This is a genomic window from Enterobacter sp. WCHEn090032, from assembly GCF_003986875.1.
GTDB lineage: Bacteria > Pseudomonadota > Gammaproteobacteria > Enterobacterales > Enterobacteriaceae > Enterobacter > Enterobacter sichuanensis.
Window position 1 is genome coordinate 1 of the sequence record NZ_RXRN01000039.1, and the last position, 40,789, is coordinate 40,789.

Annotated in this window: 60 protein-coding genes; 18 read left to right on the forward strand and 42 right to left on the reverse strand. The window is 51.6% G+C overall.

Annotation, left to right across the window (positions count from 1 at the left end):
* The first annotated feature begins 171 nt into the window (after nucleotides 1-171).
* Nucleotides 172-726, forward strand: coding sequence for a gamma carbonic anhydrase family protein (locus tag EKN83_RS21655; protein ID WP_126801679.1), 555 nt, complete (start codon nucleotides 172-174; stop codon nucleotides 724-726).
* On the opposite strand, the gene EKN83_RS21660 is transcribed toward EKN83_RS21655, so the two are convergent.
* The 6 genes from EKN83_RS21660 to dprA are packed head-to-tail and all read right to left on the reverse strand — an operon-like array spanning nucleotide 702 to nucleotide 4,485.
* The gene (locus EKN83_RS21660; RefSeq protein WP_025759198.1) at nucleotides 702-950 is read right to left on the reverse strand and encodes a DUF1488 domain-containing protein; all 249 of its coding nucleotides are present in this window, start codon (nucleotides 948-950) and stop codon (nucleotides 702-704) included. The two genes, EKN83_RS21655 and EKN83_RS21660, sit on opposite strands and share 25 nt — an antisense overlap.
* Nucleotides 947-1,765, reverse strand: a complete 819-nt coding sequence (aroE, locus tag EKN83_RS21665; protein ID WP_094919584.1) for a shikimate dehydrogenase — start codon at nucleotides 1,763-1,765, stop codon at nucleotides 947-949. The genes EKN83_RS21660 and aroE overlap by 4 nt, the downstream gene beginning before the upstream one ends.
* 4 nt (nucleotides 1,766-1,769) lie before the next feature.
* Nucleotides 1,770-2,342, reverse strand: a complete 573-nt coding sequence (gene tsaC, locus EKN83_RS21670) for an L-threonylcarbamoyladenylate synthase type 1 TsaC (RefSeq protein WP_126801680.1) — start codon at nucleotides 2,340-2,342, stop codon at nucleotides 1,770-1,772.
* Nucleotides 2,335-2,889: a type I DNA topoisomerase gene (locus EKN83_RS21675; protein WP_025759202.1), complete on the reverse strand. Its 555-nt coding sequence runs from the start codon at nucleotides 2,887-2,889 to the stop codon at nucleotides 2,335-2,337. Before EKN83_RS21675 ends, tsaC begins: the two co-directional genes overlap by 8 nt.
* Nucleotides 2,890-2,915: 26 nt before the next feature.
* A complete protein-coding gene (gene smg, locus EKN83_RS21680; RefSeq protein ID WP_008503477.1) occupies nucleotides 2,916-3,389 on the reverse strand; it encodes a DUF494 family protein Smg in 474 nt (157 codons plus the stop codon).
* A complete protein-coding gene (gene dprA / locus EKN83_RS21685) occupies nucleotides 3,361-4,485 on the reverse strand; it encodes a DNA-protecting protein DprA (protein ID WP_126801681.1) in 1,125 nt (374 codons plus the stop codon). The genes smg and dprA overlap by 29 nt, the downstream gene beginning before the upstream one ends.
* Before the next feature lie 127 nt (nucleotides 4,486-4,612).
* Between dprA and def the strand changes: the two genes are divergently transcribed.
* The 5 genes from def (at nucleotide 4,613) to mscL (ending at nucleotide 9,390) form a co-directional block, all read left to right on the forward strand.
* The gene (gene def / locus EKN83_RS21690; protein ID WP_025759205.1) at nucleotides 4,613-5,122 is read left to right on the forward strand and encodes a peptide deformylase; all 510 of its coding nucleotides are present in this window, start codon (nucleotides 4,613-4,615) and stop codon (nucleotides 5,120-5,122) included.
* Nucleotides 5,123-5,147: 25 nt separating this feature from the next.
* Complete coding sequence (gene fmt / locus EKN83_RS21695; protein WP_094919585.1) at nucleotides 5,148-6,095, forward strand: methionyl-tRNA formyltransferase; 948 nt, start codon at nucleotides 5,148-5,150, stop codon at nucleotides 6,093-6,095.
* 52 nt (nucleotides 6,096-6,147) lie between these two features.
* Complete coding sequence (rsmB, locus tag EKN83_RS21700) at nucleotides 6,148-7,434, forward strand: 16S rRNA (cytosine(967)-C(5))-methyltransferase RsmB (RefSeq protein ID WP_126801682.1); 1,287 nt, start codon at nucleotides 6,148-6,150, stop codon at nucleotides 7,432-7,434.
* 22 nt (nucleotides 7,435-7,456) lie between these two features.
* Nucleotides 7,457-8,833: a Trk system potassium transporter TrkA gene (gene trkA, locus EKN83_RS21705; protein ID WP_025759209.1), complete on the forward strand. Its 1,377-nt coding sequence runs from the start codon at nucleotides 7,457-7,459 to the stop codon at nucleotides 8,831-8,833.
* Between the two features lie 146 nt (nucleotides 8,834-8,979).
* Nucleotides 8,980-9,390, forward strand: a complete 411-nt coding sequence (gene mscL / locus EKN83_RS21710; RefSeq protein WP_025759210.1) for a large-conductance mechanosensitive channel protein MscL — start codon at nucleotides 8,980-8,982, stop codon at nucleotides 9,388-9,390.
* On the opposite strand, the gene EKN83_RS21715 is transcribed toward mscL, so the two are convergent.
* The 33 genes from EKN83_RS21715 to EKN83_RS23600 form a co-directional block, all read right to left on the reverse strand.
* Nucleotides 9,391-9,606, reverse strand: coding sequence for an alternative ribosome-rescue factor A (locus EKN83_RS21715; protein ID WP_126801683.1), 216 nt, complete (start codon nucleotides 9,604-9,606; stop codon nucleotides 9,391-9,393). It abuts the gene before it with no gap.
* 57 nt (nucleotides 9,607-9,663) lie between these two features.
* Complete coding sequence (gene zntR / locus EKN83_RS21720) at nucleotides 9,664-10,089, reverse strand: Zn(2+)-responsive transcriptional regulator (protein ID WP_126801684.1); 426 nt, start codon at nucleotides 10,087-10,089, stop codon at nucleotides 9,664-9,666.
* A gap of 2 nt (nucleotides 10,090-10,091) precedes the next feature.
* A complete protein-coding gene (locus EKN83_RS21725) occupies nucleotides 10,092-10,460 on the reverse strand; it encodes a DUF1992 domain-containing protein (protein WP_126801685.1) in 369 nt (122 codons plus the stop codon).
* A 107-nt stretch (nucleotides 10,461-10,567) separates the two neighbouring features.
* Complete coding sequence (rplQ, locus tag EKN83_RS21730) at nucleotides 10,568-10,951, reverse strand: 50S ribosomal protein L17 (protein WP_001216368.1); 384 nt, start codon at nucleotides 10,949-10,951, stop codon at nucleotides 10,568-10,570.
* Between the two features lie 40 nt (nucleotides 10,952-10,991).
* Complete coding sequence (locus EKN83_RS21735) at nucleotides 10,992-11,981, reverse strand: DNA-directed RNA polymerase subunit alpha (RefSeq protein WP_002919219.1); 990 nt, start codon at nucleotides 11,979-11,981, stop codon at nucleotides 10,992-10,994.
* Nucleotides 11,982-12,006: 25 nt separating this feature from the next.
* A complete protein-coding gene (gene rpsD / locus EKN83_RS21740; RefSeq protein WP_004868345.1) occupies nucleotides 12,007-12,627 on the reverse strand; it encodes a 30S ribosomal protein S4 in 621 nt (206 codons plus the stop codon).
* A 32-nt stretch (nucleotides 12,628-12,659) separates the two neighbouring features.
* Nucleotides 12,660-13,049, reverse strand: coding sequence for a 30S ribosomal protein S11 (gene rpsK, locus EKN83_RS21745; RefSeq protein ID WP_003863312.1), 390 nt, complete (start codon nucleotides 13,047-13,049; stop codon nucleotides 12,660-12,662).
* A gap of 16 nt (nucleotides 13,050-13,065) precedes the next feature.
* Nucleotides 13,066-13,422 carry a 30S ribosomal protein S13 gene (gene rpsM, locus EKN83_RS21750; protein WP_008503488.1) on the reverse strand — a complete coding sequence of 119 codons (357 nt, stop codon included), beginning with the start codon at nucleotides 13,420-13,422 and terminating at the stop codon, nucleotides 13,066-13,068.
* 146 nt (nucleotides 13,423-13,568) lie between these two features.
* Nucleotides 13,569-13,685 (reverse strand): 50S ribosomal protein L36, encoded by a 117-nt coding sequence (gene rpmJ / locus EKN83_RS21755; protein WP_000868187.1) that lies wholly within the window; start codon nucleotides 13,683-13,685, stop codon nucleotides 13,569-13,571.
* A 31-nt stretch (nucleotides 13,686-13,716) separates the two neighbouring features.
* Nucleotides 13,717-15,048, reverse strand: coding sequence for a preprotein translocase subunit SecY (secY, locus tag EKN83_RS21760; RefSeq protein ID WP_003863305.1), 1,332 nt, complete (start codon nucleotides 15,046-15,048; stop codon nucleotides 13,717-13,719).
* 7 nt (nucleotides 15,049-15,055) lie between these two features.
* On the reverse strand, nucleotides 15,056-15,490 hold the full coding sequence (gene rplO / locus EKN83_RS21765; RefSeq protein ID WP_003863304.1) for a 50S ribosomal protein L15: 435 nt from the start codon (nucleotides 15,488-15,490) through the stop codon (nucleotides 15,056-15,058).
* A 3-nt stretch (nucleotides 15,491-15,493) separates the two neighbouring features.
* Nucleotides 15,494-15,673 (reverse strand): 50S ribosomal protein L30, encoded by a 180-nt coding sequence (gene rpmD, locus EKN83_RS21770; RefSeq protein ID WP_003863301.1) that lies wholly within the window; start codon nucleotides 15,671-15,673, stop codon nucleotides 15,494-15,496.
* A 6-nt stretch (nucleotides 15,674-15,679) separates the two neighbouring features.
* Nucleotides 15,680-16,180, reverse strand: a complete 501-nt coding sequence (rpsE, locus tag EKN83_RS21775; protein ID WP_003863299.1) for a 30S ribosomal protein S5 — start codon at nucleotides 16,178-16,180, stop codon at nucleotides 15,680-15,682.
* Between the two features lie 14 nt (nucleotides 16,181-16,194).
* Nucleotides 16,195-16,548, reverse strand: coding sequence for a 50S ribosomal protein L18 (gene rplR / locus EKN83_RS21780; protein WP_003863297.1), 354 nt, complete (start codon nucleotides 16,546-16,548; stop codon nucleotides 16,195-16,197).
* A gap of 9 nt (nucleotides 16,549-16,557) precedes the next feature.
* Complete coding sequence (gene rplF / locus EKN83_RS21785) at nucleotides 16,558-17,091, reverse strand: 50S ribosomal protein L6 (protein ID WP_003863296.1); 534 nt, start codon at nucleotides 17,089-17,091, stop codon at nucleotides 16,558-16,560.
* Nucleotides 17,092-17,103: 12 nt separating this feature from the next.
* Nucleotides 17,104-17,496, reverse strand: coding sequence for a 30S ribosomal protein S8 (gene rpsH / locus EKN83_RS21790; RefSeq protein WP_006178918.1), 393 nt, complete (start codon nucleotides 17,494-17,496; stop codon nucleotides 17,104-17,106).
* Nucleotides 17,497-17,526: 30 nt separating this feature from the next.
* Nucleotides 17,527-17,832, reverse strand: a complete 306-nt coding sequence (gene rpsN, locus EKN83_RS21795; RefSeq protein ID WP_003863291.1) for a 30S ribosomal protein S14 — start codon at nucleotides 17,830-17,832, stop codon at nucleotides 17,527-17,529.
* Between the two features lie 14 nt (nucleotides 17,833-17,846).
* Nucleotides 17,847-18,386 (reverse strand): 50S ribosomal protein L5, encoded by a 540-nt coding sequence (rplE, locus tag EKN83_RS21800; RefSeq protein WP_001096202.1) that lies wholly within the window; start codon nucleotides 18,384-18,386, stop codon nucleotides 17,847-17,849.
* A gap of 14 nt (nucleotides 18,387-18,400) precedes the next feature.
* Entirely contained in the window at nucleotides 18,401-18,715 is a 315-nt protein-coding gene (rplX, locus tag EKN83_RS21805) for a 50S ribosomal protein L24 (RefSeq protein WP_003863287.1), read from the reverse strand.
* Between the two features lie 10 nt (nucleotides 18,716-18,725).
* Nucleotides 18,726-19,097 carry a 50S ribosomal protein L14 gene (gene rplN, locus EKN83_RS21810; protein ID WP_002919748.1) on the reverse strand — a complete coding sequence of 124 codons (372 nt, stop codon included), beginning with the start codon at nucleotides 19,095-19,097 and terminating at the stop codon, nucleotides 18,726-18,728.
* Between the two features lie 166 nt (nucleotides 19,098-19,263).
* Nucleotides 19,264-19,518 carry a 30S ribosomal protein S17 gene (rpsQ, locus tag EKN83_RS21815; RefSeq protein WP_008503489.1) on the reverse strand — a complete coding sequence of 85 codons (255 nt, stop codon included), beginning with the start codon at nucleotides 19,516-19,518 and terminating at the stop codon, nucleotides 19,264-19,266.
* Complete coding sequence (gene rpmC, locus EKN83_RS21820) at nucleotides 19,518-19,709, reverse strand: 50S ribosomal protein L29 (protein WP_013099027.1); 192 nt, start codon at nucleotides 19,707-19,709, stop codon at nucleotides 19,518-19,520. The genes rpsQ and rpmC overlap by 1 nt, the downstream gene beginning before the upstream one ends.
* On the reverse strand, nucleotides 19,709-20,119 hold the full coding sequence (gene rplP / locus EKN83_RS21825) for a 50S ribosomal protein L16 (protein WP_002919759.1): 411 nt from the start codon (nucleotides 20,117-20,119) through the stop codon (nucleotides 19,709-19,711). Before rplP ends, rpmC begins: the two co-directional genes overlap by 1 nt.
* A 12-nt stretch (nucleotides 20,120-20,131) precedes the next feature.
* Nucleotides 20,132-20,833 (reverse strand): 30S ribosomal protein S3, encoded by a 702-nt coding sequence (rpsC, locus tag EKN83_RS21830; RefSeq protein WP_000529945.1) that lies wholly within the window; start codon nucleotides 20,831-20,833, stop codon nucleotides 20,132-20,134.
* A 17-nt stretch (nucleotides 20,834-20,850) separates the two neighbouring features.
* On the reverse strand, nucleotides 20,851-21,183 hold the full coding sequence (gene rplV, locus EKN83_RS21835) for a 50S ribosomal protein L22 (protein WP_002919773.1): 333 nt from the start codon (nucleotides 21,181-21,183) through the stop codon (nucleotides 20,851-20,853).
* 14 nt (nucleotides 21,184-21,197) lie between these two features.
* Nucleotides 21,198-21,476, reverse strand: coding sequence for a 30S ribosomal protein S19 (gene rpsS, locus EKN83_RS21840; protein WP_001138117.1), 279 nt, complete (start codon nucleotides 21,474-21,476; stop codon nucleotides 21,198-21,200).
* A 16-nt stretch (nucleotides 21,477-21,492) separates the two neighbouring features.
* On the reverse strand, nucleotides 21,493-22,314 hold the full coding sequence (gene rplB, locus EKN83_RS21845) for a 50S ribosomal protein L2 (protein WP_008457150.1): 822 nt from the start codon (nucleotides 22,312-22,314) through the stop codon (nucleotides 21,493-21,495).
* A 17-nt stretch (nucleotides 22,315-22,331) separates the two neighbouring features.
* A complete protein-coding gene (gene rplW / locus EKN83_RS21850) occupies nucleotides 22,332-22,634 on the reverse strand; it encodes a 50S ribosomal protein L23 (RefSeq protein WP_000617546.1) in 303 nt (100 codons plus the stop codon).
* Nucleotides 22,631-23,236, reverse strand: a complete 606-nt coding sequence (gene rplD, locus EKN83_RS21855; protein WP_000424395.1) for a 50S ribosomal protein L4 — start codon at nucleotides 23,234-23,236, stop codon at nucleotides 22,631-22,633. The genes rplW and rplD overlap by 4 nt, the downstream gene beginning before the upstream one ends.
* A gap of 10 nt (nucleotides 23,237-23,246) precedes the next feature.
* Nucleotides 23,247-23,876, reverse strand: a complete 630-nt coding sequence (gene rplC / locus EKN83_RS21860; protein WP_003863274.1) for a 50S ribosomal protein L3 — start codon at nucleotides 23,874-23,876, stop codon at nucleotides 23,247-23,249.
* A gap of 32 nt (nucleotides 23,877-23,908) precedes the next feature.
* On the reverse strand, nucleotides 23,909-24,220 hold the full coding sequence (gene rpsJ, locus EKN83_RS21865) for a 30S ribosomal protein S10 (protein ID WP_001181005.1): 312 nt from the start codon (nucleotides 24,218-24,220) through the stop codon (nucleotides 23,909-23,911).
* Nucleotides 24,221-24,464: 244 nt separating this feature from the next.
* Nucleotides 24,465-24,842, reverse strand: a complete 378-nt coding sequence (locus tag EKN83_RS21870; RefSeq protein WP_126801686.1) for a hypothetical protein — start codon at nucleotides 24,840-24,842, stop codon at nucleotides 24,465-24,467.
* Nucleotides 24,839-26,299 (reverse strand): peptidoglycan-binding domain-containing protein, encoded by a 1,461-nt coding sequence (locus EKN83_RS23600; protein WP_260591346.1) that lies wholly within the window; start codon nucleotides 26,297-26,299, stop codon nucleotides 24,839-24,841. Before EKN83_RS23600 ends, EKN83_RS21870 begins: the two co-directional genes overlap by 4 nt.
* 146 nt (nucleotides 26,300-26,445) lie before the next feature.
* Between EKN83_RS23600 and gspC the strand changes: the two genes are divergently transcribed.
* From gspC to EKN83_RS21935, 12 genes are read left to right on the forward strand one after another with little or no spacing between them, the layout of a single operon-like run.
* Nucleotides 26,446-27,261: a type II secretion system protein GspC gene (gene gspC, locus EKN83_RS21880; protein WP_126801687.1), complete on the forward strand. Its 816-nt coding sequence runs from the start codon at nucleotides 26,446-26,448 to the stop codon at nucleotides 27,259-27,261.
* A 9-nt stretch (nucleotides 27,262-27,270) separates the two neighbouring features.
* Entirely contained in the window at nucleotides 27,271-29,247 is a 1,977-nt protein-coding gene (gene gspD, locus EKN83_RS21885; protein ID WP_126801695.1) for a type II secretion system secretin GspD, read from the forward strand.
* Nucleotides 29,244-30,719 (forward strand): type II secretion system ATPase GspE, encoded by a 1,476-nt coding sequence (gspE, locus tag EKN83_RS21890; protein ID WP_025759230.1) that lies wholly within the window; start codon nucleotides 29,244-29,246, stop codon nucleotides 30,717-30,719. Before gspD ends, gspE begins: the two co-directional genes overlap by 4 nt.
* A complete protein-coding gene (gene gspF / locus EKN83_RS21895) occupies nucleotides 30,716-31,915 on the forward strand; it encodes a type II secretion system inner membrane protein GspF (protein ID WP_126801688.1) in 1,200 nt (399 codons plus the stop codon). Before gspE ends, gspF begins: the two co-directional genes overlap by 4 nt.
* 9 nt (nucleotides 31,916-31,924) lie before the next feature.
* On the forward strand, nucleotides 31,925-32,368 hold the full coding sequence (gene gspG / locus EKN83_RS21900) for a type II secretion system major pseudopilin GspG (RefSeq protein ID WP_126801689.1): 444 nt from the start codon (nucleotides 31,925-31,927) through the stop codon (nucleotides 32,366-32,368).
* Nucleotides 32,369-32,370: 2 nt separating this feature from the next.
* Nucleotides 32,371-32,871, forward strand: coding sequence for a type II secretion system protein (locus EKN83_RS21905; protein WP_126801690.1), 501 nt, complete (start codon nucleotides 32,371-32,373; stop codon nucleotides 32,869-32,871).
* Nucleotides 32,868-33,224, forward strand: a complete 357-nt coding sequence (gene gspI / locus EKN83_RS21910) for a type II secretion system minor pseudopilin GspI (RefSeq protein ID WP_025759234.1) — start codon at nucleotides 32,868-32,870, stop codon at nucleotides 33,222-33,224. Before EKN83_RS21905 ends, gspI begins: the two co-directional genes overlap by 4 nt.
* Nucleotides 33,217-33,798, forward strand: coding sequence for a type II secretion system protein J (locus EKN83_RS21915; RefSeq protein ID WP_185857695.1), 582 nt, complete (start codon nucleotides 33,217-33,219; stop codon nucleotides 33,796-33,798). Before gspI ends, EKN83_RS21915 begins: the two co-directional genes overlap by 8 nt.
* Complete coding sequence (gene gspK / locus EKN83_RS21920; RefSeq protein WP_126801691.1) at nucleotides 33,795-34,754, forward strand: type II secretion system minor pseudopilin GspK; 960 nt, start codon at nucleotides 33,795-33,797, stop codon at nucleotides 34,752-34,754. The genes EKN83_RS21915 and gspK overlap by 4 nt, the downstream gene beginning before the upstream one ends.
* Nucleotides 34,744-35,892: a type II secretion system protein GspL gene (gene gspL, locus EKN83_RS21925; RefSeq protein WP_185857696.1), complete on the forward strand. Its 1,149-nt coding sequence runs from the start codon at nucleotides 34,744-34,746 to the stop codon at nucleotides 35,890-35,892. Before gspK ends, gspL begins: the two co-directional genes overlap by 11 nt.
* Nucleotides 35,885-36,367: a type II secretion system protein GspM gene (gene gspM / locus EKN83_RS21930; protein WP_126801693.1), complete on the forward strand. Its 483-nt coding sequence runs from the start codon at nucleotides 35,885-35,887 to the stop codon at nucleotides 36,365-36,367. The genes gspL and gspM overlap by 8 nt, the downstream gene beginning before the upstream one ends.
* Nucleotides 36,360-37,139, forward strand: coding sequence for an A24 family peptidase (locus tag EKN83_RS21935; RefSeq protein ID WP_312845080.1), 780 nt, complete (start codon nucleotides 36,360-36,362; stop codon nucleotides 37,137-37,139). Before gspM ends, EKN83_RS21935 begins: the two co-directional genes overlap by 8 nt.
* A gap of 35 nt (nucleotides 37,140-37,174) precedes the next feature.
* On the opposite strand, the gene bfr is transcribed toward EKN83_RS21935, so the two are convergent.
* The 3 genes from bfr to EKN83_RS21950 all read right to left on the reverse strand — a co-directional run bounded on the left by bfr (nucleotide 37,175) and on the right by EKN83_RS21950 (nucleotide 40,506).
* On the reverse strand, nucleotides 37,175-37,651 hold the full coding sequence (gene bfr / locus EKN83_RS21940) for a bacterioferritin (RefSeq protein ID WP_025759242.1): 477 nt from the start codon (nucleotides 37,649-37,651) through the stop codon (nucleotides 37,175-37,177).
* Between the two features lie 71 nt (nucleotides 37,652-37,722).
* Nucleotides 37,723-37,917, reverse strand: a complete 195-nt coding sequence (bfd, locus tag EKN83_RS21945) for a bacterioferritin-associated ferredoxin (RefSeq protein ID WP_025759243.1) — start codon at nucleotides 37,915-37,917, stop codon at nucleotides 37,723-37,725.
* 165 nt (nucleotides 37,918-38,082) lie between these two features.
* Nucleotides 38,083-40,506 (reverse strand): carbohydrate-binding protein, encoded by a 2,424-nt coding sequence (locus EKN83_RS21950; RefSeq protein ID WP_126801694.1) that lies wholly within the window; start codon nucleotides 40,504-40,506, stop codon nucleotides 38,083-38,085.
* Nucleotides 40,507-40,789 lie beyond the last annotated feature (283 nt).

Genomic DNA, 40,789 nt, shown 5'->3' on the forward strand with positions numbered 1-40,789 from the left:
ATCCCAATTTTTAGCACAAGTGTTTTTTAGATCTTTTTTTTCGACTGCTGATTTTCCGTGCTTTTCGCTGAAATCCCGCCCGATTTGTTTAAATATTGGCGCATTTTGCCTTGTCTCGATCCCATAATATGATCACCGTATTGTGTATAGCGCTCATCCTTAGAGGTAGATATGCCTGCAGTATTACGTCCTTATAAAGATCTGTTCCCCCAAAAAGGCGATCGCGTGATGATCGACGCCAGCAGCGTGGTCATTGGTGATGTCCGAATGGCCGACGACGTCAGCATCTGGCCGCTTGTCGCCATCAGGGGAGATGTTAACTATGTGTCTATTGGCGCCCGTACCAATATTCAGGACGGTAGCGTTCTGCATGTCACGCACAAATCTTCTTATAACCCGGAAGGCAATCCACTCATCATTGGCGAAGATGTTACCGTCGGCCATAAAGTGATGCTTCACGGCTGCACTGTCGGAAATCGGGTGCTTGTTGGCATGGGATCGATTCTGCTGGATGGCGTCATAGTAGAAGATGACGTCATGATTGGTGCCGGTAGCCTTGTCCCGCAGAACAAACGACTGGAGAGCGGCTATCTCTATCTGGGAAGCCCGGTAAAACAGATCCGCCCCCTCACGGAGGCAGAGCTCGAAGGATTAAGATACTCCGCGAACAACTACGTAAAATGGAAGAATGATTACCTGAATCAGGACAACCAAACCCAGCCCTGATCGTCTTCCTGCTGTTCGCGGATTAAATCGCTGGCTTCCTCTTCCAGATCCCAGCGATTTTCACAAAATACGGCTATCGGGTCCGAACCGCCAAAACGACGCAACAGCGTATCCCCCAAAATAGCGCAGGTAAGTTGCATCCCCTGCACCAGCACCGGGAAACAGACCGCTTGTTTACCCTCATCCCAGAACTCCCGGTCCGGAAAGTGAATAGCCTGATTCACGCCGATAACTCCTGCTTTAGCTTTTCAATAACCGGCTCAACTGCAGGCAACACGCCATGCCAGAGCAGCACCGCATGCGCGGCCTGACCCACCAGCATTCCCAGCCCATCGGCGATATGCTTCGCGCCGTGTTGTTCACACCAGTTCAGGAAAGGCGTCTTCCCTTTCTGGTAGAACATGTCATAGAAGTACATATGCGCGTTTACCAGCGAAGCGGGGATGGCCGGGATCTCGCCGTTGATACCGCTGGAGGTGGCATTGATAATAAGATCGAACTCACGATCGGCAAGATCGTCAAGCGCTACCGCACTCACGCTACCGGTATGTGCAAACAATGCCGCCAGCGCTTCTGCCCGGGAAAAGGTCCTGTTGGTAATGGTCACCGCACAGTCCAGGGAAAGCAGAGGCAACAGGACTCCCCGCGATGCGCCCCCCGCACCAATCAGCAGGATCCGAAATCCGGGCTTGATAAACGAGAGTCTTTCCAGATCGCTAAGTAAACCAATTCCGTCAGTGTTATCACCCAGAAGGCGCCCATCCTCAAGCCGTTTCAGGGTATTTACTGCCCCAGCAAGTGAAGCGCGCTCGGTCAGCTCATCCGCACGTTCGAAGGCTTCCTCTTTAAAAGGAACGGTCACATTCGCGCCTTTACCGCCCGCGGCGAAAAAAGCCTCCAGTGTTGGAATAAATGTATCCACCGGGGCCAGTACGCGGCCATAGGGATGATCAATCTGCAGCTGCTCCGCAAATTGCTGATGGATCCACGGCGACTTACTGTGTGCAATCGGATTACCAAAAACAGCATAGGTTTCCATGAGATTACCCCTGGCGAAAACGTTCGCCGGTCAAAGCGTCACGAATTTCGGACGGATTCAGGCGCCCTCCCGTTTCACCGGCAGCAACAGGGAAGTCATTTCCGAACTGCGCCAGTACTTCTTCGGTTGTCCGACAGGGTGGCAACCCGGTCAGGTTAGCGCTGGTTGAAACCAGCGGTTTACCAAATGCCAGGCAAAGCTCTACCACCAGCGGATGATCAGTGACGCGGACGGCGAGGGAATCAAAGCGTCCGGTTAACCAGCGCGGCGTTGTCGGCTGCGCCGGGAAGACAAAGGTCACTGGCCCTGGCCACGCGGAGAAGATCGTCTCGCGCTGCGCCGGCGTCAGCATAGAGTCATCGATATAGGGTTTAAGCTGCTCATAATTCGCAGCGATCAAAATCAGCCCTTTCTCGACGGGTCTTTGTTTTAAGGTAAGCAGGCGGCTTACAGCCGTCTCGCTGTCGGGATCGCAACCGACCCCAAAAACAGCTTCAGTTGGATAGGCGATGACGTCTTCGTTTTTCAGGACATCCACCATATGCGCAATGGAGCCTGATTGCAGGTTATTATTCACTGTTTTGATCCGCCGAAACCGGCTTTCCACATTGTTTACTGGCGCAGAAGCATTTCATTCCTTGCGCCGTTTTCTTCTCGATAAGTAGCGGATAATTGCAATATGTGCAGATGCCCGCTACCGGTTTGAAATTGATAACGAACTGGCATTCAGGGTAGCGATCGCAGGAATGGAAGGTCTTACCAAAGCGAGAACGACGTTGTACCAGTTGTCCGCGCTGGCATTGAGGACAGGCAATAGCCGTTTCATCCGGCTTATCAATTTGTTCTGTATGTTCACATTCCGGATAACGGCTACATCCAATAAACATGCCGAAACGCCCCTGACGGAGCGCAAGTTCGCCGCCGCAGAGAGGGCAAAGCTGCCCCTCCAGAATTTTCACGATATGTCCATCCGCCTGGCTTTTCAGAGGACGAACATAATCACATTCCGGATAGTGGGAACAACCGAGAAACGGGCCGTGTTTCCCGGACCGAATAACAAGTTCAGCCCCGCACTGCGGGCAGGGCTCATTTTTATGCACCGTGAACAGTGCTGATTTGGCCATAACAACTCTTGGTGCTGCGCATTGAATTAGTGCAGCATACCTTCATTCACTTCAAAGAGTAATTCTTCCATTTGCTGATAGGCATTTTCACAGCCCGGGATATTAAACAGAACCATCAGGATCACCCACTTGAGATCTTCCAGTTCAAATTCTGCCGTATCCAGCGCCATGACGCGCTCTATCACCATTTCTCTCGTTTCGAGGTTTAACACCTGAATCTGCTCAAGGAATAAAATGAACCCCCGGCAGCTGGCGTCCAGCCTTTCACACTCTTCAGCGGTATAGATGCGTACGGACAGTGGGTCAGAAGCAAGCTGCATCGGTTCGGCAAGGCCTTCCTGATAATCAGCCAGTTTTTCCAGCCACATCAACGCATTATAGATGTCTTCCCGCTCAAACCCCGCATCGGTAAGATCCTGTGTCAACTTGTCCTGATCCACTCGCATTTCTGCTTCGTTATGGATGTAAGTCTCAAACAAATACATCAGTACGTCGAACATGGCATGCCCTCCTTAATCGGACATAGCCGCCGGGTACAGCTGCGATCCACCCTGCTAACTCCAGTTCGAGTAGCTGTGCTACCGTTACTGGCACAGGTTGGCCGGCACGTTCAGCGACAACGTCAACAGGTGTTACCTCATCTCCTACGTTAGCCAGGAGCTTGGGAAATGGCAATGCCACCTTTCCCTGATCTGATGAATAATGTCGCTTTTCGGGATCTTCCTGCAGCCGTTGCAAGCCATATTGCAAATTTTCAAGAATGTCCCCTACTTCCGTTACCGGTGTTGCCCCTTGTTTAATCAGCCAGTGTGGCCCTTCACAGCCGGGGTTACCTATCGGGCCGGGCAAGGCAAAAACATCCCTTCCCTGTTCAAGCGCGCACCGTGCCGTGACCAGCGACCCGCTGCGGCGTGCCGCTTCAACCACCAGCACGCCCTGACTCAGCCCGCTGATAATCCGATTACGACGCGGAAAGTTTGCCGGTTTGGGCTGCGCCGAAAGGGGAAATTCAGAGACAATCGCGCCGTCAGATTCGATAAGCCGCATCGCCAGTGCCTGATGCCGGCGCGGATAAATGCTAAAAAGACCGTTTCCCAGCACGGCGACACTTCGGCCTTTTACTGACAGGGCTGCGCTGTGGGCAACGCCGTCAATCCCGCAGGCCAGCCCGCTGGTGATCGTGAGCCCGCTTTGTGAAAGTTGTTCGCACAGGATTTTCCCCCATCGCTCGCCGTACCATGACGGTGCACGGCTCCCGACGACCGCCAGCTGCACAGTATTAAGCGTCTCGGGATTGCCTTTCACGAATAGCGCCCCGGGATAATCAGGGATCGCGCGGAGCAAAGGGGGATAAAGTGGATGACTGGCCGTCAATAAATGATGTCCCGGCTGCTCAAGCCACCTCAGGCTACGCTCCAGCTCACTCTCCTCTGGCGCAAAGAACCGTTCAGCCTGCCGGGCTGACAGCCCGGCCTTTCTGACAACGAGCGTATCGATCCTCTCCTGCTGCTGCAGTTGTGAAGCCGCTTCAAGCATGACATCGCCATACAGAGAAGCTGTGTGTATTAGCCGTAGCCATATTTCAGTAGACGTCATCCTTTCCCCTGCCATAAGCGGCCTGCGCAATCATTGCGATTGGTCACTGATGCTGTCAATCGATGGGGGATTTGTCTAGAATAGAGAGAGTATTCTTATCAACTCCTGAACACGACTCTGGAAATTTATGGCAGTTTTGCAAGTGTTACATATTCCGGACGAGCGCCTTCGCATCGTCGCTGAACCGGTCAAAGAAGTGAATGCAGAAATCCAGCGTATCGTTGATGATATGTTCGATACCATGTACGCCGAAGAAGGCATTGGCCTGGCGGCAACGCAGGTGAACATTCACAAGCGTATTATCGTGATCGACGTTTCTGAGAATCGCGATGGGCGTCTGGTGCTGATCAACCCAGAGCTGCTTGAAAAGAGCGGCGAGACAGGTATTGAGGAAGGTTGTCTGTCCATTCCCGAACAGCGTGCTTTAGTCCCTCGTGCCGAAAAAGTGAAAATTCGCGCACTGGATCGCGATGGCAATCCGTTCGAACTGGAAGCAGACGATCTGCTGGCGATTTGTATTCAGCATGAGATGGATCACCTGGTCGGTAAACTGTTTATCGATTACCTCTCGCCGCTGAAACAGCAGCGTATTCGTCAGAAAGTAGAGAAACTGGATCGTTTGCGCTCTCGCGCATAACATCCCCCCGGATACAAGGATCACCGTGTCTAAAACACTACGCATTATCTTCGCGGGAACCCCTGACTTTGCAGCGCGTCATCTTGACGCGCTGTTATCTTCTGGTCACCAGATTGTTGGCGTCTTTACCCAGCCGGACCGTCCGGCAGGTCGCGGTAAAAAACTGATGCCGAGCCCGGTAAAGGTGCTGGCAGAAGAGCATGGGCTTCCCGTTTTCCAGCCCGCATCGTTACGCCCACAGGAAAATCAGCAGCTTGTTGCTGACCTGAATGCCGATGTGATGGTGGTGGTGGCTTACGGTTTAATTCTGCCAAAAGCTGTGCTTGATATGCCTCGCCTGGGTTGCATCAACGTGCATGGTTCCCTGCTCCCGCGCTGGCGTGGTGCTGCACCTATCCAGCGCGCTCTGTGGGCGGGTGATGCTGAAACGGGCGTCACCATCATGAAGATGGATGTAGGTTTAGACACTGGCGATATGCTGTATAAACTGGCCTGCCCTATTACGGCAGACGATACCAGCGGCACGCTGTACGACAAACTGGCAGAGCTCGGTCCGCAAGGCCTTATCGAGACGCTCCAGCAGCTTGCTGACACCACGGCAAAACCGGAAGTTCAGGATGAGGCGCAGGTGACGTATGCCGAAAAGCTAAGCAAAGAAGAAGCACGGCTCGACTGGTCGCTCTCTGCCGCTCAACTTGAACGCTGCATTCGCGCTTTTAATCCGTGGCCGATGAGCTGGATGGAGATTGATGGGCAGCCGGTAAAAGTCTGGAAAGCTTCCGTCATTAGCGGTGATACCACCGCTGAACCCGGTACGATTATTGATGCCAGCAAGAACGGTATCCAGGTGGCGACTGCGCAAGGGATCCTGAATCTTGAATCGCTACAGCCGGCCGGTAAGAAAGCCATGAGCGCTCAGGATCTGTTAAATTCCCGTCGCGAATGGTTTATTCCGGGCAATCGCCTTGCCTGAACAAACTTCTTCTTAAGGCCCGGTGTTTCCGGGCATTTTTATTTCTACGGTTATGAAAAAACAAAATCTACGCAGTATGGCGGCTCAGGCCGTTGAGCAGGTTATCGAGCAGGGCCAGTCATTGAGTAATGTCCTGCCTCCACTGCAACAAAAAGTCTCTGATAAAGACAAAGCTCTGCTTCAGGAGCTCTGCTTTGGCGTCCTGCGCACAGTCTCTCAACTTGAGTGGTTGATTAATAAGCTGATGTCACGCCCAATGACAGGCAAGCAGCGTACCGTACATTATTTGATTATGGTGGGCTTTTATCAGCTCCTTCATACCCGTATCCCACCTCATGCCGCGCTGGCAGAGACGGTGGAAGGTGCCGTTACAATTAAACGTCCTCAGCTGAAAGGGCTGATCAACGGCGTACTGCGTCAATTCCAGCGACAGCAGGACGAACTGCTGGCGGAATTTGCGCAGAGCGAAACGCGTTTCCTGCACCCGGAATGGCTGCTGAAACGCCTGAAAAAAGCCTGGCCACAACAGTGGCAAAATATTGTCGAAGCCAATAATGAACGTCCGCCGATGTGGTTACGCGTGAATCGTAACCATCATTCTCGCGATGCCTGGCTGGCTTTGCTGGAAGAGGCAGGGATGAGCGGCTTTACCCATGATGCTTATCCTGATGCGGTGCGTTTAGCGTCCCCTGCTCCGGTACATGCATTACCCGGCTTTGATGAGGGATGGGTAACGGTACAGGATGCCTCAGCTCAGGGCTGCATGACCTGGCTTGAACCCAAAAATGGTGAGCAGATCCTCGATTTGTGCGCTGCACCTGGGGGCAAAACGACGCATATTCTTGAAGTGGCTCCGCAGGCCAGCGTCATGGCGGTAGATATTGATGAACAGCGTCTTTCACGCGTCTATGACAACCTTAAGCGTCTGGGCATGAAGGCACAGGTTAAGCAAGGCGATGGACGTAAACCGGCAGAATGGTGTGGTGAAACACAATTCGATCGCATTTTACTGGATGCCCCCTGCTCTGCGACCGGCGTTATTCGTCGTCATCCGGACATCAAGTGGTTACGCCGCGACCGTGACATCAAGGAACTTGCCCAGCTGCAGTCCGATATTCTCGACGCCATCTGGCCGCATCTTAAACCTGGCGGTACGCTGGTTTATGCAACCTGCTCGATACTTCCGGAAGAAAACAGTCAGCAAATCGCGGCTTTCCTCAAACGTACCCCGGACGCGGCACTGCACGATACGGGAACATCTGAATCTCCGGGTCAGCAGAACCTGCCGGGTGCAGAAGAAGGTGATGGATTCTTTTACGCTAAGCTAATCAAAGAGTGATGTTGAGAACAGGTCACGAGATATGAAGATTATCATTCTGGGTGCAGGACAGGTTGGCGGGACGCTGGCAGAAAATCTGGTTGGCGAAAATAATGACATCACCATTGTTGATACCAATGGCGATCGCCTGCGTGTCTTACAGGACAAATTTGACCTGCGTGTTGTGCAGGGTCATGGTTCTCACCCGCGCGTGCTTCGTGAGGCGGGTGCCGACGATGCTGACATGCTGGTTGCGGTGACCAGTTCTGACGAAACCAATATGGTGGCCTGTCAGGTGGCCTACTCACTTTTCAACACGCCAAACCGAATCGCGCGTATCCGCTCACCGGACTATGTTCGCGATGCGGAAAAACTGTTTAATTCAGAAGCGGTCCCTATTGATCATCTTATCGCGCCAGAACAGCTGGTCATCGACAATATCTATCGTCTGATCGAATATCCAGGCGCTCTGCAGGTGGTCAACTTTGCCGAAGGTAAAGTGAGCCTTGCAGTCGTCAAGGCCTATTACGGTGGGCCACTGATCGGTAATGCGCTTTCCACCATGCGCGAGCATATGCCGCATATCGATACGCGCGTCGCGGCCATCTTCCGCCACGACAGACCTATTCGCCCGCAAGGCTCAACAATTGTCGAGGCTGGTGATGAGGTCTTCTTTATTGCAGCCTCACAGCATATTCGTGCGGTGATGAGTGAGCTTCAGCGGCTGGAAAAACCCTATAAGCGCATTATGCTGGTCGGCGGTGGCAATATCGGTGCTGGTCTGGCACATCGACTGGAAAAAGATTACAGCGTTAAGTTGATCGAGCGCGATCAACAGCGTGCTGCTGAACTGGCGGAAAAACTGCAAAATACGATCGTATTTTATGGCGATGCGTCAGATCAGGAGTTACTGGCTGAAGAGCATATTGATCAAGTTGATCTCTTTATTGCTGTCACCAACGACGACGAGGCGAATATTATGTCCGCCATGCTCGCCAAACGTATGGGTGCCAAAAAGGTCATGGTGCTAATCCAGCGCCGGGCATATGTGGATCTGGTTCAGGGAAGTGTGATTGATATTGCTATTTCACCTCAGCAGGCGACAATTTCCGCCCTCCTGAGCCATGTTCGTAAAGCGGATATTGTCGGTGTGTCATCGCTTCGTCGCGGCGTAGCGGAAGCCATTGAAGCGGTCGCACACGGAGATGAAACCACATCTCGCGTCGTGGGCCGTTCGATCGATGAAATTAAGCTGCCACCAGGCACTATAATCGGCGCCGTTGTACGCGGGAATGATGTCATGATTGCCAATGATAATTTACGTATTGAGCAAGGCGATCATGTGATTATGTTCCTGACCGATAAAAAGTTTATAACCGACGTCGAACGTTTGTTCCAGCCAAGCCCATTCTTCCTCTAATGTGTCGGGTGCGTGAAAAAGCGCACCCGCACTTTATCCTCTTCATTTTTGTGCCTTTTATTTTTCATAGCGTTTAATTATCCCGAATGGCAATTAGCTAATCATTTGTTAAACTTATAGTCGTCAGCTGGCACAAGGAGAATAAAATGAGTTTTATTAAAGAATTCCGCGAATTTGCAATGCGCGGGAACGTGGTGGATTTGGCAGTGGGTGTCATTATTGGTGCAGCATTCGGCAAGATTGTTTCATCATTAGTCGCCGACATTATCATGCCACCTTTAGGGTTGTTAATCGGGGGCATTGATTTCAAACAATTCGCTTTCACGCTGCGTGAAGCACAAGGTGATGTTCCGGCAGTCGTGATGCACTACGGCGTATTTATTCAGAACGTATTTGATTTTGTGATCGTCGCATTTGCCATTTTTATGGCTATAAAACTGATCAACAAACTCAACCGTAAGAAAGAAGAGCCGGCAGCAGCGCCTGCACCAACGAAAGAAGAAGTGCTGCTGAGCGAGATTCGCGATCTGTTAAAAGAGCAGAACAACCGCGTTTAATCAACAGCTTAAAGCGGGAAGGCCAGTGGTAAAAAAGCGATTCGCTTGTTTGCCACTGACCTCCCAGTTACCCCGTTTTGCATGTTTATCTTTGCGCAGATAACTTCCTTTCCCTTTTTTATTCTTCTCAACGCGCTGTCTGAATAACGGGTCGTGAAGTAACGCCTCAATGGCATTGTCCTTAATTTGTCCTTTCGTGTGCTGATAGCGGCTCATAATTTCTCCTGAGCATGGTGTATGACGACGGGAGTCTAGACCCGGATGGACTAAAAATCAACAGCCCTCAGTTTCTCCGCTGGCCCCCTGTTCAAGGGCTTCAAGAATTGAACAATAAATACTGCTGTGGGCCGTACCGCAGCAGGCATCATTCAGCCTCTGCAGAGAGCGCTGCATGGTTTGCAGCTCCTTAATACGCGCCTCAACTTCATCCAGCCGGGCCTGCACAATACTTTTAGATTCCTGGCAGGTGTGATGTTCGGGATCGATGCGGATCGATAATAACTCCCGGATCGCGTCCAGCGTAAATCCGAGCTGACGCGCATAACGAATGAACCGCAGACGCTGAAGATCGTTATCGGTGTAAAGGCGAAAGCCTCCTTCAGTCCGAACTTCATGATCGATCATCTGCTGCTTTTCATAATACCGGATAGTATCCGGCGTGACATTCGCGAGCTTCGCAAGTTCACCAATGCGGTACATAGCTACTCCTCGTTTATTTTCTGCATCAATCTTTCACAGTATTCACCGCGCAGAAAATCTGTATTCATCCCGGCCTGGCGCAGCTTGAGTTCAAGCAGCGCGATCCTGCGGCTAAGCTCAGCGTGTCGAGGATCGTCCTGATGGATCCCTTTGAGGAGATCGACCATTTCGACAGCCTCTCTGCGTTGTTCAAGCTCCGGAGGAAGACAACCTGCATTTTTCAGTAACCGATATCCGGCCCGTAGTTCCGGGGCAATATGCGAATCATCATCCAGCACAAGCGGTTCGCCGCTTCCCGGAAGATCGTCGAATTCGCCTTTCTTTTGGGCATCGCAAATATGGCGTTCTGCCCACTGGTCAAGCAACCACATTATCAGCTCCAGGGGATGAACAGAATTAATACAAACATTGTAGAGAAGTGGGGGTATCGCGGATATAAAAAAACCCGCCGAAGCGGGTTTTTTTACGTTACTGCAGATTACTCTGCAGCAGCTTCTGCTTTCTCTGAACGATCAACCAGCTCGATGTAAGCCATCGGCGCGTTGTCGCCTGCACGGAAACCACACTTCAGAATACGAGTGTAACCACCGGCACGGCTCGCGAAACGCGGGCCCAGCTCGTTAAACAGTTTTGCCACGATCTCGTTATCACGAGTGCGGGCGAATGCCAGACGACGATTAGCAACGCTGTCAGTCTTGGCAAGAGTAATCAGCGGCTCAACTACGCGACGCAGCTCTTTCGCTTTAGGCAGGGTCGTCTTGATGATTTCATGACGAACCAGTGAACCTGCCATGTTGCGGAACATAGCCTGGCGATGGCTGCTGTTGCGGTTCAGTTGACGACCACTCTTACGATGGCGCATGACCTTATCCTTCTCAGTAAAACCTTAACCTGTGATCCGGTTACTCGTCAGCAATGCTTGCCGGTGGCCAGTTTTCCAGGCGCATGCCCAGAGACAGACCACGTGAAGCCAGCACGTCTTTAATCTCGGTAAGAGATTTTTTACCCAGGTTCGGCGTTTTCAGCAACTCAACCTCGGTACGCTGTACCAGATCACCGATATAGTGGATAGCTTCTGCCTTGAGGCAGTTAGCAGAGCGGACAGTCAATTCGAGATCGTCAACAGGGCGCAGCAGGATCGGATCGAATTCTGGTTTCTCTTCTTTCACTTCCGGCTGACGAACATCACGTAAGTCAACGAAAGCTTCCAGTTGTTCTGCCAGGATGGTTGCCGCACGACGAATCGCCTCTTCAGGATCGATTGTGCCGTTGGTTTCCATTTCGATGACCAGCTTGTCCAGGTCGGTACGCTGTTCTACACGCGCTGCTTCAACATTGTAGGCAATACGCTCTACAGGGCTGTAGCATGCGTCGACCAGCAGACGGCCGATTGGGCGCTCATCTTCTTCCGAATGAATTCGGGCAGAAGCCGGCACATAACCACGACCGCGCTGAACTTTGATACGCATGCTAATAGCTGCGTTCTCATCGGTCAGGTGGCAGATCACGTGCTGCGGCTTGACGATTTCAACATCACCGTCGTGGGTGATGTCGGCTGCAGTCACAGGGCCAATGCCAGATTTATTCAGAGTAAGAATAACTTCATCTTTACCCTGAACTCTCACCGCCAGCCCTTTCAGGTTGAGCAGGATTTCAAGGATATCTTCCTGAACGCCTTCTTTGGTGCTGTACTCATGAAGTACACCATCAATCTCAACCTCGGTCACCGCGCAACCCGGCATCGATGAGAGCAGAATACGGCGCAGTGCGTTACCCAGAGTATGGCCAAAGCCACGCTCTAAAGGCTCAAGGGTCACCTTGGCGTGCGTCGAACTCACTTGCTCGATATCTACCAGGCGCGGTTTTAGAAACTCTGTCACAGAACCCTGCATTGTGTCCTCTCTTTGGTACTAAGCTTTACTTGGAGTAAAGCTCGACGATCAGGTGTTCGTTAATGTCCGCAGACAGATCAGAACGTTCTGGCTGACGCTTGAACGTACCTTCCATCTTGCCAGCATCAACTTCCAGCCAGGTTGGCTTTTCACGCTGCTCAGCCAGCTCCAGAGCGGCCTTCACGCGAGATTGCTTTTTCGCTTTCTCACGAATGCTAACAACGTCATTCGCTTTAACCTGATAAGAAGCGATGTTAACAACACGACCGTTTACCATGATTGCTTTGTGGCTAACCAGCTGACGTGATTCAGCACGAGTAGCGCCGAAGCCCATACGGTATACAACGTTGTCCAGACGACCTTCCAGCAGAGCCAGCAGGTTTTCACCTGTGTTGCCTTTCAGACGTGCTGCTTCTTTATAGTAGTTACGGAACTGACGCTCCAGCACACCGTACATACGGCGAACTTTTTGCTTTTCACGCAACTGCACACCATAGTCAGACAGACGCGGTTTACGCGCACCGTGCTGGCCAGGAGCTTGTTCAATTTTACACTTGGTATCGATCGCGCGAACGCCAGACTTAAGGAATAAGTCGGTGCCCTCACGACGGCTCAGCTTGAGCTTAGGACCCAAATATCTTGCCATTTTCTATCTCCAACTAACCTAAAAAACGAGCGTTATACGCGACGTTTTTTCGGCGGACGACAACCGTTATGAGGGATCGGAGTCACATCAGTAATATTAGTGATGCGGAAACCAGCGGCGTTCAGAGCGCGAACAGTAGATTCACGACCCGGACCCGGACCTTTAACCATAACTTCCAGATTCTTGATGCCGTATTCTTTTACGGCTTCTGCGCAACGCTCTGCTGCAACCTGAGCTGCGAACGGAGTGGATTTGCGAGAACCACGGAAACCGGAACCACCGGCTGTTGCCCAACCCAATGCGTTACCCTGACGATCAGTAATAGTAACGATGGTGTTGTTGAAAGAAGCATGGATATGAGCCACGCCGTCAGAGACTTGTTTTCTTACACGTTTACGTGCACGAACTGGTGCCTTTGCCATTATTCAATCACCCCGATTATTTCTTGATCGGTTTGCGCGGACCCTTACGGGTACGTGCGTTGGTCTTAGTACGCTGACCGCGCACTGGCAGACCACGACGATGACGCAAACCGCGATAGCAACCAAGATCCATCAGGCGCTTGATGCTCATGCTGATTTCACGGCGCAGATCACCTTCAACGACAAATTTGGCAACTTCGTCACGCAGCGTGTCGATTTGTTCTTCAGACAGCTCACTGATCTTAACATCTTCAGCGATACCCGCTGCAGCCAGAATGGCTTTAGAACGGGTCTTGCCGATGCCGTAGATCGAAGTTAATGCGATCACAGCATGTTTCTGATCAGGAATGTTAATGCCTGCTATACGGGCCACTATGCACTCCTACTATTTAATATGTACGCACCATGCTGAAAAGCCCGTTTTCAGGATACTCAAATGGAAACGTACAGACATACAAAAGATTGGCTGGCTAATCTAGCCAGCTCAACCCAACTTTGCAAGAAAAATATGCGAAATAATCAGCCTTGGCGCTGTTTATGCTTCGGCTCGGCACTGCAAATCACACGGATGACACCATCACGCTTAACGATTTTGCAGTTACGGCATAATTTCTTGACGGAAGCACGAACTTTCATTTTTACTCTCCGTAACTTCTCAGGCGACCAATTAGCGGCCGTAGCCTTTCAGGTTCGCCTTCTTCAATGCAGACTCATACTGACTGGACATCATCAGAGTTTGCACTTGAGCCATAAAGTCCATAATCACGACAACAACGATAAGCAGTGAGGTCCCACCGAAGTAGAACGGTACTTTCATTGCATCACGCATGAACTCCGGGATCAGGCAGATAAAAGTAATATAGAGCGCACCAACCAAAGTCAGGCGGGTCATTACTTTATCGATATACTTCGCCGTTTGCTCTCCCGGACGAATTCCTGGTACAAATGCACCGGACTTCTTCAGGTTATCTGCTGTTTCACGCGGGTTGAAGACCAACGCCGTGTAGAAGAAACAGAAGAAGATGATCGCAGACGCATAGAGTAACACATAAAGTGGTTGCCCAGGCTGCAAATACAGCGAAATTGTTGTCAGCCAGTTCCAACCAGTACCGCCCCCGAACCATGACGCGATGGTTGCCGGGAACAGAATAATACTGGAAGCGAAGATCGCCGGGATTACCCCCGCCATATTCACTTTCAGCGGTAAATGTGTGCTCTGTGCAGCATAGACACGACGACCTTGCTGACGCTTAGCGTAGTTCACCACAATGCGGCGTTGACCACGTTCAACGAAGACAACAAAGAACGTCACTGCAAATACTAATACTGCAACCAACAGCAACAGGAGGAAGTGCAGGTCGCCTTGACGCGCTTGCTCGATGGTATGGGCGATGGCTGGCGGGAGACCCGCAACAATACCGGCGAAGATAATGATTGAGATACCGTTACCGATACCACGCTCAGTAATCTGTTCGCCGAGCCACATCAGGAACATTGTCCCTGTGACCAGACTCACAACAGCGGTGAAATAGAATGCAAAGCCTGGGTTTAATACCAGGCCCTGCATACCAGGCATATTCGGAAGACCGGTAGCAATACCGATCGACTGGAATATTGCCAGCACCAGAGTACCGTAACGGGTGTACTGACTAATCTTACGACGTCCAGACTCCCCTTCTTTCTTCAACTCTGCCAGGGCCGGATGAACGACCGTCAGCAGCTGGATAATAATTGATGCCGAAATGTACGGCATAATACCCAGAGCAAAGATAGAAGCACGGCTGAGAGCACCACCAGAGAACATGTTGAACATTTCAATGATGGTGCCTCGCTGTTGCTCAAGCAGTTTGGCAAGTACAGCGGCATCGATACCAGGGATCGGAATAAAAGAGCCAATACGGAACACAATCAGCGCGCCGATAACAAACAGCAGTCTGCGTTTCAGCTCGCCAAATCCACCTTTGGCACTTTGAAAATCTAATCCCGGTTGCTTAGCCATCTGCTACTTATTCCTCAATTTTACCGCCAGCAGCTTCGATAGCAGCACGAGCACCTTTAGTAACACGCAGGCCACGAACAGTTACCGGAGTAGACACTTCACCAGCCAGGATCACTTTCGCGAACTCGATCTGGATACCGATAATGTTAGCTGCTTTCAGCGTGTTCAGGTCTACAACGCCGCCTTCAACTTTCGCCAGGTCAGACAGACGGATTTCCGCTGTGATCGCTGCTTTGCGAGAGGTGAAGCCGAACTTCGGCAGACGACGGTACAGTGGCATCTGGCCACCCTCGAAACCGCGACGTACGCCACCGCCAGAACGAGAGTTCTGACCTTTGTGACCACGACCACCGGTTTTGCCGAGGCCAGAACCGATACCACGACCCAGGCGTTTACCCGCCTTTTTAGAGCCTTCGGCCGGAGACAGAGTATTTAAACGCATCTCTTACTCCTCAACTTTAACCATGAAGTAAACCGCGTTGACCATACCACGAACAGCAGGAGTATCCTCGCGCTCAACGGTATGACCAATACGACGCAGACCCAGGCCAAGCAGCGTTGCCTTGTGTTTCGGCAGACGACCGATTGCACTGCGGGTTTGAGTGATTTTAATAGTCTTTGCCATGGTCAATTACCCCAGAATTTCTTCAACGGATTTACCACGCTTGGCAGCGACCATTTCTGGAGAATTCATATTTTCCAGGCCATCAATAGTTGCACGAACCACGTTGATCGGGTTGGTGGAACCATATGCTTTAGCCAGAACGTTATGAACCCCAGCAACTTCCAGAACGGCGCGCATTGCACCACCGGCGATGATACCGGTACCTTCTGAAGCTGGCTGCATGAATACACGAGAACCCGTGTGAACACCTTTTACAGGGTGCTGCAGGGTGCCGTTGTTCAGCGCGACGTTAATCATGTTGCGACGGGCTTTTTCCATCGCTTTCTGGATCGCTGCTGGAACTTCACGCGCTTTACCGTAACCAAAACCAACGCGACCGTTACCATCGCCTACTACAGTCAGAGCTGTGAAGGAGAAAATACGACCACCTTTAACGGTTTTAGATACGCGGTTTACCGCGATCAGCTTTTCCTGCAGTTCGCCAGCCTGTTTTTCGATGTGAGCCATCTTACACCTCTACCTTAGAACTGAAGGCCAGCTTCACGGGCAGCATCTGCCAGTGCCTGGACACGACCATGATATTGGAACCCGGAACGGTCAAAGGAAACATTGCTGATGCCTTTTTCCAGAGCGCGTTCAGCAACAGCTTTACCTACAGCTGCAGCGGCGTCTTTGTTACCGGTGTACTTCAATTGTTCTGAGATAGCTTTTTCTACAGTAGAAGCAGCTACCAGAACTTCAGAACCGTTCGGAGCAATTACCTGTGCGTAAATATGACGCGGGGTACGATGTACCACCAGGCGAGTTGCACCCAGCTCTTTGAGCTTGCGGCGTGCGCGGGTCGCACGACGGATACGAGCAGATTTCTTATCCATAGTGTTACCTTACTTCTTCTTAGCCTCTTTGGTACGCACGACTTCGTCGGCGTAACGAACACCCTTGCCTTTGTAAGGCTCAGGACGACGGTAGGCGCGCAGATCTGCTGCAACCTGACCGATCAGCTGTTTATCAGCGCCTTTCAGCACGATTTCAGTTTGAGTCGGGCATTCTGCAGTGATACCGGCCGGCAGCGGATGCTCAACAGGGTGTGAGAAGCCCAGAGACAGGCCTACTGCATTCCCTTTGATAGCTGCACGATAACCTACACCAACCAGCTGAAGCTTTTTAGTGAAGCCTTCGGTAACACCAACAACCATTGAGTTCAGCAGGGCACGCGCGGTACCAGCCTGAGCCCAACCATCCACGAAACCATCACGTGGACCGAAGGTCAGAGCGTTATCTGCATGTTTAACTTCAACAGCTTTGTTGAGGGTACGAGTCAGCTCGCCGTTTTTACCTTTGATCGTAATAACCTGACCGTCGATTTTTACATCAACGCCGGCAGGAATAACGACCGGTGCTTTAGCAACACGAGACATTCTTTCCTCCGATTAGGCTACGTAGCAGATAATTTCGCCACCAAGACCAGCCTGGCGCGCTGCACGATCAGTCATAACACCTTTAGAGGTAGAAACAACTGCGATACCAAGACCAGCCATAACTTTTGGCAGCTCATCTTTTTTCTTATAGATGCGCAGGCCTGGGCGGCTGACACGCTGAATGCTTTCTACAACAGCTTTACCCTGGAAATACTTGAGAGTAAGTTCCAGTTCCGGCTTGGTGTCGCCTTCAACTTTAAAATCTTCGATAAAACCTTCTTCCTTCAGCACGTTGGCAATTGCCACTTTCAGCTTGGCGGAAGGCATGGTGACCGCAACTTTGTTCGCGGCCTGACCGTTACGGATACGGGTCAGCATATCCGCGATCGGATCTTGCATGCTCATCTGTCTTTACTCCCGTGATTCAATTGGTAATTACCAGCTAGCCTTTTTCAAGCCTGGCACTTCACCGCGCATAGCGGCTTCACGCAGTTTGATACGGCTCAACCCAAACTTGCCCACATAACCATGTGGACGACCTGTTTGACGACAGCGGTTACGCTGACGAGACGGGCTGGAATCACGCGGCAGAGACTGCAGCTTGAGAACCGCATTCCAACGATCTTCGTCGGAAGCGTTCACATCAGAAATGATCGCTTTCAGTTCAGCGCGTTTAGCGAAGAATTTATCAGCTAAAGCTACGCGCTTTACTTCGCGTGCTTTCATTGATTGCTTAGCCATTCAGTAACCCTACCTTACTTGCGGAACGGGAAGTCAAAGGCAGCCAGCAGAGCACGGCCTTCTTCATCAGATTTCGCAGTAGTGGTAATGGTAATATCCAAACCACGCACGCGGTCGACTTTATCGTAGTCGATTTCTGGGAAGATGATCTGCTCACGGACACCCATGCTGTAGTTACCACGACCGTCGAAAGACTTAGCGGACAAGCCACGGAAGTCACGGATACGTGGAACAGCAATAGTGATCAGGCGCTCAAAGAACTCCCACATGCGTTCGCCACGCAGAGTTACTTTACAGCCGATCGGATAGCCCTGACGGATTTTGAAGCCTGCAACTGATTTGCGTGCTTTGGTGATCAGCGGTTTTTGACCGGAGATTGCTGTCAGGTCAGCTGCTGCGTTATCCAGCAGTTTCTTGTCAGCGATCGCTTCACCAACACCCATGTTCAGGGTGATCTTCTCGACCCGAGGGACTTGCATGACAGAATTGTAGTTAAACTCAGTCATGAGTTTCTTAACTACTTCGTCTTTGTAGTAATCATGCAGTTTCGCCATCGTACTACTCCAAATTACTTGATAGTTTCGCTGTTAGACTTGAAGAAACGGACTTTTTTACCGTCTTCGAATCTAAAGCCTACACGGTCAGCCTTGCCGGTAGCCGCATTGAAAATTGCAACGTTAGAAACCTGAATAGCAGCTTCTTTTTCAACGATGCCGCCTGGTTGGTTCAGGGCCGGAACCGGCTTCTGATGTTTCTTAACCAGGTTGATACCTTCAACGACGAGTTTGCCGGAAGACAGAACATTTTTCACTTTACCGCGTTTACCTTTATCTTTACCGGTTAACACGATAACTTCGTCATCACGACGGATTTTCGCTGCCATGATTCGCTCCTTAGAGTACTTCTGGTGCCAGAGAGATAATTTTCATGAACTTCTCAGTACGAAGTTCACGAGTTACCGGCCCAAAGATACGCGTGCCGATAGGCTGCTCGCTGTTATTGTTTAAAATAACGCATGCATTACCATCGAAGCGAATGACAGAACCGTCAGGGCGACGAACACCCTTCTTGGTGCGCACCACTACCGCCTTCAGCACATCACCTTTTTTGACCTTACCACGTGGAATTGCTTCTTTGATGGTGATCTTGATGATGTCGCCTACGCCTGCGTAGCGACGGTGCGAGCCACCCAGAACCTTGATACACATTACGCGACGTGCACCGGAGTTGTCGGCGACGTTCAGCATAGTCTGTTCTTGGATCATTTTAGTGCTCCGCTAATGTCAACTACTACCTGAGACTCTAAAATCAGAGCCGTTAAAAAGCCCCATATCGAGGGCGCGGCATTATAACACCGCTTCTGCAATATGGGTAGAAAAAATAAACGGCTCATCGCTGAGCCGTTTATTCGTATTGAGAACGCGTACTGTATTACAGAACCGCTTTCTCTACAACGCGAACCAGCGTCCAGGACTTAGTCTTGGACAGTGGACGGCATTCACGGATTTCAACCTTGTCGCCGATACCACATTCGTTGTTCTCGTCATGTACGTGCAGTTTGGTCGTACGCTTGATGAATTTACCGTAGATCGGGTGTTTCACAATGCGTTCGATAGCAACAACGATGGATTTCTCCATTTTGTCGCTAACAACACGACCTTGCAGAGTACGGATTTTATCGGTCATTACGCACCCGCCTTCTCAGTCAGTAAAGTCTTAACGCGTGCAACATTGCGACGCACTTGCTTCAGCAGGTGAGTCTGTTGCAGCTGGCCACTTGCAGCCTGCATACGCAGGTTGAACTGCTCACGCAGCAGGTTCAGCAGCTCAGCGTTCAGCTCTTCAACGCTCTTTTCACGCAGCTCTTTTGCTTTCATTACATCACCGTCTTAGTTACAAAGGTGGTTTTGATAGGCAGTTTCGCTGCTGCCAGGCCGAAGGCTTCACGGGCCAGCTCTTCCGGAACACCGTCCATTTCATACAGGACTTTGCCCGGTTGGATCAAGGCAACCCAGTACTCCACGTTACCTTTACCTTTACCCATACGAACTTCCAGCGGCTTCTCGGTGATCGGTTTGTCCGGGAATACACGGATCCAGATCTTACCTTGACGCTTAACTGCACGGGTCATTGCACGACGTGCTGCTTCGATCTGACGTGCAGTCAGACGACCACGGCCAACAGCTTTCAGACCGAAAGTGCCGAAGCTAACATCCGTACCCTGCGCCAGACCACGGTTGCGGCCTTTGTGCACTTTACGGAATTTTGTACGCTTTGGTTGTAACATCAGCGACGCTCCTTATTTACGGCCTTTACGCTGCTGCTTTTTAGGTTGAGCAGCCGGTTTTTCCGGTTGTTCAACAGCAGCCATACCACCCAGGATCTCACCTTTGAAGATCCATACCTTAACGCCGATTACACCGTAAGTGGTGTGCGCTTCAGAGGTGTTGTAGTCGATGTCAGCACGCAGAGTGTGCAGCGGTACGCGACCTTCACGGTACCATTCGGTACGTGCGATTTCCGCGCCGCCCAGACGGCCGCTAACTTCAACTTTGATACCTTTAGCGCCCAGACGCATTGCGTTCTGTACAGCACGCTTCATAGCACGACGGAACATAACACGACGTTCCAGCTGAGAAGTGATGCTGTCAGCAACCAATTTAGCGTCCAGTTCAGGCTTACGAACTTCAGCGATATTGATCTGTGCAGGAACGCCAGCGATATCCGCTACGACCTTGCGCAGTTTTTCTACGTCTTCGCCTTTCTTACCGATAACGATGCCAGGACGAGCAGTGTGAATAGTCACACGGATGCTCTTAGCTGGACGCTCGATAACGATACGAGATACAGACGCTTTAGCCAGTTCCTTAGTCAGGTACTGACGTACTTTAAAATCGCTGTCCAGGTTGTCAGCGAATTCTTTGGTGTTCGCAAACCAGGTAGAGTTCCATGGTTTTACAATACCCAGGCGAATACCATTAGGATGTACTTTCTGACCCATTGCTAGTCTCCAGAGTCTCAGCGATCGGACACAACCACAGTAATGTGGCTGGTGCGCTTCAGGATGCGATCTGCACGACCTTTCGCACGCGGCATAATGCGCTTCATGCTTGGGCCTTCATCTACGAAAATTTTCGCAACTTTCAGATCGTCGATGTCAGCGCCATCGTTGTGTTCAGCGTTAGCAATGGCAGATTCCAGTACTTTCTTGACCAATACCGCAGCTTTCTTGTTGGTATAGGTCAGGATGTCCAGGGCCTGCGACACTTTCTTACCGCGAATCAGGTCAGCAACAAGGCGAACCTTCTGAGCAGAAGAACGAGCATGGCGATGTTGAGCTAAAGTTTCCATCTCTTCCTCCTACCTTATTTCTTCTTCGCTTTTTTATCAGCAGCGTGGCCGCGATAAGTACGAGTCGGTGCGAATTCACCCAGTTTGTGACCAACCATTTCGTCGGTAACAAAGACTGGAACGTGCTGACGACCATTATGGACAGCGATGGTCAAACCGATCATGTTAGGAAAGATCGTTGAACGACGGGACCAAGTGCGCAGGGGCTTCTTGTCTCCGCTTTCCACCGCTTTCTCTACCTTCTTCAGCAAGTGCAGGTCAATAAAAGGACCTTTCTTGAGAGAACGTGGCATGGCTTATCCTCTAAAATTATTTGCTACGGCGACGTACGATAAATTTATCAGTACGCTTGTTGCTGCGGGTCTTCTTACCTTTGGTCTGAACGCCCCACGGAGATACCGGGTGCTTACCAAAGTTACGACCTTCACCACCACCATGTGGGTGGTCGACTGGGTTCATCGCAGTACCGCGAACGGTAGGACGAACACCACGCCAGCGTGCAGCACCTGCTTTACCCAGAACGCGCAGCATATGCTCAGCATTGCCAACTTCGCCCAGAGTAGCGCGGCAGTCTGCTTCGACTTTACGCATTTCACCAGAACGCAGACGCAGGGTGACATAAGCACCGTCACGCGCAACGATCTGAACGTAAGTACCCGCGGAACGCGCCAGCTGACCGCCTTTACCTGGTTTCATTTCTACGTTATGAACGGTAGAACCAACCGGGATATTGCGCATCGGCAGGGTGTTGCCTGCTTTGATTGCAGCATCAACGCCAGACTGAATCTGGTCGCCAGCTTTCAGGCCTTTAGGGGCCAGGATGTAACGGCGTTCGCCGTCTTTGTACAGAACCAGCGCGATGTTCGCGGAACGGTTCGGATCGTACTCAAGACGTTCAACAACTGCTGGGATACCGTCTTTGTTGCGTTTGAAGTCAACAATACGATAAGCCTGCTTGTGGCCACCACCGATGTGACGAGTGGTGATACGGCCATTGTTGTTACGACCACCGGATTTGCTGTTTTTTTCCAGCAACGGAGCAAAAGGTTTGCCCTTGTGCAGCTCAGGGTTAACCACTTTAACTACGTGGCGACGACCCGGAGATGTCGGTTTACATTTAACAACTGCCATTGTATTACTCCTCCGACTTACTCAGCGCCGCCAACGAAGTCCAGATTCTGGCCTTCTTTCAGGGTGACGTAAGCTTTTTTCCAGTCGCTACGACGACCGATACGCTGTCCGTGACGTTTAACTTTCCCTTTAACTACCAGGGTGTTAACGACTTCGACTTCGACTTCAAACAGTTTCTGCACAGCAGCTTTGATCTCTGCTTTGGTCGCGTCTTTAGCAACTTTGAGAACGATGGTGTTTGTTTTTTCCATCGCAGTAGACGCTTTTTCAGAAACGTGCGGTGCGCGAAGCACCTTCAGCAGACGTTCTTCACGAATCATGCCAGCATCTCCTCAACTTGCTTAACAGCATCAGCAGTCATTACGACTTTGTCGAAGGCGATCAGGCTAACCGGGTCGATACCAGTCGCATCGCGTACGTCAACCTTGTGCAGGTTACGTGCGGCCAGGAACAGGTTCTCGTCCAGCTCACCGGTGATGATCAGCACATCTTCCAGAGCCATGTCTTTCAGTTTCTGTGCCAGCAGCTTAGTTTTAGGCGCTTCTACAGAGAACTTCTCGACAACGATCAGACGATCCTGACGTACCAGTTCGGACAGGATGCTTTTCAGCGCGCCGCGGTACATCTTTTTGTTAACTTTTTGACTGTGGTCCTGTGGACGCGCAGCGAAGGTCACGCCACCTGAACGCCAGATCGGGCTCTTGATAGAACCTGAACGCGCACGGCCGGTACCTTTCTGGCGCCATGGCTTTTTGCCAGAACCAGTTACTTCAGCACGAGTCTTCTGAGCACGAGTACCCTGACGAGCACCAGCTGCATAAGCAACAACAACCTGGTGAACCAGCGCTTCGTTGAAATCACGACCGAAGGTAGTTTCGGAAACAGTCAGCGCGCTCTGCGCGTCTTTCAATACTAATTCCATTGCTATCCCCTTACGCCTTCACAGCTGGTTTAACGATCAGGTCGCTACCGGTTGCACCCGGGACCGCACCTTTAACCAGCAGCAGGTTGCGCTCAGCGTCAACACGTACTACGTCCAGGCTCTGAACGGTTACACGTTCGTTGCCCAGCTGACCTGCCATTTTCTTGCCTTTGAACACTTTGCCCGGAGTCTGGTTCTGACCGATAGAACCCGGAACGCGGTGAGACAAGGAGTTACCGTGAGTAGCGTCCTGGGTACGGAAGTTCCAGCGCTTAACGGTACCAGCAAAACCTTTACCTTTAGAGGTACCGGTTACGTCAACTTTTTTAACGTCAGCAAACAGCTCAACGCTAATGTCCTGACCTACGGTGAACTCTTCGCCTTCAGCAAGACGGAATTCCCACAGACCACGGCCAGCTTCTACGCCAGCTTTAGCGAAGTGACCCGCTTCTGGTTTGGTTACACGGTTAGCTTTTTTAGCACCAGTGGTAACCTGAATAGCGCGGTAGCCATCGTTAGCCAGATCTTTAACCTGAGTAACGCGGTTTGCTTCAACTTCGATTACGGTTACTGGGATAGAAACGCCATCTTCAGTGAAGATGCGGGTCATACCCACTTTTTTACCGACTAAACCAATCATTGTTTCAACCTCTCAATCGCTCGATGACCTGATTAACCCAGGCTGATCTGCACGTCTACACCGGCAGCCAGATCCAGACGCATCAGAGCATCAACGGTTTTCTCAGTTGGCTCAACGATGTCAACCAGACGCTTGTGAGTGCGGATTTCGTACTGATCGCGCGCGTCTTTGTTAACGTGCGGGGAGATCAGAACGGTGAAGCGCTCTTTGCGGGTCGGCAGCGGGATCGGACCACGGACTTGCGCACCAGTGCGCTTAGCAGTCTCGACGATTTCCGCGGTTGATTGATCGATCAGACGATGATCAAACGCTTTAAGGCGGATACGGATTCTTTGGTTCTGCATGAGACCAGAGCTCCAATTATTTTATAAACGAAAATGATTACTCCTCAAACCCATTACGATTGATGGGAGAGTGTAACCGTTCTTACGTAGCTCCCCAATTGGGAGCATTGTTGAGTAACAAAATGAGCTACTCAGGTTCATATCGAACCAGCCGTCAACTACGACAAGCCCGCGCATTATACGTATTTACGGACGTAATGCAAGCCGACTGTGTCGATATTAACCAACCTTTCGACGAGACCGTTTATTGACGGTCGATATCAGCCATCGCCTGCTTTACCCGGGCCCGGAGATCGGCGTTGATTTCAGGTGCCTCTGGCGTCGCTGGCGTCTCATCAACACGCTCTTCAAAGACCGCCTCTTCCCCCTCTTCTTCGGGTACGGGCAAGGGGCGTTTTTTATAGACATAGTGTGCATCTGACAGGTAATAGGCTTGAGGAGCGGTCTCTGCGCGAGACGGCAGAGAAAACCCGCTGCTAATATAATAGCCCGTCAAAACGCAGCCAGTGCCGTACGTTAGCCAGAGAAAGCCTCTCCAAACGCAACGCCAAAAGGTCACCGGCATGTCTGGGCGGATAAACATGTCCCCCCCGCACGGATACACTTCTTTTTTGTCACTCATCTCTTTTCCTCATCCTGAGCTAGCGTCGGACTCTCCCCCAGCGCCTGCCAGAGACGAATAAGCGAGAGTTGCCCCATCACACCATCCGCTTTAATCTTGTGTTGGGTCTGAAACTGACGAACTTTTTCAGCTAACAGCGGACTCCACTCTCCTGTCCCCTCTGCGTCAACGTTTAACAGACGGCTCAGCATCTTATCGAGCCAGACAATATCGTCGGGACTGCTTTTCCTTGTTATGCTCGCATTACCCTCCGGCGAGGGTTTCCACATCCGCGTCGAGCTTCCCGTCCATACCGTGCTAAACCAGGTCTTATCAACAATCCACGTGTGACTGCCGGTAAGCACGGTAAACGTCTTATCCCCTCCTCCAATGACCACCACCGGCAAAAGGAGAGTCTCCATCTTCAGTGTGGCTATCCAGGGAAGGCCCTGATACTGCAGCGTCTCGAGAGTGTCATTGCCGGAGAGACAGGCCATCCCGCCCCGGTACGCCTGATCGCACCATGCTTCACCGTTGTCTACCTCATAACCCCAAACGCGATAAAGTAACGCGAGCGATTCACTGGTAGACATAATCTCTGATGTCAATGTCAGGGGAGGAGAGGCGGGCCGGGATAACGCGACGGACAGCAGGCTTTCTGGCTCCGGCAGCCAGCGGGACAAAGGATGAGAAAAATACCGGCCTGCTGCCCCACACAGCACCGCCACGACGATTAACGCCAGGCAAGTCCGGCGAGGATGGTGCGTCGCGGGTAAATAGCGCAAGGCGGCTTGCTGTAGCGCCGGCGCGACAGCAGCCTGCTCTTCTTTATTACGACGAATAAATTCTCCTGTCCGGGCGACAAGATGGAGATTGCCGTGACAGCGACGCATAACCTCTCTGACGAAACGCTCCGCCAGTACACCCGACTCCTCACGTTCGATATCAGCATGAGCAGCAATGACCTCCCGGCAATCGTCCTTGTCCGGGAAAGGTATCTCGATCCATACCGGGTGCAATTTCCTCAGGCGGCGCTGCAGACGGTGACCAAATGTCCCGGTTAATAACAATCGGGCGTTTGGCATGATGGCGATAAAATCCTGAACCGTTGACACCAGCCTGTTACCGGCGCGCTGGCCATTTTCCAGCACAAACAGCGGTGTGCCCTCCTTCATCTCCCCTATTACGCCAGACAGTCCACTCCAGAGCGCCCCAAAGGAGAATACCCGCCCGGTTAAGCCGCCCTCGATTTGGGTATCCGCCAGCACTATCCATTCCTGCTGGTATCCTTTACGAGTGAGTAGCCCTAGCGTCAGAGCGCGATGCGCCCACGCGGTGACAACCCCCTGCGCAAGTAAGCTTTTCCCCGCCCCCTTTGCGCCGTGCAGTATTAACCACGGTTCGTTGTTCAGCGTTGAAATAAGGGCGCGCCGTAACAGGCGATGCCGGGTAGTATAAATAGCATTGAATTCGTCCATGAATAATGACATCCCTGTATAATATCTTTTTCCTAAAGAGTGAAAGCTTTCGGCAAAAGACTTGCCGCCAACTCAGCTGAATTATATTATCGCCATCCTTAACAATAAACAGATTGTATTTTTTAGTCATACTAAATGATAAATTCATGACAGCTATATTTAGAGCTTTAACCAACGCTCCTCTTTATCGCATTCTGTGCGGCGGCATTATATTGATATGTATTATAACGATGTTAACCTGCATCAATACCGGATATCTTCTCTGGTCTGAATATCATTCAACATCACAAAAAATTAAAAATATAAATTTAGCAAATACACCAACAGATAAATATAAATGGAAATTATCATCAACCGCGTCAGACACGATTAAAATGGAACAGACAACGAGAAAAGAGGCGTTCCGGCTGCCTGATATCCGTTTACGCGGTATTATTCACAGTTCGGATAAATTAACCTCCCGAGCGATCCTGCAGGAAGCAGGAGAACAGAATGTCTATTCGGTTAATGAGACGCTTAAATCAGCGAATACCGTTCGTATCAAAGCGATCTCTCAAAATCAGGTCACTTTCTCCTCCGGCGGGCACGAACAACAGCTTACGCTGCTTTCAGAACTGAGTTTGTCTGACGCGCCCACCGAACCGATCTCTGGCAATGAGGCTCAGACGGACATTGCCTTGTCGGAGTATATCCAGGTCAGTCCCGTAGAAGATAACTATGCCTTGCGCGGATTACGTTTGTTACCCCGGAAGAATACTACATCATTCGCACATGCCTCCCTTGAACCCGGCGATATCGCCGTTCAGCTGAATAAGATTTCACTGACGAAGCGGGAGAACATCGCAAAAGCGCAGGACGCACTGAACCATCTTCAGCGCGTTCAATTCACTCTGATACGGAAATCATTGCCTGTGTTGATTAATGTTTCCGTTCAGCATTTCCAGGAAGGAAAGGAAAATTAAATGGTAAGGATGCCCTCTGTCCGGAAAAAGAGAGCCCTTTCGCTGCTCTTTCTGCTCGCCTTCGCCGCGAAACCCGGATATCCCGCTGACTTCACCGCAAACTTTAATGAGGCGGATATTCGAACCTTTGTCAGCATTGTGGGCCAAAACATGGGGAAAACCATTCTTATTGACCCCGACGTTAAAGCGACGATTTCCGTCCGAAGTGCAGATACATTTAATGAAGAGGAATATTACCAGTTTTTCCTGAGCGTCCTCGACCTGTATGGCTTTTCACTTATAAGCCTTGATAATGGCTTACTGAAAGTGGTTCGTTCAGAAAAGGTGAAGACCCTGCCGGGAAAACTCACGAATGGATCCATGCCCGGCAGAGGGGATGAACTGGTGACGCGTATCGTTTCGCTGGAAAATGTTCCGGCACGGGCGTTATCCCCGCTGCTGCGTCAGATGCTGGATGGCGGGAACGTGGGTAACGTTGTGCATTATGAACCCTCAAACACGCTGATCATCACCGGCAAGGCATCAACCGTTAATCGTCTGCTGGAAGTCGTTAAACGTGTCGATGTGATGGGCGATAAAAAAGAGCAGGTCATCCCGCTGAAATACGCCTCGGCCAGCGATCTGGCCGACGTGCTCAATGACCTGGCGCGCGAAAGCGGAAAAGAGGCCCAACCCGCCACACTCCAGACGCGAGTCGTTGCCGACAAAAGAACGAATGCCCTCATTATCAGCGGTTCAGACCGCGCACGGGCGCGGATCCAACAGCTCGTTTCACGTCTCGACACGCAAGAGCAGGGACAAGGCAATACCCGCGTCTGGTATCTGAAATATGCCAAGGCGGACAAACTTGTCGAGGTCCTGACGGGTGTCACACAAAAATTGACCGAGGAGAAAAACGGCGCCGCGAAAACCACCAGCAGCAGCGGCAATGGTATATCCATTACTGCCGACGAACAGACGAACTCCCTGGTGGTCACTGCCGACCAGGGGATTCTTCAGCAACTGGATGAGGTCATCGCGAAACTGGACATCCGACGGGCGCAGGTGCTGGTTGAAGCCATCATCGTAGAAGTGCAGGACGGCAAAGGGCTGAATCTGGGCGTGCAGTGGGCTAATAAAAACGTGGGCGCTCAGCAGTTTACCAAAACCGGTCTCCCTATCTTTAACGCCGCGCAAGGCATCAGCGAATTTAAAGCTCAGGGCGGTATTACCAGCGACAATCCGGCATACGACCTCTTTAAAAATTATAACGGTCTCGCGGCAGGCTTCTTTAATGGCGACTGGGGCGTGCTGCTGACAGCTCTGAATACCGACAACAAAAACGATATTCTCTCGACACCCAGCATCGTCACCCTCGATAACAAAGAAGCCGCGTTTAACGTGGGCCAGGATGTTCCCGTACTTTCCGGCTCCCAGACCACCTCTGGCGATAATATTTACAGCACCGTCGAACGTAAAACAGTTGGCACCAAGCTGAAAGTCACCCCTCAGATTAATGAGGGCGATTCGGTGCTGATGGAGATCGAGCAAGAGGTATCCAGCGTCGACACGTCTGCCACCTCCTCATCACTTGGGCCGACATTCAATACCCGCACCATTCAGAATGCCGTACTGGTGAAGAGCGGTGAAACCGTCGTGCTTGGCGGTTTAATGGATGACGCAAGTAAACAGGAAGTCTCCAAAGTCCCTCTGCTGGGTGACATTCCCCTGATTGGGCAACTTTTCCGTTACACCTCAAATGAAAAAAGCAAACGCAATCTGATGGTCTTTATCCGCCCGACCATTATCCGGGATGACGAAGTGTATCGCTCGCTGTCACGGGATAAATACACGGGTTTCAAAGAGATGCAGAAAGAAAGAAGCGACCAGCGCAGCGGCAAACTCATTAATGTGGATGATATCGACGCGCTGGATGACCGGGCGTTTAATAACACGCCCGCGATGCCTGCCGCTAAAAACCCTTTCAGCGGGGGTGAAACGAAGTGAGCCCGCTTGCCTGGAAAAAAGCACAACGCTATGGCATTGCCATTCAGCAGCAGGAACTGTTCTACACGACCAGCACCACGCTTGAGCATATGCTTGAGGTTGCCTCCGTGGCGCGCGACTGCACGCAGTTTACCCGGCTCGCTTCGCAGCAGTTTACGGAAAAGCTGGAGCAGCTCTATCAACCTTCTGGTGGTTCAGCCCAGCTTATCGCCGAAGATATGAATAATTCGGACGATCTGAGTGCGCTTTCCGATGAGATCCCCACGAATGAAGACCTGCTCAACGAGCAGTCCGACGCGCCAGTGATCCGGCTGATTAATGCGGTGCTTAGCGAAGCGCTTAAGGAGCACGCGTCGGATATTCATATTGAAGTCTTTGAAACAACGATGAGTATCCGCTTTCGGGTGGACGGTGTACTGCGTCCGGTGGTTCAACCCAATAAAAAACTGGCCGCGCTGCTCATCTCCCGTATCAAAATTATGGCCAAACTGGATATTGCCGAAAAGAGACTGCCTCAGGACGGCCGTATCACCTTAAAAATAGGTCATCGCAACGTGGATGTTCGTGTCTCTACGCTGCCCTCACAGCACGGCGAACGGGTTGTTTTACGTCTGCTGGATAAAAGCAGTCTGCGGCTCTCTATTGATAAGCTGGATATGTCTGAAGAGGACATGCGCGATCTCCGGCACCTTATCGCCCTGCCGCACGGCATTATTCTGGTCACAGGCCCCACTGGCTCCGGGAAAAGTACCACGCTGTATGCGCTTCTCTCCGCCCTTAATAGTCCGGAACGTAACGTACTTACCGTCGAAGACCCGATTGAGTACGAGCTAGAAGGCATCGGTCAGACACAGGTAAATAGCCGCGTGGATATGTCTTTTGCCCGCGGATTACGTGCGATTTTACGCCAGGACCCTGACGTGGTGATGGTCGGTGAGATCCGCGATGCTGAAACGGCTCAGATCGCGGTCCAGGCCTCGCTGACCGGGCACCTTGTTCTTTCAACCCTCCATACCAACAGCGCCAGCGGTGCGGTGACCCGCCTGCGGGATATGGGCACGGAATCTTTCCTGCTCTCCTCATCGCTTGTCGGCGTGATCGCACAGCGCCTGGTCAGGCGGCTGTGTCATCAGTGCAAAACACCGCATCCCCTCACCGCTCGACAACATCAACTACTCGTTGCTGAGGGGATCACCGCGACACAACTCTGGCAAGCCGCTGGGTGCCCGGCCTGCCGTCAGAGCGGCTATCAGGGCCGCCTGGCTATTCATGAACTCTTCGTGATGACGCCTGAAATTCGCCAGGCCGTACACGCAGAGGTCAACGAGCAACAGCTTGAACGGCTCCAGCGCCAGAACCATCGCAGCTTACTGGCAAACGGATTACGAGCAGCCGCACAAGGGTTGACCTCACTGCAGGAGGTGCTGCGCGTTACGTCCGATGGGCAGATATCAGCGGAGCAGGGTGAATGAAATTTCGCTGGGTAGCCACAGACCCCAGAGGGAATCGCCATACTGGCGTGAGTGATGCTGGCTCCGAGCGGGAGTTGGTCGCCCAGCTGCGCAGCCAGTCCCTGTTGCCGCAGTCCATCAAACAGCAGCGGCGCAAGCTGACAGTACGATGGTCACCGGCACGGGTGAGTCATGGCGAATTGACACTTTTTACACGTCAGCTTGCCACGTTGATGGCTGCGGCTCTGCCGCTGGATGAGGCACTCGCCGCGATTCAGCAGCAGAAAGAGAACAAGAATCTTATCGGCGTGATCGGCTCGCTTCGTCAGGCTGTGCTTGAAGGACAATCCCTCTCCAGCGCAATGCAACAGCACCCCCGGGTCTTTGATGCGGTGTATTGCACGCTGGTAAAAGCAGGTGAAGCGGTAGGCAAGGCTGGCGCCGTGCTGGAAAGGCTGGCTGATTTTAATGAAGCTCGCCAGCGAATGCATAGCAAACTGATGCAGGCGCTGATCTACCCCTCCCTACTGACCATCGTCGCCATTGTGGTGGTGGTGATTTTACTCACCGCCGTCGTGCCCAACGTCGCGGCACAGTTTATTCATCTCAAACACGAACTGCCGCTTACGACCCGGATACTGCTCGTGATCAGCGACTTTTTGTCGGTCTACGGTCCGGGGATATTAGGTCTGCTCTTTGTGGGTGGTGGCCTGTTTTCATACTGGCTGAAGCGGGAAGGCAACCGCCACCGCTTTCATCGTCTGCTGATTCACTTTCGCGTTACTGCACCACTGGTCTGCGCTATCGACAGCGCCCGGTACTTACGCGCCCTCAGCATCCTCAACGTCAGCGGCGTGCCGTTGCTGCAGGGGATGTCACTTTCAGCGGAAGGCGTGGGTAACCAGGAGATACGGCAGCGACTGAGTGACGCCGCCGAGCGCGTACGCCAGGGAAACAGTGTGAGCCAGTCTCTTGAGAAGACCGCCATTTTCCCGCCCATGATGCTGTACATGATCGCTTCCGGGGAAAAAAGCGGCCAGCTCGGAGAACTCATGCAACGGGCAGCGGATAACCAGGACGTCCGGTTACAGAACCGCATCACCCTGACGCTGGCGATTTTTGAACCGGCGCTGATTGTCGTCATGGCCGCCATCGTTCTGTTTATCGTGGTGGCGGTCATGCAACCCATTTTACAACTCAACTCATTGATGAACTGAGGAAAGGCTATGGAAAGACAAACGTTTAAAACGCAACGCGGTTTTACCCTGATGGAGCTTATGGTGGTCATTGTCATTCTGGGCGTTCTGGCGAGCCTGGTGGTGCCCAATCTGATGGGCAACAAAGATCGTGCGGACCGGCAAAAAGCGGTCAGCGACATAGTCGCTCTCGAAAATGCGCTGGATATGTACAAGCTGGATAACCATCGTTACCCCACAACAGACCAGGGTCTGGACGCACTGGTTGTGGCCCCGACGCTCGCACCGCTCGCGGAAAATTACAATCCCGAAGGCTATATTCGCCGTCTTCCCGCGGATCCGTGGGGCAATGAGTATGTCCTGATAAGCCCGGGTGAACATGGTGCAATCGATATCAGCTCAACCGGCCCGGATGGTGAAATCGGTACGGCGGATGACATTAGCAACTGGGATAACGACAAAAAATCGCGCTGAACATGGCTCAGGAAAAGGGATTTACCTTGCTGGAGGTGATGCTGGTGATTGTCATTCTCGCGGCGGCCGTCGCAGGCGTGACGGCCATGCAAAATGAACGTTTAAGCGTGAGCGGAAAGCTACGTCAGCGTGTCGACATGTTCAGACAAACCGTTGAGTATGCTGCCGATCTGGCGCTGCTGGAAAAACATGCGGTTGCCCTGCTGGTGTCTGAAGAAGGGTGGTTACTCTACGTTCCACAGAAACGCGCACATACTGGCTGGCAGTGGGAGGCAATCCAGCGTGACGATAACTTGCCGCTTCAGGGAGCATGGGATGGCCCAGCGCGGCCCGAGCTTACCCCCTCGCCACAGCGCGATACACCGCAGATTATCGTTCTGCCTGATGGCCAGATAACGCCCTTCACGCTGTTATTCAGAAATGCAAACGGTGAAAAATTGTTGCATGTGCGCTGCACGGGCTCTCTGCCGCTGGATATCACTCCGCTAAAGGTGGCGCAATGAAAGCGCAAAGTGGAATGCTCCTGCTTGAGGTGTTACTGGCCATGGCCATCTTTGCCTCGGCGGTAACGGCATTAGTCACCAGCATGCAGTGGCAACTCTCTGCTCTGGAGACCCTGGAGCAGGAGACGCTTGCGCTGTGGGTGGCGGATAATCAGTTAATCAAAACGCACACCGTCCTTTCCGCCATGGAGCAAGGAGAGTCCTCCCAGCAGGGAAACGCCTTTACCTGGACGCTCACCGGCGTACCCTCTGCCGCCCTGAACTACATTACCGTGACATCCTCCCGGGGTAAAACGGTGAAGCTTTATGCCTGGAGCCCGGTACAAGAGAAGCAAGAGGCGAAGCATGACTAATCATCAGAGAGGCTTTACGCTTCTGGAAGTCATGCTGGCTATCGCGATTTTCTCGGTCCTCAGCTTCCTCGCTTCAATGGTCTTTTCTCAGGCATCTGAGCAACATCAGCGCGCCCAAAAGCTGGCCAGTGATTTTCATGCCCTGCAGTACACCCTTCTGCTGCTGGAAAATGATCTGATGCAATACGTCCCGCGCAAAAATCGCCAGACTCACCAGACCTTTGCAAGTGGAACCGATGAGTTGCTCTTCAGCACCCAGATGCGGGACACGACCACCCCTTTCGAAGCCACTTTCGTACTCACGACCGTACACTGGTACGTCCAGGACGGGACCTTGTATCGTGCTGTGCGCTACTCTCCTGACGGGAAAGAGGACAAGCCCGCGCGTGCCCTGCTGACGAATATCACCCGTTTTGCCGCTGTACTGCTCGCTGGCGAGGGCAATACGGCGTCAGCCACCGTTGCCATTACGCTGGAGCGCGAAAACCGTGAAAGCGTTCGTCGTGTTTTTATTTTGCCTGGATGGGTTCCGGAGAAACAGCAAACCGGCCAGCGCCGTGAGGATAAAAAATGAATCCTCAGAAAGGCGCTGCGCTGTTGATTGTCTTGATGATTCTTGCGCTGATGGCGGCGCTCGCGGCTGAAATGAGCCTTAGCTTCCAGACCCAGCTTCAGCGTAGCCGGCGTACCAACGCCAGCGTGCAGGCAAAATATGCCCTGCTTTATGCCGAAGGGGAAGCCACCGCTGGCGTGTTAAAGCATGATGATGAAAGGTTAAACGGCAAGGCCGATCTGGACGCGGATACCACCGTCAGCTGGCGTACGGAGGATCGACAACAGTGCTTCAATCTCAATGCCCTGGAAAACGCTCCCGTTGAAGGCATGGCTACGCCTCCCTACGAAATCAGCGTGTTTCAGGCGCTGCTGGAACAGCTGGATGCGGAAAAAAACCGCGCTGAAGAGATAATCCAGTCCACTGCAGATTACATCGACGCCGACACCTCCCCCCGGCTGAAAGGGGCCGAAGATGAGTATTACCTGCAAAACGGCATTCACTCCCTGACGGCAAACCAAATGATCTTTTTACCGGCGGAGATCCGCACACTCAAAGGGATGACGGCCCCCCTCTGGCAGAAACTCGCGCCTTTTGTCTGTACTGCCTTCAGCAGCGAGTTAAACATCAACATCAATACCCTCACCGAAGCGCAGGCCCCGCTGCTGGCAGCCCTTTTTCTGAACGATATCAGCACGTCGGATGCAAAAGCCTTACTCAAAAAACGCCCCCGGGAAGGCTGGAAAACGGTCGATGCTTTTCTTTATCAGGCCCAACAGGATCACAGCGCGGCCAAAGCACGTGTGGACACGCTAAAAAAATACCTGACCGTCACCAGCCATTATTTTGTTACCACGTCGAGCGCACGAGAAGGCGAACTGAGCTCAGGGATGAAAACCTTTTTTTATTATGACGACAAGAAGAAAACCATTGGCATCTATCTGCGCCAGCTTACGGACGGCGAACATGACGAGTAAAACGCCACCTGACACTGCCCGGCTGCTCATCCGCCTGAACAGCGAGCCAACGTTGCCGGTGGAATGGACCCTTTTTGACGACGGCGGCCATGGAGAAATTCACTCCCTGCCACGCGAAAAGCTCCCTGAGCTTTCAGAGATTTCTGCCTCCCGGGTAACGCATCTGCTCATTCCGGTTGAGAAGGCAACCTGCCGCACACTGACCGTTCTCGATGAAAAGGACGTCCTGTCCGATCGGCAGTTGCACTGGCTGGCCGATGAAACGCTCGATGAGGATGCTCCCACTCTCCACTGGACGTTGCTGTCACGCGTGGGAACGACGCTCACTGTTGTCGGGGTGGAGAAAGTGTGGCTGGAGGAAGAACTCGCTGCACTCAGTGCCTGCGGATTAAACGTGACGCATGCAACGCTGGATGCGCTCTGTTTACCCAACGTGGAAAACGGCTGGGCGGTACTAAAAGAGGATGACACCTGGCTTGTCAGGACGCACGAAAATTACGTTTCGCGCCTGACAGGCGCCTGGTTAACTCACCTCCTGCAGCACTTCTCTCCCCGACAGCTTACACACTACGGCGAGTTGTCCGGCCCCTGTGCAGACGCGTCAGGAAAACCGGAATGCCACATCATGTCGTTTTATCCGCAAAGGGAGACCGCAAATCTCCTGCATGACAGCGTTCTTCCCCCTGTGGCGTTTTCCCCCTGGACATCGCGCCTGAAACGTATCGCCCTCTGCTGTGTTGTTCTGACAGCGGCAGTCGCGCTACTGACTCAGCTATTCTCCTGGTGGCAACTTCAGCAGCGGGAAATCCAGCTGAAGGACACTCTGACTCAACAGTGGCAACGCTACATTCCCGAGAACCGGCACAGCAATAATCTGCGAGCCTATCTGCCAGAACAGTTACGGCAGCGTTCACCCGCCCCGTTAACGCTTCTGCTTCGTCTGCAGTCCAGTCTGGCACGTTTCCCCGACATCGCGCTCGAGGGGGTGAGCTATAACCCGCAGCAAAAATCCTTGCGACTTTTTCTTTATGCCACTGAGGAAAAACAGATACAGCAATTTATCAAAGAGAACACCTTAGGATTCTCTTTGACGACCGATAAACACGAACAGGGAAAGTGGACGTTACGCAATGATTAAATCTGCGCTGAACAGTTTCAGACAAAAACTGCTCAATGAGCAACGGCTCATCATTACGCTGGGAGCATGTAGCCTGATAATACTTTTCTGGTTTGGCCTCTATCAGCCACTCGACCAGACAATTAATACACTGCAGTCGCGTTGTGAGCGTTTACGTAACGACGCGGCATGGTTCAGCAAACAGGTTACCGCTGCGGGCCTTTTACCTGAAAAAAAACCGCCAGGAAAACCGGGCGATCTCATCAGGAATAGCCTCAAAAAAGCGAATCTGGTCGCGACGGTACAGCAGGGAAATGCAGGTGAGTTGAGCGTCTTCGCCACCGACATGGAAATGGAGAGCTTCATGCGCTGGCTCGAGGAGATACAGCTCAGTTACGGCCTGCGCGTTGTAGACCTGGAATTCCATGCCAGTCCCCGAAAAGCGGATTCGATTATTCTCACGCGTCTGACCATCGGGGTGAAGCGAAATGGATAGTATGCTTGCCCTGCTCTTTCTGGTTATTGGCTTACTGGCAGGCAGCACCATGGGGATGGTCACCTGGCGGCTACCGATAATGATCGCGCAACAGACCAACGCTGACGGCGCCGCTTCCCGCTTAAATTTTTGGTGGCCAGCGTCACACTGCTGCCACTGTCGCATACCTCTGGTGTGGCATGACAATATCCCCCTCTACAGCTGGCTGCGTCTGAAGGGAAAATGCCGTCATTGTGGACACGCCGTCTCCGGGCGTTACCCGTTGCTCGAAGCGAGTTGCGCGGTTGTGGCCCCTCTCTGCTACGCCCTTCACCCTGATAATCTGATGCTTGTTTCAGCTCTTTTACTCTACTTCTGGTTCGCGCTGGCGCTTAGCGTCATCGATGCGCAGCACTTATTACTGCCCGATAAACTGACCCTGCCCTTATTGTGGCTTGGATTGCTGTTTAACCTTATGACAGGTCTCATTTCCTGTGAAGATGCCGTTCTGGGTGCCGTGGCGGGCTACCTCAGCCTGTGGCTGCTTTACTGGATCGTCTGGCTGATATGGCACAAAGAGGGGATCGGCTACGGCGATTTCAAACTGCTGGCGGCGGCGGGAGCCTGGACCGGGTGGCAAAGTCTGTCGGTAATCCTTTATGTGGCGTCCGTAATTGGGATTTTATGTGGGCTGGTGTTGTGGTTCAAAAACAGACAGTTTACGGGCGCCCTCCCTTTCGGTCCTGCGCTCGCGTTGAGCGGCTGGGGTTACTTCTGCTGGCTAACCCTGTAAGTAAAACAGGAAGGTGTAACACCTTCCTGTAATCGTTACTCTTCTTCGCGAATTTGCGCCTGCAGATAGTTCTGGATACCCAGTTTCTGGATAAGATCTAACTCAGTCTCCAGCCAGTCGATATGGCCCTCTTCATCTGCCAGAATCTCAATCATCATGTCACGACTCACGTAATCATGAACGCTGTCGGCATAGGCGATAGCTTCCCGGAGATCTTTAGCGCCTTCAAGTTCCAGCCTGAGGTCGGAACGCAGCATCTCTTCGACATCTTCACCAATGCCCAGTTTGCCAAGATCCTGCAGATTTGGGATACCTTCGAGGAAAAGGATACGCTCAATATATTTATCGGCGTGCTTCATCTCGTCGATAGATTCATGATATTCAACGTCATTCAGACGCTTAAGACCCCAGTTTTTGAACATTCTCGCATGGAGAAAATACTGGTTAATTGCGACAAGCTCATTTCCCAATAATTTATTGAGATAACTTATGATTTTAACATCACCTTTCATTATATAGTCCCTCCGCTTCCACACTTAGAGCGTAGATGGGGCTACGGAGATGTCAAAAAAAAGAGCGTCGTTCAGGCGATCTCTTTAAATTCCGGCATTTGCATTAACTCGTCTTGCATAACTTCCCGTGCAGCACGAACACATTTACCACATTGATTTCCAATGGGAATAAACTTGCGTAATTGTTGAAAGGATTGTGGCTGAAACTGACGCACAGCCTGACGGATTTTTTTATCGCTAACGCCATTACACAAACAGATGTACATATGCACTCCCGAACCATGAACACCTTCAGCATAAATGATTATTGTTCTCACTTCAAGAGCAAGTTAAATAGCCTTATTTCCTCCATAAATATTTCGCTATCAGATAAAAAAACCTGGGTCAGTATTTTCTCTGGCCCAGGTTTTTATATAACTTAACGTGATGTTTTATTTAAGCATATCTTCCGTTACGACGATCTTCGCAATAGTCGCTGGATTTGGGGCGATGCGTTCAATCACTATCGTTTCACCAACTGAAATCGCTCTCTCATCCGATTTCACTGTGGTCACACCATTTTTTGTCGACTTAGATGAATAATAGCAACTACCACCATAACAGCTAAAAATGTAGTTACCATTCTTCTCGTCGCCCATTACCTTAGCGTAATATCCGCTCATGGTTCCGGAAGCCAGCTTGTCCGCCTCGAAACCGACATACACCATCGGTATACCTTTTTCTCTCTTCACGGTTAATGATTTAACGTCGGAACTACTCACCAGCGGGTTGTTCCCTTTAAGCATGTCGTCAGTGACGGTCAATGTTGCCAGCGTTTCAGCATCAGGATGGGTGCGTTTAACCGTAACCACTGCCCCCGGGTGGAGGATAGCGCTTTTATCTCCAGTACGTAGGGTCGTCTGATCGCCATAGACAGTTTTTTCGCTGTCGGAATAACGTGCCCCGTTCGTGGAAAAGACATACTGGCCGTCAACTTCAACCGTATACTGATTTGACCCGCTAAGCTTACTACTATCAAAGTTTACGTTGATGCGTTGTTTTCCATCGAAGACGTCCACAAAGACAGCTTTTACATCTCCCTGGAGATCGCCAGCGTCACCACCTTTAGTAAACGGCGCAAACACCTCACTGAAAGCATACTTAGACGCCTGCTGCTCGCTCAGACCGCTGTGCTCAGGAGAAACTTGCTTCGGCACACCCGGCTGGTCGCGCATCATAGACCAGATACCAATCATGCCCAGACCACGCTCTGTGGCATCCTGCATCACCAGGTTCGCATCAGACATATAGAACACTTCACCCTGAACATCGTTATAACCGATCATTGGGGTGGTCCCCATCATCGCATTGATTTCAGCATCGCTCTTCTCAGTGAAGATCTGCTTCAGCTGGCTGAACAGGTTTTCAATCGCCGAGGTTGCACATTTGCCATGTATGTTTTGGCCTTCAGTGCCATCGGACTGACAGATGCTGTTGCCATAGTCCATCGCCATCACGTTAACGCCCGCCAGCTCCACACCTTTAGCTTTCGCATCTTCCAGCACGTAAAGACCTTCAGCGGTCAGACCGGTTGGCAAAATGGGCAGGGTATACCAGATACCGACCTTGCGGCCTTCTGACTTCCAGGTATCCTGCACGGCTTTCACCGCTTCGTTACGACGGTTGATGGAATCATGATCGGCAACCCAGGTACCTTCAATATCGAAGTCCAGAACGTTCAGGTTCAGGTTGTCCACGATGTCGTAGTAGTGCTGCTTCAGATCGTCGATATTCTTACAGGATGCCGCCAGCGGAGCATTGTTTGCGCCACCAATGGAAACCATCACGTCACCGCCCACTTCACGCAGCGCTTTAATCTTGCTGTACTGCGCGTAGTCGTTAATGTTATAGGCCGTACCCCAGGTTGGCAGACAGGTTTGGGCATCCTTACTCACCACGAAGGCCATCGTAAAGTGATTAACGCCCTGGTTCTGGGCAAGGCTTGCCAGGTCTGGCTGGGCGTTCAGGGTAAAGTCGACATACGGGGCATAGACGTGAGCTGGCCATGCAGATTTTGGCGTACCGACTTTTTCTTTGGTGCCTGTCCAGTCGATAAATACACGCCACGGGTTGGTATCCGATGGGGAGACTTTTTGTACTTTGGCCTGCGAGACGTAATTCCCACCGTTGTAGCGAATCAGCGTACCGCTTTCATATAAGGTTGAGGAATTATAAACCGGCGCCTTGTTCAGCTGATCCTGAGTGTATGTGGTAACGGCACCCAGTGGTTTCCAGGGACGGCCGTTTGCACCGGTCGGGTTCTGGTTAGCGGCAAGCGAAGGATCGTCTCCTACGGTATAAAACAGAGCTTCATATTCCTGACCGTTTTTCTGAACTTTATCGCCTTTATTATAAACAGTGGAAGATGACCACTGCGCAACGGGCGCATAAGCTTCCCATGGATTATCCTGGCCCGGAACAAAACCATATGCGCTTTGCGCAACCGAGGTTTTATACGTTGCATTGTTATAGCTAACAACGTCACCCGCTTTATAAGCAACGCTATTATCATAGGCAGGATAGGCTACCGTACCACCACTGGTTTCACAGGTAACAGGATTACCGTATTTATCCATTTCAGCGGCGGTCGCGTTGCGTTCAAAACGCCAGGGGTTATTTGCCTGATCGTTAGCAGCATTGCCCGGGCAATCTGAGGCGCCTACCCACCACGCATTCTTATACACACCGCCATCGAAAATAACTTCATAAGTACTGCCACCTTCCTGACCGTTCCATGCTTCGAGCGCGAATGCAGGCAGCGCAGCACATGTCAGCCCCATGCAAAATAAAGCTTTCGTTGCGAGATTTAATTTCATTTTAAACATTCCTGTTGTTTCTAATCCATTGGGTTATTACATAATGATGTAGCAGCCCATAAGGTAATGACCACAGGAATCAAATTCAAATAAGTTTATCTAACGAAAGCCGCTTTAAGAAATAAGCACACTCATCTTACCAGTAAAATAAATATTAATTATATCGCCTTATATTTATTTAAATTTGCATGTAGTAAAAATAAAAAAACCCCGAAATAAATTCGGGGTTTTTAAGACTAAAACGTTAATTAAAACGTATAATTAGCCCAGAACTTTAGCAACA

Coding starts and splice junctions, on each gene's coding strand:
- EKN83_RS21675 (WP_025759202.1), bottom strand. CDS start 2,889: ATGGCCAAATCAGCACTGTTCACGGTGCATAAAAATGAGCCCTGCCCG.
- zntR (WP_126801684.1), bottom strand. CDS start 10,089: ATGTACCGCATTGGTGAACTTGCGAAGCTCGCGAATGTCACGCCGGAT.
- mscL (WP_025759210.1), top strand. CDS start 8,980: ATGAGTTTTATTAAAGAATTCCGCGAATTTGCAATGCGCGGGAACGTG.
- rpsJ (WP_001181005.1), bottom strand. CDS start 24,220: ATGCAGAACCAAAGAATCCGTATCCGCCTTAAAGCGTTTGATCATCGT.
- EKN83_RS21915 (WP_185857695.1), top strand. CDS start 33,217: ATGACTAATCATCAGAGAGGCTTTACGCTTCTGGAAGTCATGCTGGCT.
- rpsH (WP_006178918.1), bottom strand. CDS start 17,496: ATGAGCATGCAAGATCCGATCGCGGATATGCTGACCCGTATCCGTAAC.
- gspD (WP_126801695.1), top strand. CDS start 27,271: ATGCCCTCTGTCCGGAAAAAGAGAGCCCTTTCGCTGCTCTTTCTGCTC.
- rpsE (WP_003863299.1), bottom strand. CDS start 16,180: ATGGCTCACATCGAAAAACAGGCTGGCGAACTGCAGGAAAAGCTGATC.
- bfd (WP_025759243.1), bottom strand. CDS start 37,917: ATGTACATCTGTTTGTGTAATGGCGTTAGCGATAAAAAAATCCGTCAG.
- rpsK (WP_003863312.1), bottom strand. CDS start 13,049: ATGGCAAAGGCACCAGTTCGTGCACGTAAACGTGTAAGAAAACAAGTC.
- rpmJ (WP_000868187.1), bottom strand. CDS start 13,685: ATGAAAGTTCGTGCTTCCGTCAAGAAATTATGCCGTAACTGCAAAATC.
- gspL (WP_185857696.1), top strand. CDS start 34,744: ATGACGAGTAAAACGCCACCTGACACTGCCCGGCTGCTCATCCGCCTG.
- aroE (WP_094919584.1), bottom strand. CDS start 1,765: ATGGAAACCTATGCTGTTTTTGGTAATCCGATTGCACACAGTAAGTCG.
- bfr (WP_025759242.1), bottom strand. CDS start 37,651: ATGAAAGGTGATGTTAAAATCATAAGTTATCTCAATAAATTATTGGGA.
- rplO (WP_003863304.1), bottom strand. CDS start 15,490: ATGCGTTTAAATACTCTGTCTCCGGCCGAAGGCTCTAAAAAGGCGGGT.
- rplD (WP_000424395.1), bottom strand. CDS start 23,236: ATGGAATTAGTATTGAAAGACGCGCAGAGCGCGCTGACTGTTTCCGAA.
- rpsC (WP_000529945.1), bottom strand. CDS start 20,833: ATGGGTCAGAAAGTACATCCTAATGGTATTCGCCTGGGTATTGTAAAA.
- rplP (WP_002919759.1), bottom strand. CDS start 20,119: ATGTTACAACCAAAGCGTACAAAATTCCGTAAAGTGCACAAAGGCCGC.
- EKN83_RS21870 (WP_126801686.1), bottom strand. CDS start 24,842: ATGAGTGACAAAAAAGAAGTGTATCCGTGCGGGGGGGACATGTTTATC.
- rpmD (WP_003863301.1), bottom strand. CDS start 15,673: ATGGCAAAGACTATTAAAATCACTCAAACCCGCAGTGCAATCGGTCGT.
- gspF (WP_126801688.1), top strand. CDS start 30,716: ATGAAATTTCGCTGGGTAGCCACAGACCCCAGAGGGAATCGCCATACT.
- rpsN (WP_003863291.1), bottom strand. CDS start 17,832: ATGGCTAAGCAATCAATGAAAGCACGCGAAGTAAAGCGCGTAGCTTTA.
- rplC (WP_003863274.1), bottom strand. CDS start 23,876: ATGATTGGTTTAGTCGGTAAAAAAGTGGGTATGACCCGCATCTTCACT.
- EKN83_RS21735 (WP_002919219.1), bottom strand. CDS start 11,981: ATGCAGGGTTCTGTGACAGAGTTTCTAAAACCGCGCCTGGTAGATATC.
- gspI (WP_025759234.1), top strand. CDS start 32,868: ATGAAAGCGCAAAGTGGAATGCTCCTGCTTGAGGTGTTACTGGCCATG.
- rplE (WP_001096202.1), bottom strand. CDS start 18,386: ATGGCGAAACTGCATGATTACTACAAAGACGAAGTAGTTAAGAAACTC.
- EKN83_RS21655 (WP_126801679.1), top strand. CDS start 172: ATGCCTGCAGTATTACGTCCTTATAAAGATCTGTTCCCCCAAAAAGGC.
- EKN83_RS21935 (WP_312845080.1), top strand. CDS start 36,360: ATGGATAGTATGCTTGCCCTGCTCTTTCTGGTTATTGGCTTACTGGCA.
- trkA (WP_025759209.1), top strand. CDS start 7,457: ATGAAGATTATCATTCTGGGTGCAGGACAGGTTGGCGGGACGCTGGCA.
- dprA (WP_126801681.1), bottom strand. CDS start 4,485: ATGACGTCTACTGAAATATGGCTACGGCTAATACACACAGCTTCTCTG.
- gspM (WP_126801693.1), top strand. CDS start 35,885: ATGATTAAATCTGCGCTGAACAGTTTCAGACAAAAACTGCTCAATGAG.
- EKN83_RS21905 (WP_126801690.1), top strand. CDS start 32,371: ATGGCTCAGGAAAAGGGATTTACCTTGCTGGAGGTGATGCTGGTGATT.
- rplV (WP_002919773.1), bottom strand. CDS start 21,183: ATGGAAACTTTAGCTCAACATCGCCATGCTCGTTCTTCTGCTCAGAAG.
- gspK (WP_126801691.1), top strand. CDS start 33,795: ATGAATCCTCAGAAAGGCGCTGCGCTGTTGATTGTCTTGATGATTCTT.
- EKN83_RS21725 (WP_126801685.1), bottom strand. CDS start 10,460: ATGTGGTTGCTTGACCAGTGGGCAGAACGCCATATTTGCGATGCCCAA.
- def (WP_025759205.1), top strand. CDS start 4,613: ATGGCAGTTTTGCAAGTGTTACATATTCCGGACGAGCGCCTTCGCATC.
- rpmC (WP_013099027.1), bottom strand. CDS start 19,709: ATGAAAGCAAAAGAGCTGCGTGAAAAGAGCGTTGAAGAGCTGAACGCT.
- rpsQ (WP_008503489.1), bottom strand. CDS start 19,518: ATGACCGATAAAATCCGTACTCTGCAAGGTCGTGTTGTTAGCGACAAA.
- rsmB (WP_126801682.1), top strand. CDS start 6,148: ATGAAAAAACAAAATCTACGCAGTATGGCGGCTCAGGCCGTTGAGCAG.
- smg (WP_008503477.1), bottom strand. CDS start 3,389: ATGTTCGACGTACTGATGTATTTGTTTGAGACTTACATCCATAACGAA.
- rpsS (WP_001138117.1), bottom strand. CDS start 21,476: ATGCCACGTTCTCTCAAGAAAGGTCCTTTTATTGACCTGCACTTGCTG.
- rplN (WP_002919748.1), bottom strand. CDS start 19,097: ATGATCCAAGAACAGACTATGCTGAACGTCGCCGACAACTCCGGTGCA.
- rplF (WP_003863296.1), bottom strand. CDS start 17,091: ATGTCTCGTGTTGCTAAAGCACCGGTCGTTATTCCTGCCGGCGTTGAT.
- gspG (WP_126801689.1), top strand. CDS start 31,925: ATGGAAAGACAAACGTTTAAAACGCAACGCGGTTTTACCCTGATGGAG.
- EKN83_RS21715 (WP_126801683.1), bottom strand. CDS start 9,606: ATGAGCCGCTATCAGCACACGAAAGGACAAATTAAGGACAATGCCATT.
- rplW (WP_000617546.1), bottom strand. CDS start 22,634: ATGATTCGTGAAGAACGTCTGCTGAAGGTGCTTCGCGCACCGCACGTT.
- secY (WP_003863305.1), bottom strand. CDS start 15,048: ATGGCTAAGCAACCGGGATTAGATTTTCAAAGTGCCAAAGGTGGATTT.
- rplQ (WP_001216368.1), bottom strand. CDS start 10,951: ATGCGCCATCGTAAGAGTGGTCGTCAACTGAACCGCAACAGCAGCCAT.
- rpsD (WP_004868345.1), bottom strand. CDS start 12,627: ATGGCAAGATATTTGGGTCCTAAGCTCAAGCTGAGCCGTCGTGAGGGC.
- rplX (WP_003863287.1), bottom strand. CDS start 18,715: ATGGCAGCGAAAATCCGTCGTGATGACGAAGTTATCGTGTTAACCGGT.
- EKN83_RS23600 (WP_260591346.1), bottom strand. CDS start 26,299: ATGGACGAATTCAATGCTATTTATACTACCCGGCATCGCCTGTTACGG.
- gspC (WP_126801687.1), top strand. CDS start 26,446: ATGACAGCTATATTTAGAGCTTTAACCAACGCTCCTCTTTATCGCATT.
- rplR (WP_003863297.1), bottom strand. CDS start 16,548: ATGGATAAGAAATCTGCTCGTATCCGTCGTGCGACCCGCGCACGCCGC.
- rplB (WP_008457150.1), bottom strand. CDS start 22,314: ATGGCAGTTGTTAAATGTAAACCGACATCTCCGGGTCGTCGCCACGTA.
- EKN83_RS21950 (WP_126801694.1), bottom strand. CDS start 40,506: ATGAAATTAAATCTCGCAACGAAAGCTTTATTTTGCATGGGGCTGACA.